This window comes from Gordonia sp. Z-3 (assembly GCF_036233855.1).
Lineage (GTDB): Bacteria > Actinomycetota > Actinomycetes > Mycobacteriales > Mycobacteriaceae > Gordonia > Gordonia tangerina.
The window spans coordinates 57,672-113,480 of sequence record NZ_JAZARS010000009.1 but is presented as its reverse complement, the minus strand read 5'-3'; the positions used below and the strand labels follow the sequence as shown (position 1 = coordinate 113,480).

Annotated in this window: 57 protein-coding genes and 2 pseudogenes (2 of these 59 running past the window's edge); 26 read left to right on the top strand and 33 right to left on the bottom strand. The window is 65.0% G+C overall.

The window, feature by feature from the left end:
• On the bottom strand, positions 1-764 hold the 5' portion of the coding sequence (locus tag VX037_RS12475; RefSeq protein WP_287014647.1) for a carboxylate-amine ligase. Its footprint begins 367 nt before the window's first position; 764 of the gene's 1,131 nt are visible here — the first part of the coding sequence; the start codon lies at positions 762-764; its stop codon lies off the left edge, out of view.
• Positions 765-841: 77 nt separating this feature from the next.
• Between VX037_RS12475 and VX037_RS12470 the strand changes: the two genes are divergently transcribed.
• Entirely contained in the window at positions 842-1,288 is a 447-nt protein-coding gene (locus tag VX037_RS12470; protein WP_266061382.1) for a type II toxin-antitoxin system Rv0910 family toxin, read from the top strand.
• A 17-nt stretch (positions 1,289-1,305) separates the two neighbouring features.
• Here the strand turns inward: VX037_RS12470 and VX037_RS12465 are convergent, their stop codons facing one another.
• The 4 genes from VX037_RS12465 to VX037_RS12450 form a co-directional block, all read right to left on the bottom strand.
• A complete protein-coding gene (locus VX037_RS12465; RefSeq protein WP_266061380.1) occupies positions 1,306-2,376 on the bottom strand; it encodes an NAD-dependent epimerase/dehydratase family protein in 1,071 nt (356 codons plus the stop codon).
• Positions 2,377-2,443: 67 nt separating this feature from the next.
• Positions 2,444-2,719 (bottom strand): YrhK family protein, encoded by a 276-nt coding sequence (locus tag VX037_RS12460; protein ID WP_266061378.1) that lies wholly within the window; start codon positions 2,717-2,719, stop codon positions 2,444-2,446.
• A gap of 2 nt (positions 2,720-2,721) precedes the next feature.
• Complete coding sequence (locus VX037_RS12455) at positions 2,722-3,054, bottom strand: hypothetical protein (protein ID WP_287014648.1); 333 nt, start codon at positions 3,052-3,054, stop codon at positions 2,722-2,724.
• 78 nt (positions 3,055-3,132) lie between these two features.
• On the bottom strand, positions 3,133-4,803 hold the full coding sequence (locus VX037_RS12450) for a cation:proton antiporter (protein ID WP_287014649.1): 1,671 nt from the start codon (positions 4,801-4,803) through the stop codon (positions 3,133-3,135).
• A 139-nt stretch (positions 4,804-4,942) separates the two neighbouring features.
• Here VX037_RS12450 and VX037_RS12445 point away from each other — a divergent pair, with 139 nt between their 5' ends.
• Both VX037_RS12445 and VX037_RS12440 read left to right on the top strand, forming a co-directional pair.
• Positions 4,943-5,374 carry a PPOX class F420-dependent oxidoreductase gene (locus VX037_RS12445; RefSeq protein WP_328714487.1) on the top strand — a complete coding sequence of 144 codons (432 nt, stop codon included), beginning with the start codon at positions 4,943-4,945 and terminating at the stop codon, positions 5,372-5,374.
• Positions 5,375-5,497: 123 nt separating this feature from the next.
• Complete coding sequence (locus VX037_RS12440; protein WP_328714486.1) at positions 5,498-7,078, top strand: aspartate:alanine exchanger family transporter; 1,581 nt, start codon at positions 5,498-5,500, stop codon at positions 7,076-7,078.
• 18 nt (positions 7,079-7,096) lie between these two features.
• Here the strand turns inward: VX037_RS12440 and VX037_RS12435 are convergent, their stop codons facing one another.
• Together VX037_RS12435 and VX037_RS12430 are read right to left on the bottom strand one after the other, a co-directional pair.
• A complete protein-coding gene (locus VX037_RS12435) occupies positions 7,097-8,773 on the bottom strand; it encodes an alkaline phosphatase D family protein (RefSeq protein ID WP_328714485.1) in 1,677 nt (558 codons plus the stop codon).
• Positions 8,774-8,830: 57 nt separating this feature from the next.
• The gene (locus VX037_RS12430) at positions 8,831-9,625 is read right to left on the bottom strand and encodes an alpha/beta fold hydrolase (RefSeq protein ID WP_328714483.1); all 795 of its coding nucleotides are present in this window, start codon (positions 9,623-9,625) and stop codon (positions 8,831-8,833) included.
• A 63-nt stretch (positions 9,626-9,688) separates the two neighbouring features.
• Between VX037_RS12430 and VX037_RS12425 the strand changes: the two genes are divergently transcribed.
• Positions 9,689-10,201 (top strand): putative immunity protein, encoded by a 513-nt coding sequence (locus VX037_RS12425; protein WP_328714482.1) that lies wholly within the window; start codon positions 9,689-9,691, stop codon positions 10,199-10,201.
• A gap of 27 nt (positions 10,202-10,228) precedes the next feature.
• Here the strand turns inward: VX037_RS12425 and VX037_RS12420 are convergent, their stop codons facing one another.
• Positions 10,229-11,686 carry a multicopper oxidase family protein gene (locus tag VX037_RS12420; protein WP_328714480.1) on the bottom strand — a complete coding sequence of 486 codons (1,458 nt, stop codon included), beginning with the start codon at positions 11,684-11,686 and terminating at the stop codon, positions 10,229-10,231.
• Positions 11,687-11,853: 167 nt separating this feature from the next.
• A complete protein-coding gene (locus tag VX037_RS12415) occupies positions 11,854-12,129 on the bottom strand; it encodes a DUF4242 domain-containing protein (RefSeq protein ID WP_328714479.1) in 276 nt (91 codons plus the stop codon).
• Positions 12,130-12,269: 140 nt separating this feature from the next.
• On the opposite strand from VX037_RS12415, the gene VX037_RS12410 reads away from it, so the two are divergent.
• The gene (locus VX037_RS12410) at positions 12,270-14,840 is read left to right on the top strand and encodes an AAA family ATPase (RefSeq protein WP_328714478.1); all 2,571 of its coding nucleotides are present in this window, start codon (positions 12,270-12,272) and stop codon (positions 14,838-14,840) included.
• A gap of 190 nt (positions 14,841-15,030) precedes the next feature.
• Entirely contained in the window at positions 15,031-15,552 is a 522-nt protein-coding gene (locus tag VX037_RS12405) for a hypothetical protein (RefSeq protein ID WP_328714476.1), read from the top strand.
• Positions 15,553-15,567: 15 nt separating this feature from the next.
• Here VX037_RS12405 and VX037_RS12400 read toward each other — a convergent pair whose 3' ends face one another.
• A complete protein-coding gene (locus VX037_RS12400; RefSeq protein WP_328714475.1) occupies positions 15,568-16,035 on the bottom strand; it encodes a YetF domain-containing protein in 468 nt (155 codons plus the stop codon).
• On the opposite strand from VX037_RS12400, the gene VX037_RS12395 reads away from it, so the two are divergent.
• The 3 genes from VX037_RS12395 to VX037_RS12385 all read left to right on the top strand — a co-directional run bounded on the left by VX037_RS12395 (position 16,034) and on the right by VX037_RS12385 (position 17,395).
• Positions 16,034-16,717, top strand: coding sequence for a hypothetical protein (locus tag VX037_RS12395; RefSeq protein WP_328714474.1), 684 nt, complete (start codon positions 16,034-16,036; stop codon positions 16,715-16,717). The two genes, VX037_RS12400 and VX037_RS12395, sit on opposite strands and share 2 nt — an antisense overlap.
• A gap of 139 nt (positions 16,718-16,856) precedes the next feature.
• Positions 16,857-17,066, top strand: a complete 210-nt coding sequence (locus VX037_RS12390) for an antitoxin MazE-like protein (RefSeq protein ID WP_328714473.1) — start codon at positions 16,857-16,859, stop codon at positions 17,064-17,066.
• On the top strand, positions 17,063-17,395 hold the full coding sequence (locus tag VX037_RS12385; protein WP_328714472.1) for a type II toxin-antitoxin system PemK/MazF family toxin: 333 nt from the start codon (positions 17,063-17,065) through the stop codon (positions 17,393-17,395). Before VX037_RS12390 ends, VX037_RS12385 begins: the two co-directional genes overlap by 4 nt.
• Before the next feature lie 194 nt (positions 17,396-17,589).
• Here VX037_RS12385 and VX037_RS12380 read toward each other — a convergent pair whose 3' ends face one another.
• Positions 17,590-18,225: a TetR/AcrR family transcriptional regulator gene (locus VX037_RS12380; protein WP_235726331.1), complete on the bottom strand. Its 636-nt coding sequence runs from the start codon at positions 18,223-18,225 to the stop codon at positions 17,590-17,592.
• A 128-nt stretch (positions 18,226-18,353) separates the two neighbouring features.
• Here VX037_RS12380 and VX037_RS12375 point away from each other — a divergent pair, with 128 nt between their 5' ends.
• Both VX037_RS12375 and VX037_RS12370 read left to right on the top strand, forming a co-directional pair.
• Entirely contained in the window at positions 18,354-19,550 is a 1,197-nt protein-coding gene (locus VX037_RS12375) for an aromatic ring-hydroxylating oxygenase subunit alpha (protein ID WP_328714471.1), read from the top strand.
• Positions 19,551-19,581: 31 nt separating this feature from the next.
• A complete protein-coding gene (locus VX037_RS12370) occupies positions 19,582-20,715 on the top strand; it encodes a hypothetical protein (RefSeq protein WP_328714469.1) in 1,134 nt (377 codons plus the stop codon).
• A 592-nt stretch (positions 20,716-21,307) separates the two neighbouring features.
• On the opposite strand, the gene VX037_RS12365 is transcribed toward VX037_RS12370, so the two are convergent.
• Positions 21,308-21,721 (bottom strand): type II toxin-antitoxin system VapC family toxin, encoded by a 414-nt coding sequence (locus tag VX037_RS12365; RefSeq protein WP_235726334.1) that lies wholly within the window; start codon positions 21,719-21,721, stop codon positions 21,308-21,310.
• Positions 21,718-21,954 carry a FitA-like ribbon-helix-helix domain-containing protein gene (locus VX037_RS12360; protein ID WP_235726335.1) on the bottom strand — a complete coding sequence of 79 codons (237 nt, stop codon included), beginning with the start codon at positions 21,952-21,954 and terminating at the stop codon, positions 21,718-21,720. The genes VX037_RS12365 and VX037_RS12360 overlap by 4 nt, the downstream gene beginning before the upstream one ends.
• Before the next feature lie 37 nt (positions 21,955-21,991).
• On the opposite strand from VX037_RS12360, the gene VX037_RS12355 reads away from it, so the two are divergent.
• Positions 21,992-22,144, top strand: coding sequence for a hypothetical protein (locus VX037_RS12355; protein WP_328714468.1), 153 nt, complete (start codon positions 21,992-21,994; stop codon positions 22,142-22,144).
• Between the two features lie 45 nt (positions 22,145-22,189).
• Here VX037_RS12355 and VX037_RS12350 read toward each other — a convergent pair whose 3' ends face one another.
• The 8 genes and pseudogenes from VX037_RS12350 to VX037_RS12315 form a co-directional block, all read right to left on the bottom strand.
• Positions 22,190-22,540 (bottom strand): type II toxin-antitoxin system PemK/MazF family toxin, encoded by a 351-nt coding sequence (locus tag VX037_RS12350; RefSeq protein ID WP_328714466.1) that lies wholly within the window; start codon positions 22,538-22,540, stop codon positions 22,190-22,192.
• Positions 22,522-22,755: a hypothetical protein gene (locus VX037_RS12345; protein ID WP_235726257.1), complete on the bottom strand. Its 234-nt coding sequence runs from the start codon at positions 22,753-22,755 to the stop codon at positions 22,522-22,524. Before VX037_RS12345 ends, VX037_RS12350 begins: the two co-directional genes overlap by 19 nt.
• Positions 22,756-22,927: 172 nt before the next feature.
• Entirely contained in the window at positions 22,928-23,332 is a 405-nt protein-coding gene (locus VX037_RS12340; protein ID WP_287014652.1) for a type II toxin-antitoxin system VapC family toxin, read from the bottom strand.
• Positions 23,325-23,579 carry a type II toxin-antitoxin system Phd/YefM family antitoxin gene (locus VX037_RS12335; protein WP_235726259.1) on the bottom strand — a complete coding sequence of 85 codons (255 nt, stop codon included), beginning with the start codon at positions 23,577-23,579 and terminating at the stop codon, positions 23,325-23,327. The genes VX037_RS12340 and VX037_RS12335 overlap by 8 nt, the downstream gene beginning before the upstream one ends.
• A 190-nt stretch (positions 23,580-23,769) precedes the next feature.
• Positions 23,770-24,789, bottom strand: a pseudogene (locus VX037_RS12330) (amidohydrolase family protein).
• Between the two features lie 28 nt (positions 24,790-24,817).
• Positions 24,818-25,840, bottom strand: coding sequence for a VOC family protein (locus VX037_RS12325; protein WP_328714465.1), 1,023 nt, complete (start codon positions 25,838-25,840; stop codon positions 24,818-24,820).
• Positions 25,841-25,851: 11 nt separating this feature from the next.
• On the bottom strand, positions 25,852-26,718 hold the full coding sequence (locus VX037_RS12320) for an alpha/beta fold hydrolase (RefSeq protein ID WP_328714463.1): 867 nt from the start codon (positions 26,716-26,718) through the stop codon (positions 25,852-25,854).
• Positions 26,719-26,729: 11 nt separating this feature from the next.
• Complete coding sequence (locus VX037_RS12315; protein ID WP_328714461.1) at positions 26,730-28,292, bottom strand: bifunctional 3-(3-hydroxy-phenyl)propionate/3-hydroxycinnamic acid hydroxylase; 1,563 nt, start codon at positions 28,290-28,292, stop codon at positions 26,730-26,732.
• Positions 28,293-28,457: 165 nt separating this feature from the next.
• Between VX037_RS12315 and VX037_RS12310 the strand changes: the two genes are divergently transcribed.
• The 7 genes and pseudogenes from VX037_RS12310 (at position 28,458) to VX037_RS12280 (ending at position 35,620) form a co-directional block, all read left to right on the top strand.
• A complete protein-coding gene (locus VX037_RS12310) occupies positions 28,458-29,087 on the top strand; it encodes a TetR/AcrR family transcriptional regulator (protein ID WP_328714459.1) in 630 nt (209 codons plus the stop codon).
• Positions 29,084-29,878 carry a 2-keto-4-pentenoate hydratase gene (locus tag VX037_RS12305; protein WP_328714457.1) on the top strand — a complete coding sequence of 265 codons (795 nt, stop codon included), beginning with the start codon at positions 29,084-29,086 and terminating at the stop codon, positions 29,876-29,878. Before VX037_RS12310 ends, VX037_RS12305 begins: the two co-directional genes overlap by 4 nt.
• An 11-nt stretch (positions 29,879-29,889) precedes the next feature.
• Positions 29,890-30,844: pseudogene (locus VX037_RS12300) on the top strand (acetaldehyde dehydrogenase (acetylating)).
• Positions 30,841-31,893: a 4-hydroxy-2-oxovalerate aldolase gene (gene dmpG / locus VX037_RS12295; protein ID WP_328714456.1), complete on the top strand. Its 1,053-nt coding sequence runs from the start codon at positions 30,841-30,843 to the stop codon at positions 31,891-31,893. The pseudogene VX037_RS12300 and the gene dmpG overlap by 4 nt, the downstream one beginning before the upstream one ends.
• A complete protein-coding gene (locus tag VX037_RS12290; protein ID WP_328714454.1) occupies positions 31,886-33,436 on the top strand; it encodes an MFS transporter in 1,551 nt (516 codons plus the stop codon). The genes dmpG and VX037_RS12290 overlap by 8 nt, the downstream gene beginning before the upstream one ends.
• Before the next feature lie 90 nt (positions 33,437-33,526).
• Positions 33,527-34,660 carry an amidohydrolase family protein gene (locus VX037_RS12285; protein WP_328714453.1) on the top strand — a complete coding sequence of 378 codons (1,134 nt, stop codon included), beginning with the start codon at positions 33,527-33,529 and terminating at the stop codon, positions 34,658-34,660.
• Between the two features lie 117 nt (positions 34,661-34,777).
• Entirely contained in the window at positions 34,778-35,620 is an 843-nt protein-coding gene (locus tag VX037_RS12280) for a hypothetical protein (protein WP_328714451.1), read from the top strand.
• 97 nt (positions 35,621-35,717) lie between these two features.
• Here VX037_RS12280 and VX037_RS12275 read toward each other — a convergent pair whose 3' ends face one another.
• Both VX037_RS12275 and VX037_RS12270 read right to left on the bottom strand, forming a co-directional pair.
• Complete coding sequence (locus VX037_RS12275; RefSeq protein ID WP_235726270.1) at positions 35,718-36,326, bottom strand: TetR/AcrR family transcriptional regulator; 609 nt, start codon at positions 36,324-36,326, stop codon at positions 35,718-35,720.
• A 24-nt stretch (positions 36,327-36,350) separates the two neighbouring features.
• The gene (locus VX037_RS12270; protein WP_328714450.1) at positions 36,351-37,724 is read right to left on the bottom strand and encodes an MFS transporter; all 1,374 of its coding nucleotides are present in this window, start codon (positions 37,722-37,724) and stop codon (positions 36,351-36,353) included.
• Positions 37,725-38,040: 316 nt separating this feature from the next.
• On the opposite strand from VX037_RS12270, the gene VX037_RS12265 reads away from it, so the two are divergent.
• From VX037_RS12265 to VX037_RS12255, 3 genes are all read left to right on the top strand, one after another.
• Positions 38,041-39,549, top strand: a complete 1,509-nt coding sequence (locus tag VX037_RS12265; RefSeq protein ID WP_328714449.1) for a protein adenylyltransferase SelO — start codon at positions 38,041-38,043, stop codon at positions 39,547-39,549.
• A 335-nt stretch (positions 39,550-39,884) separates the two neighbouring features.
• A complete protein-coding gene (locus VX037_RS12260) occupies positions 39,885-40,766 on the top strand; it encodes an exodeoxyribonuclease III (RefSeq protein ID WP_328714448.1) in 882 nt (293 codons plus the stop codon).
• A gap of 100 nt (positions 40,767-40,866) precedes the next feature.
• A complete protein-coding gene (locus VX037_RS12255) occupies positions 40,867-41,463 on the top strand; it encodes a hypothetical protein (RefSeq protein WP_328714447.1) in 597 nt (198 codons plus the stop codon).
• Between the two features lie 11 nt (positions 41,464-41,474).
• Here the strand turns inward: VX037_RS12255 and VX037_RS12250 are convergent, their stop codons facing one another.
• The 3 genes from VX037_RS12250 to VX037_RS12240 form a co-directional block, all read right to left on the bottom strand.
• Positions 41,475-42,212, bottom strand: a complete 738-nt coding sequence (locus VX037_RS12250) for a DUF6319 family protein (protein WP_328714607.1) — start codon at positions 42,210-42,212, stop codon at positions 41,475-41,477.
• A gap of 14 nt (positions 42,213-42,226) precedes the next feature.
• On the bottom strand, positions 42,227-42,685 hold the full coding sequence (locus VX037_RS12245) for a hypothetical protein (protein WP_235726113.1): 459 nt from the start codon (positions 42,683-42,685) through the stop codon (positions 42,227-42,229).
• A gap of 121 nt (positions 42,686-42,806) precedes the next feature.
• Positions 42,807-43,301: a hypothetical protein gene (locus VX037_RS12240; RefSeq protein ID WP_328714445.1), complete on the bottom strand. Its 495-nt coding sequence runs from the start codon at positions 43,299-43,301 to the stop codon at positions 42,807-42,809.
• 214 nt (positions 43,302-43,515) lie between these two features.
• Between VX037_RS12240 and VX037_RS12235 the strand changes: the two genes are divergently transcribed.
• Positions 43,516-45,174: a UPF0158 family protein gene (locus tag VX037_RS12235; protein ID WP_328714443.1), complete on the top strand. Its 1,659-nt coding sequence runs from the start codon at positions 43,516-43,518 to the stop codon at positions 45,172-45,174.
• Positions 45,175-45,210: 36 nt separating this feature from the next.
• On the opposite strand, the gene VX037_RS12230 is transcribed toward VX037_RS12235, so the two are convergent.
• A complete protein-coding gene (locus VX037_RS12230) occupies positions 45,211-47,406 on the bottom strand; it encodes an MMPL family transporter (protein WP_328714442.1) in 2,196 nt (731 codons plus the stop codon).
• Between the two features lie 415 nt (positions 47,407-47,821).
• Between VX037_RS12230 and rsgA the strand changes: the two genes are divergently transcribed.
• On the top strand, positions 47,822-48,889 hold the full coding sequence (gene rsgA, locus VX037_RS12225; protein WP_328714440.1) for a ribosome small subunit-dependent GTPase A: 1,068 nt from the start codon (positions 47,822-47,824) through the stop codon (positions 48,887-48,889).
• A 20-nt stretch (positions 48,890-48,909) separates the two neighbouring features.
• Here rsgA and VX037_RS12220 read toward each other — a convergent pair whose 3' ends face one another.
• Both VX037_RS12220 and VX037_RS12215 read right to left on the bottom strand, forming a co-directional pair.
• The gene (locus tag VX037_RS12220; protein WP_328714439.1) at positions 48,910-50,064 is read right to left on the bottom strand and encodes an NAD(P)/FAD-dependent oxidoreductase; all 1,155 of its coding nucleotides are present in this window, start codon (positions 50,062-50,064) and stop codon (positions 48,910-48,912) included.
• Between the two features lie 87 nt (positions 50,065-50,151).
• On the bottom strand, positions 50,152-51,087 hold the full coding sequence (locus VX037_RS12215) for an NADP-dependent oxidoreductase (protein WP_328714605.1): 936 nt from the start codon (positions 51,085-51,087) through the stop codon (positions 50,152-50,154).
• A gap of 358 nt (positions 51,088-51,445) precedes the next feature.
• Here VX037_RS12215 and VX037_RS12210 point away from each other — a divergent pair, with 358 nt between their 5' ends.
• Positions 51,446-53,161 carry a hypothetical protein gene (locus VX037_RS12210; RefSeq protein WP_328714437.1) on the top strand — a complete coding sequence of 572 codons (1,716 nt, stop codon included), beginning with the start codon at positions 51,446-51,448 and terminating at the stop codon, positions 53,159-53,161.
• A gap of 145 nt (positions 53,162-53,306) precedes the next feature.
• On the opposite strand, the gene VX037_RS12205 is transcribed toward VX037_RS12210, so the two are convergent.
• Positions 53,307-53,669, bottom strand: a complete 363-nt coding sequence (locus tag VX037_RS12205; protein ID WP_235726107.1) for an Rv2640c family ArsR-like transcriptional regulator — start codon at positions 53,667-53,669, stop codon at positions 53,307-53,309.
• 101 nt (positions 53,670-53,770) lie between these two features.
• Between VX037_RS12205 and VX037_RS12200 the strand changes: the two genes are divergently transcribed.
• Positions 53,771-54,298: an ArsI/CadI family heavy metal resistance metalloenzyme gene (locus VX037_RS12200; RefSeq protein ID WP_235726106.1), complete on the top strand. Its 528-nt coding sequence runs from the start codon at positions 53,771-53,773 to the stop codon at positions 54,296-54,298.
• A gap of 54 nt (positions 54,299-54,352) precedes the next feature.
• Here the strand turns inward: VX037_RS12200 and VX037_RS12195 are convergent, their stop codons facing one another.
• The 3 genes in view from VX037_RS12195 to arsB are tightly spaced (each overlapping or abutting the next) and all read right to left on the bottom strand, a layout consistent with a single transcriptional unit that may run on beyond the window.
• A complete protein-coding gene (locus tag VX037_RS12195) occupies positions 54,353-54,769 on the bottom strand; it encodes an arsenate-mycothiol transferase ArsC (protein WP_235726105.1) in 417 nt (138 codons plus the stop codon).
• The gene (locus tag VX037_RS12190; RefSeq protein WP_235726104.1) at positions 54,766-55,203 is read right to left on the bottom strand and encodes an arsenate reductase ArsC; all 438 of its coding nucleotides are present in this window, start codon (positions 55,201-55,203) and stop codon (positions 54,766-54,768) included. Before VX037_RS12190 ends, VX037_RS12195 begins: the two co-directional genes overlap by 4 nt.
• Positions 55,196-55,809, bottom strand: partial view of an ACR3 family arsenite efflux transporter gene (gene arsB, locus VX037_RS12185; protein WP_328714436.1) — the 3' portion only. Its footprint extends 487 nt past the window's final position; the window shows 614 of its 1,101 coding nt (coding positions 488-1,101); the start codon falls outside the window, past its right edge — the gene reads right to left on this strand; the stop codon is at positions 55,196-55,198. Before arsB ends, VX037_RS12190 begins: the two co-directional genes overlap by 8 nt.

Sequence of the window (55,809 nt, the reverse complement as noted above, 5' to 3'; positions counted from 1 at the left end):
GCGGCCGCGTCAGCGGCGGCTTGTTGGACATCGCCGATCCGGATCTCGATGGTGGGCAGATGATCTGATGGGCGGATGTCCCAATAGACCATATGGTCGTCGAGGATTGCGCCCGAGGATACGAACATGTCGACGAGTTGCTCGAAGTGCCGCCGAGAACGCAGATGCGGAGGCGGCCCCGATGCCGGCCACCGGCTCCACAACACCGAACGCCAGCTGGCATGTCCGGTGTCGGAATCTCGGTAGATTGCCGAGTTCGCCGATAGCGCCAGCAGCACCGGAAGTCGACGTCGCAGGTGGTTGCTCACACCGACGGCGACGTCCCGGTCGGCCACGCCGACATGCACATGGCAACCCGAGATGCCCTGTTCGTGGGCGAGCATGCCGAAATATCCGCCGATGCGTCGGTACCGATCGGTGTCGGTGATCGGAAAGGCATCCGGCACCGTCGGCGGCACGCCGGTCGCGATGACTCCGACGCCGACCTCGGCCGCGGCGGCAGCAACCACCGACCGCAGTCGCCGCAGTTCCTCGATCACTTGGTGACTCGTCGAGCATGCCGGAGTTGCGATCTCGACCTGACAGGTCGTCAGCTCCAGGTCCAGGTGCACTCCTCGCCGCGCGGCGGCCTCGGCGACCTCGTGATTGCGTCCCACCGGATGTCCGGTGACCAGGTCGACCAGGATGAACTCCTCCTCCACGCCGACCGTCGGAGGGGCCGTGGGGTCGGTAGCGTCGGTGGTCGACGCGTCGGCGGGACCCATCAGTTCACCGTAGGGTCGAGGTGAACGCGCCGGTTCGGCACGCGATTGGGCACATTCATGAGCAAGGGGAGGTATTCGTGGCAGCAGTCGACGTCGGTATCCGATCGGAGATGACCCCGGAGGAGGCCTGGAAGTTGGCCTCCGACCTGCACCGCTTCTCGGAGTGGATGACGATCTTCGGGGGCTGGAAGGGCGATGTCCCTGAAGAGATCGGTGAAGGAACCGAGGTCGCATCGTTGATCAAGGTCAAAGGCTTTCGCAATGTCATCCACTGGCGTGTGATCCGCTATGAGGAGCCGACGGCCATCGCGATGACCGGCAAAGGCCGCGGCGGTGTCCGGATCGACCTCACGATGCGCGTGGACGAGGTCGACGGGGGATCCCGGTTCGGCCTCAATGCGACATTGCGAGGTGGGCTGCTGAATGGTCCGGTGGGCCGATTCGTCGCTCACCTCATGGAGTCCGACGTCCGGGATTCCATCGAGAACCTGGCCCGGTTGGGTGGGGCGCCCGAAGGGCGTTGACCGCAGTCGTCTGGTGTTCAACTGTCGTGCCCGCCGACGCCGGTGCGGAGCTCGTCGGCGCGACCGGCTACGGAGTCCGGCGCCAGCGGCGCTGTGTGGGTTCCGGCGCCCGACTGTAGGCCGGCGAAGAACTCGTCGAGTGCTTCCGTCGGTGGGCGCGGAGCCCAGGACAGCTCGGCACGAGCACGCGCGCTGTCGAGCAGCGGCAGATGCATGACCGTGTCGAACAACCCGGGTGTCGCCGGGACGAGACGCGCGCGCCACGCAGCGCCCAGGCCGGCCTTGACCAGTCGGGAGGACACCGGAATTGTGCGCGCATCGCAGTAGTCGGCGAGAAATGCGGAGTCCACGGCAGGCTCCGAGCCGAGGTTGAATGCGCCGTGTACCGGTCTTGTGGCCGCAGCGGCGTACGCGGCGCCGACGTCGTCGGTGTGCACCACCTGCACACTCAATCCGTCGATCTGCGGCACCCAAGGTAGTTTCGTCGGAACCGCCAATCGACCGGGCACGAATGGTCCGCCGAACAGTCGGCGCTGTGAGGTCGCGGAGTTGCGTTTGAAGATGAACGCCGGCCGCATTCGCACCACCCGCGTATCTGGGTGGGATGCCTCGAAACCGTCCAGCCAGCGCTCCACATATGCCTTCTCCCGCGGGTAGGCCGCCGCCCCCCAACCATCGGTGGGCCAGCTCTCGTCGACAGCCCGGTGGGGGTCGGCCTGCGAATAAGCGGCTACCGAAGATGCGTACACGATTGTCGGCACCCCCTCGGCTGCCGCCGCCTCGAAGACGCGAATCGCGCCGATGACGTTGTTGCGCCACGTCACCTCGGGATGGCGGGTCGGCTGGAACAGCCATGCCAGATGGATGATCACGTCGGCGCCGCGCAACAGCGGGCGCAGATCGTCGGTGCCGATGTCTGCGGTCGATAGGGAGAACTTGGGCGCCGTCCAGGTGGCGGGCCGGCGCGCGATGCCGCGAATGGATGCAACTTCGGCACGCTGACCCAATGCGGCGACCACACTCGTGCCGACGTTGCCGGTGGCGCCCACCACCACGACGCGTATACCCGCTGCTTCGTTGCTCGCCATGCACACGAGATACCCGAACCCGGGCGGGCAGAAACGAACCGACCGTCGACCCAGCGTCGGTCTGCGGTCAGTAGTCCTCGCTGGATTCGGGAGAGCGTTGCGGCTGCACCCGGCGTAGGTGTATCCGCCGCGACAACCGAATCGCGGGCCGGATCAGCAACTGCACGCTGCCGAGCAGGAACAGCCACGTCCCGACCGTGCTGGTGGACTCGTCGAAGAACAACACACTGCCGGCGACGAACCAGATGGCGATCAGGATGTCGTTGGCGATGCTGGCCACTTCCCAGCGCTGGCGGATGACCAGTTCGTCGTGGCCAAGAGGGACGGTGATCTTGCTACTCATGGTCAGTTGTCACTCCCGGCGTGCGCTGGGACGCGGGCGCGCGCGAAGTAGCGGCGCAGCGCCACCGCCGAGATGACCACGCTCGCGCCCGCAGTACCCACGAAGGCCGGATCCGTCAGACGTGCACGTCCCGCATACAACAGACCCGTCGCGGCAGCCGCATTGATCGATGCCCACACCAGGTTGAGTCCCGGAGAGGAATCGCCCACTCCCGGCGGGTCGGCGAATGGCGTCGGAAACGGTTTGCCGGTGATCCCATGGGCGAGGTGCGGGACCACATTCGCGGCAAGCGCTCCCGCCGCTGCGGCGGTGAGTAGTGCACGAAGGTCGGGCATGGAGCTCCTCACGGTCGGACTGTCCTCTCGTGCCGACCCTAGCTAGTGTCCCGCGCCCCGGGTGCGTCGATTAGTCGATCACTCATCACGGGGACGGCGGTCGGGGTCGCGCTCGCCGTCGCCACTGATGAGGTGATCGAGGATGTCGGTGGTCGTCTCGGCGGCCATGGAGAAGGGTTCGAGCACGATGTCGGCGCCGGCGGCGCGCAATCGCTCGGCGTCGTGCGGATGATGTGCGGTCATCACCACGTGCCCCGTATAGCCGTGATGGTGCAACGCGTGCAGTAGCGCATGGTTGGCGTCCATCGTGGGGATGGTGCTGATGATGAAGCGGGCCCGAGAGAGCGGAAGTGTCTCCAGGAAGTGCAGATCCGAGGCGCTGCCGTACACCGACGTGACGCCGGGCCGTGTGTTGGAGGCCAGGCGGTGGGGATCGAAATCGACCGCGAGCACTCGATGACCGGCGGCACTGAACTCATCGGCGATGTGACGCCCGAATCGACCGAGCCCGTACAAGATCGCATCGACGTCGAGTTCTGTGTCGTCGGGTGGCAGGTGCCGCCCAGAGGGTCGGTCCAGGATGCCGAGCCACCGTTCGAGATATCGGTAGAGCTGATGGGAGAACAGGATCAGATACGTCGATCCGCCGATGGTGACCAGTGCGACAACGGTGATCACGCTCGACGTGGTGTCGGTGATGTGGCCCAGACCGAGGCCGAGTGCGGCCAGGATCAGTGAGAACTCCGAGATCTGCCCCAGAGGTAGGCCGGTCATGAAGCCCACCTCGGGTGGATAGCGTTGAAATGCCATCAGGATCATGATGATCAGTGGCTTGACGATCAACACGAACAGCGACAGCACCACGATCTCGGCGATGCGTCCGGATGCATCGGCGAAATTCAGGCCCGCCCCGAGATCGAGGAAGAAGAACAGCAGCATGAAATCGCGCAGACTCACCAACCGGGCGCCGAGCGCATCGCGGTAGGGCGTCGCGGCCAGCGACACTCCCGCCAGGAAGGCGCCGACCTCGGAACTGAAGCCCAGCGCTTCGGTTCCCGCAGCCAGCGCGATCGCGTAGGCGACGCCGAACAGAACGAGCAACTCCTGGGACCTGGCCACCTGATGAAGCAGCCACGGCAACACGAACCGCATCAACAACGCGATCCCGATGAGCAGCCCGATGCCCTTGGCCAGCACCAGCGCCACGCTCACCATCATGGAGTCGTCGGTTTCGTGGCCGAAGGCGTTGATCGCGATCATCACCACAACGACCACGAGATCCTGCACGATCAGCAGACCGACCGCGATCCGGCCGTGCAGTTGCTCGATCTCCCGATTGTCAGAGAGGAGTTTGACGATGATGATTGTCGACGAAAACGTCAGGGCCATGGCGACATAGAACGAGGCGACAGCACTCATCCCGAACGCGATCCCCAGCAGGTACCCCAGTGCTCCGGTGATGAGCACCTGCCCGACGCCGGTGATCAGGGCCACCGGACCGGTTGTCCGGATGAGATTCATGTCCAGCCGCAGCCCGACGAGGAACAGCAAGATCGCGATACCGAGCCGTGCCAACAGGTCGATCGTCTCGTTGGTGGTGACCCAACCGGTACCGGTTGGGCCGACCAGGATGCCGACACCGATGAACGCCACGATCATCGGTTGACGCATCTTGGTCGCGAGCAGGCCGGCCACCGCCGCGATGGCCAGGATGCCCGCGATCAGCACGAAGTCGTGCGGTTCCACCACGCTGCAACTCTTCCGTCGAACCTCTGGTTCTCAACCTAACGCGGCAACCGCGCGTGGCACCCCAAATGCGGCACGACGTACTGCGGCGAACGTGTCGGGGGACCGGAATGGCCCGACCCGGACGATGGTTGCCCCTGGCATGAGCGAACATGACTTCGACCCACGCGATCTGATCGCCGAGACCCGTATCGGCATTCTGGCGACCATCAAACGCAGTGGTCTGCCGCAGCTGTCACCGGTGACGTGTGTCTACGACCGAGACGACGACACCATCTATGTCTCGATGACCGAGGGGCGCGCCAAGACCGCGAACCTGCGCCGGGATCCGCGCGCTGCGGTCGAGTTCACCGGACCGGACGGATATACCTGGGCCACGGCGGAGGGTGAGGCGACGTTGATCGGACCAGCCGACACCTCCGACGCCGCCGAGGTGGACGCTCTCGTCGAGTACTACCGCCTCGGCGCCGGCGAGCATCCGGACTGGGACGAGTACCGAGCGGTGATGGTCGCCGACCGACGGGTCCTGATGGTGCTGAAGGTGTCCCACGTCTATGGAGCCAAGTTGCGTTGAGCGACAACCTGCGCAGACGCGGACCTCGGCGGACGGACAACCGTGACGAATCCCCATGATGTCGCCGATCTGCAGTTAGAGTGACACCCGACAGCACGCGACCTTCCTTCCCCAGGAGATCCGATGCAGTGGTTCGTGGACAGTCCGTTGCTCACCCTGTTCTTCTGCGTTGGTGTCGGGGCGCTGATCGGTCGGATCCCGTTCGGACCGGTGTCCTTCGGGCCGGCCGGTGCACTGTTTGTGGCGTTGGCGCTGTCGGCCCTCGACGAAGATGTCGCATTGCCGCCGATCGTCACGAATCTGTCGTTGTGCGTCTTCTGCTACATGGTCGGAATCGCCGCCGGTCCGTCTTTCGTCCGGGCGTTGCGCACAGGCTGGAAGCCGGTGCTGGTGTCGGTCGTGGCGATCATCGCGATGGCGGGCACCGCACTCGGTCTGGGCAAAGCCCTCGGGTTCGACATCGGAACGATCGCCGGCGCCTTCGCAGGTGCCGGTACGGCGACGGCCGCGCTCGGTGCGGTGCAGCAACAACTCGCCGACGGCGGTGACATCCCGCCCGAACCAGCCATAGGGTACGCGGTGGCCTATCCGATCACCGTCCTGCTGACGATCCTTGCGTGTGCCTATCTGATCGGCGTGGGTCGACGTCGGCCCACCGCCGAAGACCGGGAGAAGGTCGCGCCGATCGTGATCCGCACCCTGGAAATCGTAGGGGAGCCGGACCTGACCGTGCATGGGTTCGGTGATCGCTACGACGCGGTGGTGTCGCGCCTGACGCGCGATGGCAGCACCGTCATCGCGCATGACGCCGAGCAACTCAGGTCCGGGGACCTGCTCACGGTGACCGCCCGCGAGGACGTCGTCAACGGGCTCGTGGCCGAGCTCGGGCGCGAGAGCGCTGACGAATTCTGGCGCGATCGGTCCGACATCGATTTCCGTCGGATGATCATGTCCAACCGCACCCACGCGGGGCGTCAGCTGCACGAGTTGCGTCTCGAAGAACGCTTCGACGCCGTTGTCAGCCGGGTGCGCCGCGGCGACGTCGATCTGATCGCGACTCCGGATCTGGTGTTGCAGACCGGGGATCGGCTGCGGGTGACCGCACCGCGCGATCGCCTGGCCGACGTCGCGGCTGATCTCGGGGATTCCGAACGGACCGCCGGTGACATCAACCCGATCGGCCTCGGGCTCGGCCTGACGATCGGTCTGTTGCTGGCGTTCGTGGAGATTCCGATGCCCGGCGGCGGAACCCTGGTGCTGGGTACTGCGACCGCACCGCTGATCGCCGGCGTGGTGCTGGGCGCGTTGGGCCGGACCGGCCCGATCGTGTGGACCCTCCCGGGCAACGTGTCCAACACGCTCAACCAGTTCACCCTGATGGTGTTCCTCGTGGCGGTCGGCACTGGTGCCGGATCCGGGCTGGTGGACGCCCTCGCCGACGACGGACTTCAGTTGGTGTTGCTCGGCGTCGCCATTTCGGCGGCGCATGCGCTGATCTGCGTATTGGCCTTGCGTTCGGTCCTGCAGTACGGGACCGCGCGAGCCCTCGGCGGTCTGACCGGTTCGCAGCTCAATCCGGCGCCCTACGCGTACGCGATGGGTAAGGTGCCCGATCAGCGGGTGGCGCTGGGCTATGCGGTGTTGTTCCCGGTCAGCATGATCATCAAGGTGTTCATCGCCCAAATCATGGTCGTGTATTTCTGAGCGTGGCCCGCTGGGGCGTCAGCCGGTGACCGGCTGGGTGGTCGGCGAGTGCGTCGTCGTCGTGGTCAGCGCGATGTCGGAGACGGTGGCCAGTTCGCCGTCGTCGCCGGGTTGCTCGAAGACCGCCCGTGCCGAGCGACCGGACAGCTCGAGGGTTGCGATGGTGTTGCCGAAGATCGGGCCATTCACTTTCGTCCAGCTCATGGGCAACTGAGGTGCGCCGCGGTGTCGTGCCCACCGACGCGTCACGCGGGCAACCCACGACGACCAGCCGGCGATGAACATCGGTTTGACGTAGGCGGGCACTTTGTTGTGCACCGGTGAGCACACGAGCTGGTAGACGTCGGAATGTGTTGCGGCGTCGAATGCGACGCGAGCGGCATAGCTGTGGTGGACATCGCCGGACAATACGGTGATGGTTGCCGGGGCCTGCGACGGGCGGGTGGCGAGGTCTCCGATCAGCGTGGTCAGTCTGCGGAACGAGTGCCCGAACGCCTGCCAGTGTTCGAGGTCGGCGCCTTGCCGGATCTTCTCGGCGATGCGGCCGCGCACGCCTGGCTGTTGTGCGGCGATCTCGTTGACCGCCTCCGCGTCGCCGAGGACCGGCGGTAGCAACCATGGCAGTGACGAGCCGATCATCACGTGATCGACGTCTTCGGGGTGCTCGTTCATTTGTTCGTCGAGCCAGTCGAACTCGTTGTCGCTGAGCATTTTCCGAGTCCCGTCGGCGAAGACCCGACCGTTGCGGGAATCCACCATGATGAGTCGACCGCGGCCGAGGTCCCACCGGAAGCTGAACCGCAGACCTTTACGCCCGTCGATCTCGGTGTCGGCGCGGTCGGCGAGAGCGACCAGCAGATCCCAGCAGTCACCGTCGGTGCCCAGTACGGCCTGATAGTCGGGGTCCGTGGTGAGCGCTGCCGGGGTCAGATTGCCGATGTGCTGAAATACCCAGTACGAGACGAGGCCTGCCCGGATCCGCTCCCGCCACCACGGCTCTCGGTTGATTTGCTGCCGCCACGTTGCCGAGGTGTTCCAGTCGTCGCGGATGTCGTGGTCGTCGAAGATCATTGCGGTCGGCACCGTGGACAGGATCCAGCGGATCTCGGGATCGCCCCACGTGTGGCGGTACAGACCGGCGTATTCGTCGAAGCTGATGACCTCGTCGTCCGGGCGGTCCGTGGAGCCCTTGCTGCCCGTGGCCCGTCGACCGGCGAGATGACGTCGTGTGTGCGGGGTGAGTTCGTCGGCATACACCTGGTCACCGAGCAGCAGCAACGCGTCGGGCCAATCGGCCGGGGATTGTTCGGCGAGCCGTGTCGCATACGAATCGAGCGCGTCGATACCGAGTTCGGCGTCGAGATCCGGGTCGTCGGTCCGTGGGAATCGGCAGGATCCGAACACCACACGATTGTGGTCGGCGGACTGGGGACCGCGCGTGCGGATGATGCTCGGCGGAAAACCGGAGTCGGGTTCCGGCCAGTGCACGGCGCCGTCGACAGCGACCTCGTACTGCGTCGCCGAGTCCGGGGTTAGGCCGTCGACAACGACGAGAGCGAAGTGGCAGCCGTGCACCTCGAACGTCCGCGCCCGGCAGCCGAGTACTTCCACGTCCGCGGCGTGTTCGGTCTGAACCCACACGGTCGCTGTGGTGTCGCCGACGTGACGGAGGACCGGTCCGAGTACAAGTGCCATCGAACAAGCCTAGGTGGACTTTCTGTGAACGTCTGGTGAGTGCCGCTCACGCGAGGATCACACGTCGTCGTCCAGGAATCGCCGGATCACGGTGAGGCAAGACTCGGTCAGCGCCTGGTCAACCGGCCCGGTGTCGACGCTGCCGAGGTAGTCGCCGTGTCCGGCGGGCACGATCAGCGCTCGGCCGCCGGGTGTCGCACGAGCCATGCGAAGGGTGTGCTGGGGGAGGACCACATCCTCATCGCCGCTGACATATAGCACCGGTCCCTGTAGTGCGGCGAGTTCGGCGTCATCCCAGTCCCGGAAACCGCGCATGAGGGTGACGTCGAGATCGAACATTCGATGCAGATCTGCGGGATCCGGGTTGATGACTCGATAGGCATCGACCAGTGCGCTGGGCATGGAGTCGATGGCCGGGTCGTCGAAGCCGTCCCAGAAGCCGTCGACAAACCCGTCGCGGCGGTAGAAGCCGGAAGCCACCACCGTGCGGTTGACCAGGTCGGCGTGCCGCTGAGCGAACCGCAAGACCGTTGGGCCGCCATTGCTGAAACCCATGATGTCGACGCGGGAGAGGTCGAGCGAGTTGACCACCGCGGCGATGTCGTCCGCGGAGTTCTCGAAGGTGTAGTCGCGTGACGCATGTCGGGTGTGGCCGTGGCCCTGGAGTTCGACGCCGACCACGGCGCGATCGGCGGACAGCAGCGGGACAGCGGCGCCCCAGTGGGATTCGATGGTGCCGGCTCCGCCGTGGACAAGGACCAACGGTGAGCGTGGCCCGGGCGTTCCGTAGGTCTCGTGGTAAAGGTCGATGATCATCGGATCCTCCGTCTCCTCGATCGTGGCATAGCTCATCGGTTGGACCCGATCGGTACGCATAACTCATCGGTGCCCGATCAAGGGGCGACAATGGGGTGCATGATCCTCTCGGCCGAGCGCGATCCACGGTTGGTGACGATCCGCCGGGGCGGATCACTCACCGACGAAGACCATCACCTGCTGGCACTGTGGGCCGCCGACTGTGCCGAGCACGTGCTGCACTTCTTCGAGGCCGTACAGCCCCAGGACCCGCGACCGCGATCGGCCATCGCCGCGATACGGGCGTGGACACGCGAAGAGATCCGGATGTCGGACGCGCGTGCTGCCGGAGGCCACGCGATGGCCGCAGCCAGGCCCCTGATCGGACCCCAGCGCCACGCCGCATTCGCCGCGGGACAGGCGGGCGTGGTGGCCCACGTCGCCGCGCACGACCTGGGTGCGGCCGCCTACGCGATCAAAGCCGTACAAGCCGCGGCACCTCGCGGTCAGCACGAGCGGGCAGGGCGGGCGGAATGCGCGTGGCAACGAGACCGGCTTCCCGCAAGGATTCGCGACCTCGTCCTCGACGACCAGCGGCTTCGCAACGAGATCTGCTGGTCGGTCTTCGACTGATGTCCCGCCACCCGGACGACGGAAGTCTCACCTTGCCCGCAGGACTCCCATCATCCCCAGGTCTTCGTGATCGAGGATGTGGCAGTGGTACACGGTGGTGCCCGGGAACCGGTCGAAGGCGATCCGGACTGTGATCGATTGGCGGGCCGGGATGTCGATGACGTCACGCACCTCGACGCCAGAGACGTAGGAGCCGCCCGCACGCACCATCTGCATCGGCCAGACATGCAGGTGGAAAGGATGATTCATGGGCGACTGGTTCACGATCGTCCATTCTTCGACGGTGCCGATCGGGATCGACTGGTCGATGCGGTTGGGATCGAACGAGCGGTCGTCCATGAGGAACCGCATACCCATGCCCTCGCCGCCCATCCCACCGCCCATGCTCAGCGTCAACGTGCGTCGTGCATCCGGCACACGGTCGCGCAGGTCGGGAAGGGGAGTGGACGCCGCAGGGGCGACAACGCGGGCCGGCGCTTGGGCATCCGGAACCACCGAGAGCACAGTAGCTTCGGGTGAGATCGTCGACTGACCGCCCATCATTCCCATCCCCGTGTGCCCACGATCGTAGGTGGCGGCGATCAGGTCGCCCGTCGACGTCGGGACCGTCACGACCAGGTCAACGCGATTGCCGGGGACCAGGAGCAGTCGGTCGATGGCCGCGGGCTCACCCAGGCGAACCGAGTCCCTACCCCTCAGTTGGGCGTCGAGGTTGCCGAGTTGCAGATCCAGGTAGCGGCTGGAGCAGGCGTTGATCACCAGTAGCCGTTCGTTGCTTCCGGCCGGCGCGTGGATCGCGGGTGTGATCTGGCCGTTGGTCATCAGGGTGTCGCCGGTGCGACCCGCGATGCGTTCCGTGGGGGAGACGTCGGCGACGCGGCCGTCGGTGAAGGTGGCATCGGAGATGACCGCGACCAGCGGGGCAGTGGTGGACCAGTCCTCCTCGTCGACGATGATCGCGCCGTAGAGTCCGCCGAAGAGCTGTTCGGCAACCATGCCGTGGTGGTGAGGGTGATACCAGCAGACGCCCGCCGGATGATCTGCGGGCAGGTCGATCTCGTAGTCGAATGCGCCGCCGGGGTCGATGCGCAGGAATGGGTTGTCGCTGTTGCCTGTGGCCGAGACGTCCAGCCCGTGGGTGTGCAGATTAGTGGGTTGGTCGAGCCCGTTGTGCAGATGGATGCGTAGACGGTCGCCGGGGTGTAGGTGCAACGTCGGGCCCGGCGCCGATCCGTTGTAGGTGAGCATCCGAATAGTGGAGTCGCCGATGGTCACGTCCGTTTCGGCGACGTCGAGGTCCACCTCCAACACCCCGTTCTCGGAAGTGAGGACCCGCGGCTGTGGCCATCCGGTGTCGGGACCGGCTGATGGCGGCTCCGACGTCGACCGTGTTCCCACGACGAGCCCGGTTGCTCCGGCCGCGATGGCGCCGATACCCAGTACACCCAACGTCAATGCCCGACGGCGGCTGATCGGTTCGGTCATCGACCCTGGATGGCGCGCGGATCCGGGCCGAATCCCATTCCGCCGGCACTTCCCATCATGCTCGGTGTCCTTTCGTCGCGAGGTGTCCAGAAGGCTTCGCCATCGCAGGCCACATACCCAAGGGGGTATACCCCAATGGTACGCGTCGGGTCGGTGGTGGCGGCGTGTCAGCGATCGGCCGTTTGCGGGCCGAACTCGTGGGCGACCTCAGTGACGGTGGTGCACGGGAAACCGGCACGGCGTGAATGCTCCCGGACGGTGTCCTCGTCGGTGGCCTGGTGCACGCAGTAGACCTTGTCTCCGGCTGCGAAGCTGGTGATCCAGTGATAGGGCACGCCGAGGGAAGCGGCTGTCGCGTTGGACGTGCGGGCGATCTCTGTGAGCGCGTCGCCGTCGAGATCGGCGGCGCCCGGGAACTCGCGTTCGATGACGAATGTCTTCATGATGATTCTCCTTGTTCGGGGCGGTCGTGGTGGTTGATGCTCGACCACTGTCGCTGGCCGCCGGCGACCGCGGCATCGGGAGAATTCCCCCATCTTCGCTGGTCTTGTGCCATTCCCGGATGCGCGCATATCGTTTTCCTGTGGCTCTGATCGAGCGCGACGACGAGTTGGCATCCCTGATTGCGCGTGCGCACGACGCCGGCACCGGGCATGGCGGTGTCGTGATGGTGACCGGCGAGGCGGGTGCCGGAAAGACGACGTTCGTCGAGGAGTTCGTGCGGCGACTCAACGGTGGCAGCCGCGTGCTGTGGGGTGCGTGCGACCCCCTCGACACGCCGCGGCCGCTGGGCCCACTGTTCGATGTCGCCAATGCGTTCTCCCCCGAAACCCGAACCATCCTGCACGGCGCGGAACACGCCTATCAGATCTTCGATGCCGTCACCGCCGACCTTGCGTCGACGCCCACCGTGTTGGTGGTCGACGACCTCCATTGGGCGGACCAGGGCACCAGCGATTTCCTCCGACACATCCTGCGGCGTATCGGCCGCAGTACGACACTCGTGGTGGTGACCGCGCGCAACGACGAGGCGCCGCGTCACGACGATCCGGTGCGGTTGCTCTTGGGTGACGTGGCGCGTTCGTCGTCAGCGACATCGATTGCGGTGCAACCGCTGTCGGTGGACGGCGTGACGCAGATGGTGGGTGACCGCGGTCTGGACCCGGAGATACTGCACCGGCTCAGCGGCGGCAATGCCTTCTTCGTCACCCAGTTGCTCGACTACGACGGCGATGAACTACCGGCGACCGTACGCGACGCCGTTCTGGCACGCACGGTGGGTCTGGACGCCGACAGCTGGGACGCACTGAACCTGCTGTCATGCTCGTCTGGGGCCGTGCCCGGACCGGTGATGGCCGCACTCGGTACCACCGGTGCGACCCTGCGCCGGTTGAGTGCGGCGCATCTGGTGCGGGCGACCGCCCGCGGTGTCACGTTCTGGCACGACCTGTGCCGGCTGGCTGTCGCCGACGTGATACCGGCCGGAGCCGAACCACAACTGCACAGTCGGCTCGTCGCCGCCTACGACGACATCGGCAGTCTCGATCACGCGACGATCGCTCACCACGCACTGGGTGCGGGGGATCGGGTGCGGCTCAAGGAGGCCGCCACGGCTGCCGGACGCGTGGCCGCCCGATCCGGAGCGCACCGCCAAAGTGCCGACTTTTTCCGGACCGCGCTGTCGGCCCAGGGCGGCGGCGCTGTCGACGATGCCGCACTGCTGGAGCAACTCGCCGCGGAGCTCTATCTCATCGATCGGCTGGACGAGGCGATCGACGCCTGCGGGCAAGCGCTGGAGTTGCGCCGCGCCGCCCGTGATGTCGCTGGCACGAGTGCTGACCACAACGCTTTGGCGATCTACGAGTGGTACAACGCGAACAGAAGCGGCGCGGACCGCCACGTGATCCGATCCATCGACGTTCACGATGAGACAGGACTCGAGGCCGCATCGCTGGGCCACGGGTATGCGATGCGGGCGTTCCTTGCGATGCAGTCGGCTTCTGTCGATGAGGCACGCGTGCATCTCGCGCGAGCGCGACGGGTGTCCGGAATCGTCGACGATCCGGGTCTACGGGCTCGCATCGCGATCATCGACGGGCTGTGTGATGTCGTCGCCGGGGAGTCGGCGGGCCGCGCTCGGGTTCTGGACGTGCTGGCGCATGCCCCGGAACATCTGGACGAGATCCATTCCAGCGGCTACAGCAACCTCGCGTACTTCGACGTGGAGCATCGACGCCTGGACACGGCATCGGATCTGTTGGCCACCAGTATCGACCTGACCATCGAGAGCGATCTTCCGGTGTGCCACGTATGGCAACTGGCTTCGCGCGGGCGCCTCGAGTTCCTCAGCGGTCGATGGCATGAGGCCATGCGTGACAGTGCCGCAGTGCTTGACGGGCCGTCGGCTCCACTGGCACGCCCCTGGCCGCTGTTGATCCGTGGGCTCGTCGCTCTGCGATCACGCGGCGATGCCGGCAACGACCTCGAGCAGGCGTGGGAACTGAGTGTGCGCTACGGCGAGCCGTGGCGGGTGCTGCCCGCGGCCGCGGCACTGGTGGAGCAGATGTGGCTGACCGGTGTAGCCGACGGAAGGATCACCGACCTCACGCGGCTGGTGGGCGAGCCCGGTGACGGTTTGCACTGGGCGCGCGGTGATCTCGCGGTGTGGCTCGCGCGTGCCGGCGTCGAGGTGCCGGCGGGCGACCTCGCGCCGCCGTGCAGGTCATACATCTCCGGCGATATCCATCGGTCAGCGGAGATGCTCATCGAGGGAGGTCTGGCGTTCGATGCTGCGATCGCATTCACCGAGACCGGCGATCTCACGTGCGTGAGCAAGAGCCTGTTGATGCTCGACCGGCTCGAGGCGCATGCTACGGCCGACAAGATCCGGCGTGATCTTCGTCAGAGCGGCATGACCGCGGTGCCGTCCCGACGCAGAGCGACCACGGTGTCGAACGCGGCGGGCCTGACCAATCGTCAGGCGGAGGTGCTGGCGTTGTTGGGGGAGGGACTCACGAATGCCGAGATGGCTGCGCGGCTCTACCTTTCGGAGAAGACGGTCGATCACCACGTGTCGGCGATCCTCACTCGTCTCGATGTCGCGAACCGGCGCGAGGCGGCTCGTCGCGGCCGGGAACTGGGCATCGTGGACTGATTGATCCCAAGTGCCGGAGCGGGGCGACGGCGTGTAGGTGGGGTGGAGGAGGTACCCATGTGCCGAGGGGTCGGGGTCCGCGGAAAAGGTGGGGAGTACTTCCCGATTCGCCAACGATTCGTTGCGCCGATGCTGATGACTGCGTCTCCGAAGTGGAGCGCACGACGAATCAGCATGTAGGAGAACACTCATGAAGAACGCACAGAGATCTGCCCGTCTGGGTTCGATAGTGGCAGCGGTGGCCGTCGCGGCCGGTGTCGTCACCGCCGGAGCGGCAGGGACGGCCGACGCCGCGCCCCGCCCGTCGGGTACGCGGCTGTCTGTATACGCCCCCGACTCGTCGAACATCCGGGTCACCATCGAGGGGGTCTTCCCGATGAGCCGGATCGACGCCGACACCATCATCAAGTACATGAACGATCAGCGCGTCGGAGGAGTCACTTACACCCTGCGCGCCGATGACCCGGGTGCTGACGACGACGTGGTGTTCGAGCGCCTCGTCACCGGCACGGGCACAATGCCGGGCGGCCATCTGCTTGCCACCGACGACGGACTGAAATACCTGAAGATCATGCTGGTTCCGCGTGAGTACATGGACGAGGACAACAATCCGTTCGACGGCACCGACGAGATCTACGCGCAGGTGCATCTGCACTATGCGACGGGAGGCGATCGGTACGGAACGAGTCCTGTGGTTTCACGGAATTTCTGACTGCTGGTGAGCGCGTCAGTGCTCCCCTGATGCGGTCTGGGTCGCGTATGCGTCCACATCCTGGAGTGCCGAGCCGTCGCCGAGTTTGCCGGCGGGGATGACGCTGATGCTGCCATCGGTTTCGAGGACGACGGCGGCGACCGAGTCCACATCGCCGATGCCTGCCGCGCGTATGGATTGGTGGATTTCGGCGATCGCGACACGTTGCGAGGAGAGCGTGTTCGCGAGGATGGTGCCGTCGTGGACCAACAACGTCGGCCGTGCGGTCACCGCCGACCGTATGGTGGGACGCCGGGTTGTTACCCAAGCGACCACAGGTTGGCATACCCGCTGGGATCGTCTGACAACCCTGATGCGGCGAGGCCATCGCCGTGACCACTCACGTGTGCCGTAATACCGATAGGGTCGAACAGAATGTCCGCCGAGCGTGCTGGATCGGTCGTGCTGGACCGACAAGGTGTCGAAGGCTTGAGAGGAATGCATGAGGCAGATCGTTACCCGTCGAACAACTTTCGTCACCGGACTATTCGCGGTCGGGCTGATCGCGGCCGCTTGCGGTGGTGACGGATCGACAGACGACGTCACATCGCAGGCGCCATCTGTCGCGGCATCGGCCTCGGCATCGGTGGCAGGGTCGTCGGCGATTGTGGCCGGCGAACAGACCGCAACAGAAGCCGTTGTGGAGACGACGACCGAGGCCGCTGCCACCGAAGTGACGATTATGGGGGAGCGCGACGTCGAGGTGACACTGAGCGGCCCGCTGGCCGTCAAGTACGGGTCGGCGACCGACGCTCAGAAAGATGCCCTCGGCAAGCCGCTGACCGGCGACCACAATGCCGGAACCCGCGAGAGTGGTGTCGTGTTCCAGCAGTTCCAGGGCGGCGTGATCATCGCCAAGAACGACGATCCGGGGACACCGGCGTACGTAGTAACTTCCGGCGGTATCCGCGACGCCTGGAACACCGAGCGCGCTCCGGACGGCACGCCTTCTCTCACGGGCAAGAACGGCTCACCCGGACCGCTGGGAGTTCCTACAAGCGACCTGATCACCGACGGTGACTTGGAGGTGGTGACATTTGAGTACGGCAAGGTCACCGAGAACACCACGACCGGCGTGGTCACCGTGACCGTCAACGGCAAGGTCGTGCTATCGGGCCTGAACTAGTAGATGACGTTTCTGAGGGTTGCACGATGACGCGATGCGGTATGCAGTATTTTACTGGCAATCCTGCATATTCGATTGCTGCATATTGCAGTCAACGCACAACCTGGCCAGCCCGAAGCGTTACATGTAACATAAGGCCATGGCAGTGAGGGACAGGGTTGGTGAGTATCGACGCCGGATGCGTGAGCGCGGTTTGCGACCATTGCAGGTTTGGGTCCCTGACGTGCGCACGCCCGAATTTGCCGCGCAAGCCCACACGCAGTCGCTGTTAGCGGCACAGGCAGATGCCGATGGGGACGAGCAGGATTTCGTCGAGGCTGTCGCCGCGCCGTGGGACGACGAGACGTGATTCGCGGCGAGATCTGGACCGTTGCGGGTGGCGTGTATGCGTCCAAGCCGCGGCCTGCCGTCATCGTCCAGGACGACCTCTTTGATTCAACTCTGTCAGTGGTGGTTGCGCCGATGACGAGCCAGCTCATCGATGCACCGTTGTTGCGGATTCGCGTCAGGGGCGACCGCGATGCGATCTCGGGTCTCGAACGAGACAGCGACGTGATGGTCGACAAGCTGACCGCAGTACGACGGTCGAACGTGCTGACGCGTGTTGGTCGGCTGACGTCCGAACAGTTAGTGGAGGTCGAACGCTCACTAATGGCGTTCCTGGGACTCGCGCGATGATGCGATGCGAGGTGGCAGCTCAATGTCGGGAGGGAGGGTGTTCGCGACCACCGAATCCCGGTGCGCTGCAACTCAATATGCCGAGTTTTACTGGTAACCCTGCATATTCGATCCCTGCATATTCCGGTACGGACGCGACAAAGTTGTAAAGTCTTGCCACGCAACTCGTTCGGTGTTCAGTGACGCTCCGAGTTTCAGGACTGAGCTCGGGCCACCGACGTGGACGTCGAACTCTTCGCCTCGATGGCCGTTCCAACCCACCGATGCAGGAATGCGCGTAGCTCGTTTGGGGGACGAGGAGGGGCGCCCGGGTCGACGAGGAGTGATTGGACGAACCGGAGCATGACTTCGACGAGCTCATTCATGTCGGCGTCCGTCCATCCATGTCCGGCCCAGTCGATCGGAAGGTGGTCGACGATCACGCGTCCTATGGCGATGGACCGCGTAGCGGTGACCTCGGCGGTGAGTTCTGTGTTGTCCGGTTGAACGAACAGCAGGGCGAATCGGCGATTATCTTGAAGGCGCTCGAAGGTTAGGGCGACTGCCTCGACTATCGCGTGGGAAGGTTCGGTGAGACCTTCAAGTGACCGCGCCAAGTCGTCGAGGAACTCGTTGGTGGCGTGTTGAGCTGTCGCGACGAGCAGCGCTTGGCTGTTGGGAAAGTACCGGTAGACGGTCTGGCGAGCGATACCCAGCTTCTGTGCGACCTGACGGATGTTCACATCGGTTGCACCCGACTCCATCAGCTCTCCGGCGGCGGCGATGATGCGTTTCGCAGCCTCGTCGTCGTCGGCCGGGGGAATCAGGCCGGCCCATCCATGTGTACGCACCTGCCCATTGTGTCGTGCTCGTCGATCCTAGTGGCGTATTGGATCGGGGGATCGACGCGAACGACTAGACATAGAACGTGTTTCATGTATGGTCATCGGCAAGGGCACTGGTGACGAGAGGACCTGGCATGACGACGTTCGAGAACCCCACCCCGAGCACGGGACCGACCGCCAGCCCGTTCGGAGCTGAGCTCACTCGACGAGCATTGGACCTGGCAGTTGCCAACACCACGGACATGGCCGAGTCGACACTGCGGGTGCCCCTGTCGTATTACCGCGATGACAAGATCGCCGAGTACGAACGGAACCAACTGTTGAGGGAGACGCCGCTTCCTCTGCTGGCATCGGCTCAGATCCCGAAGAATCATGACTATGTCGTGCGCACGGTGCTCGACGATTCGTTGCTGATCACCCGTGACCGTGACGGGCAGGCTCACGTCTTCTTGAACTACTGCCGCCACCGTGGCGCGATGCCGGCTTGCGGGGCAGGGAACAGCCGACGATTCACATGCCCGTACCACGCATGGGTTTACGACAACAAGGGACAGCTGCGGGGGATTCCGGGCAAGGCAGGGTTCGACAACGTCAATCGGGACGAATACGGTCTGGTCGAGCTACCCAGCGAGGAGCGTCACGGATTCATCTGGGGTGTCCTCAACGCCGATGCGCCGATGGATCTGGACACGCACCTGGGTGAGTGCGGTGCCGAACTCGCACGGTGGAATTACCAGGACTACCAGTACCATGACGAGCGATCCCTGAACTCCGCCGTCAGCTGGAAGGGTGCGCTCGAAGCCTTCGCTGAGGGTTACCACTTTCCATTCGTCCACGGCAACAGCGTCATCGGACAGAACACCATCGCGAACACCCACGTCTACGACGAGTTCGGCCCGCACCACCGTATCGGCTTCCCGTTCAACTGGGTTCGGGACCTCGAGGGTATGCAACAAGACGAGTCGTGGAATGACCCGACTGCGCAGATGGGCATCATCTATTGGGTTTATCCCAACCTCATCCTGGCCAACAGTCCTGTAGGAGTCGAGGTCATCGACATTCTGCCGGGTGATTCAGCCACGAGTTGCGTTGTGCGGCACAGTTGGATGGCGAAGTACCCTGCGGAGAGTCCTGAGCAGGTGGAGATGTATGCTGGCATATTCGCACAGGTTCATGCCGCTGTTCGGGACGAAGACTTCGCGATGCTCCCTCAGTGCGGTGAAGGAGTGCGCCGCGGGCAGCATGACCACATGGCCATCGGGCGCAATGAAATCGGCGTGCAGCACATGATCCGGGTGATGGCGGAGAAGATCGGGATCTCTCTCACATGACCGCTGATGTCGCGTCGGCATCGGGGGAGGGATGAGCGCAGTCGACTGGGGTCGCCTGGAAGGTGATCTCACCGAGGAGATCGTCTCTACGGTTCGGGAAGTCACGACGCGGTCTGCGGGGTCGGCGGTGTACGGCGCTGCGCTGACCGATGTTCATGCGCGGGACATGCTGTTCCTGTGGCCAGCCATCCGGGTGGCCACTGGCGTACCGGATTGTGCTGTGGCTGATCGGGGATGGGACGTCGATAGTTGGCCGGTGCAGGTCGACTGGTCAGGCAGGGGTGACAAGTGGGCTGAGACGCTGACAGCTTCCGTTGGTCTTGGTGACTACCTCTGGGATTCGGTCACCGCCCGGTTCCGCGAAAGTCTGGTGAGCGCATCCCGCCGCGCGACTCGAGCGCTGATCAGATCTGGTGCCGTCAACGAAGCGTTCGCGGTCGTAGTCCACGATCCGGACGATCCCGTTGCTGCGATGAAGAACTCACTCAACGTCGAGCAGCTTGCAACGCTGTTCCCGGAGCTGTACCAGCTCGCGGAGATCGAGGACCAACTCTCTCGACTCTCGGAGCCTGAACAAGTCGAGCAACTGGTCGGGATACTCGTACACGCCGATTCCCGCGTACAACATCACCTGGCGCACCGTCTGTTGGTTGCCGCCGGACCGACGGCTGTTTCACGCGTTGTCGCCGCGCTGGGCCTGCTTCCTTCGGAGGCGGCCGCGTCAGGTGGTATCGATCGCGTTCTTGACGTCCTGCTCGCGATCGGCGAGGTTGACGATCAGGCCGCCGAGCGAATCGTTGCGTTTGCAGAGGTTCCGACGACAACGGCAGAGGTTCGAGCGCGTACCGTGTCCGTGCTGAGTGCCGGCGGCCAGACCTGTAGAGCAATGAATCTCCTCGCGGATCTGCCGGACAATCTAGCTGGCAGGGCGGTGAGTGCTCCGTACGTCGATGGCGAGCGAAGATGTCGGCTCGACTACGCACCGATTCGTGAAGTTCTCGCTATGCGCCCGGAGCTGGACGAAGTGATGGCTGCAGAACTCACGTCCGATCGGATCCAGGACATAGGGCACGAAGACCTACGGACAGCTGCGGATGCGCTGGACTCATCGTCGCGCTTCATCAGGCGGCACGCGTCGATCGTGCTGCTGTCGTCTCACCTGTAGGACTGTCGGTGTCGGCTGACATCGCAGTTGGGAGGAATGACGCCAACCGGGGAGTCGGTGACCTGCGGCGAGCGCCATGTCGTAGTAATGGGTGTTGTGGTTCCACCGGTGTCGTACTTTGCGCACCAGACCACTCTGTCATGCCTGAACGAGACTTGCGAGGTCGCGACCGAGCCGCGGGCCGAGTCGCTCAACTGAAACGTCATGGCCGAGGAAGACGACGCCCAGGTATCTGTCACTCACTCCCATCTATCGTGTCAAACTCCCATCTACCGTGTCATCCGACAGTGTCATCCGACAGACAATCCCGGTGAGCTGCAACTCAATATGCCGTGTGTTACTTGACATAATGTATCTTATCGGCGCGAATACCTATCGAGTTCACGAATGGATGAGTACTCGAGACTTTTGGCAATCGACGAGACCAACGGGAACCCGAATCAACCGGAAGATCGACGGCGATCCCTCAGGTCCTCGAACCGGGCCAGGTTGTCGAGGTGCGTGGATCAACGTGGGCAGTCGCAAACGTGCAGGCTCAGGGCTTACCGCGCATGAAACAACTCAACACCGCGTTTCACCGGTTTCGAGGCGATCAAAACGGATTGATGACTCCGACGCCGGCAACTACAAACGGCTCGACATCCCGCGTTGCTACCTCAAACCCGTGTACCAGAGCGATTGCGGCGATGAATCCGTCAGCCACCCCGACGGCCACACCACGTCGCCGAGCTTGGGCCGCGAGTCGCGCATATGCGGCACTCGCCCGATCATCGAAAACCAGCACCCGTCCGGCGAATTGCGGAAGTAGGCGGCTCTCGAAGAGGTCCCCTAAACGGTCTCGGCGCTTGCCTCGCGGCAAAGTCTCGATACCGTAGCGGACTTCGGCGAGCGTGATCGCAGTCAGATACAGGGTTTGCGGCGACTGTTGGTCCAGCCACGCGGCAGCCTTGCGATGTGGTTGCGGACGCATGACCTCAGAAATAACGTTCGAGTCGAGAACGATCACGAGAAATCGACTGGCTCGTCGGGTGTGCGATCGCGCTCGATCTCGATTCCGATCCCCGCCTTCTTGCCGATTTGGGTCAGCAACGTTCCCAGCTTTACCTGGTCGGCGGGCGAAACTGCCTCGTCGAGAATGGCGCGCACCTCCGCCTCGGTACTCCGGTTATGTTGTGCTGCGCGCGCTTTCAATGCCCGGTGGGTCTCGTCGGAAAGTCCCCGCACCGTGATTGCCGCCATACTGCCTCCCCTGCTATCAATTCTCAAGAATGATAGCATGGCGATCGCATGGGTTGCCTCGACTCCTTCTCGAACGTCTCCGCGCGGCATTCGCCCGGGTGGTCTCATCCGCCTCGACACCGGCGTGCAGAATCTGCTGCTGACCGCACGTTCGCTAGGTCTTGGAGCCACGCTGACTGCCGCACTCTGATCTTGCAAGACCCGGTTTGGCAACATCTAGGCCTGGCTTGGCGTCTCACAGGTCGAGGACGAATCGTAGCGTTTGATCAATCGCTTGCATTTGTTCTGGGCTGAGGATGGTCAGCTGAGACGACAATCGTGCAACGGATACGACTCGCAATTGATCGCAGCGTGCGTAGGAGGTGTGTTCGAGCCCGCTGCTGTCTGGCTCGAGTTCCACGTGGCTGCGCAGACCGTACCCCACGGTGGTGATCGGAACGACGACCATCAGGCCGCCCGGTCCGTTGTTGAGAATGTCTACTGACACCACCACCGCTGGGCGGCGGAAGGCCGGTTCGTGGCCGACCGGCTGGCCGAGATCGACGAGGTGGACCTCGCCTCGCCAGATCACGCCAGGTGGTCCCATTCGTGGCGTTCGTCTAGATACTGCTTCCAAAGTTCGGGATTGCTGCGCAGGCGTTGGTAATCGCCGTTGAGTCCGCGAAGGAACTCCTGTCGCTCGAGGGCGTCGATAGCCGCGTGAACAATGTCGACGACGGCGGTCTGGCGGGCTTTGGCCAGTGATTGGAGGCGTTCGGAATCTGGTCGACGTACTCGGACGGTTGTGGTTTCGGCAGCCATCTCATCAGTGTAGACGAATTGTAGACAAACGATTGGATCGACGGATTGCGGCTGTACCGCCGGGACGCCTTCTTTACCGCCTAGCAGCGCGATAGGGCATCGCAACCCGCTGCAACACCTGCCGCGACTGAGTCCAGCACTCCCCTTGCTCGTTCACATTCGTTGTGAGTGTCTACACTGCGACAACTCGGATCAGATCATCCAGCCCGACAAAGTAGTCGGGCTTGCGCGTAATCAAGGTCATATCGTTGGCCAGTGCTGTTGCAGCGATTTGGAGGTCTGCGAGCCGGCGGCGGGGTTTTCGGCCGACGGCCACGACGGCTGCGTAGATGCGCCCGTACGCGCGGGCGGCTTCGCCGTCGAACGGTATTGGTTCGAACGTGGCTTCCACTCGCTGGAGTCGATCTTGCCGGCGGGCTCGTTCGGCAACATCATCGGTCGCCGCCGGTCCGGCGGCGATCTCCGCGAGGGAGACGGTGCTGATCGCGATCTTTGCGGGCAACACCGATGCGTTAATCGAATTGAGGTCGATGATGACCGAGGTGTCGAGCAGGCCCGCCGCCTCGTCCTCAGGCACGCGGTTCGGGTTCCTGGTCGAGCGTCGCGTCGACGTCGCGACGGAACGTGTCGAAGTCGATTGCTGGTGCGGCGGTGAAGCCCGCCAGCGCGACGCGGGTGTCGACGAGCCGTTCGCGACGCAGTGGCCTCAGTTCCCCGATCGGGCGACCGTTGCGACTGATGACAAAGCTGCGGCCCTCGTCGAGTTCGCGCATGATGCGTCCGCTGTCGTTGCGCAACTCGCGCTGGCTGATGGGTTCGGTCACGAAGCCAGTGTAGCACCAGATGCTACACTGCTTGCCGACCTCGTTCGAGCGATCTACTACCTGGAGCGCTCCGCCCTGACCGTCGCCATCCGCACCGAGATCGGCCGCACGATCGATTGCGCCGCAGTGATGTAGGTGCGTGTAGCGGCAAGGCAATCCCGCCCATGCCGACGAGCCCTTCCGTTCGCCTTTACGGCTGCAGCGCTTTGCTGACCACGCGCATCACCTTTCGGCGCGCCGCACCCCGAACGCTGTGCAGTGTCGCCGCTGGACCGGTTCGGTGTCGAATCGTGGGAACAATTGTGCAGCGTTGGACCATCCGATGGCGTCACGCTGTTGCGTGCTGAGGTCCGCGTAGTTCTCCAGGTTGGCAGCGAAGTAGGAACCAGCGGTCAGTGGGCAACGGCCAGTCGGAGCCGAAGGTGATGTGCCCGGGCTGAGCGAACGCGAGAAGGCTTGGCAACGATGTGGTACTGGCGGTCAGTGCGAGGTCGAAGTAGAAGGTGCGGAACTCGTCGAGGGCGTCGAGAATGCTGCGACCTGTGTCGCCTGCGATGGCAATGGCCATTCGATGGGCGGCGTACGGTACGAATCCGCCGCCGTGGCTGAGGAGGAAACGGATATCGGGATACTGCTCCCGGATCTTGTTGCGCACGAGCAGGTATGCGGCGCGAGTGGTGTCCAGGAGGAAGTCCGCGGCGAACGGCGGGACCCCGGAGACCGCCGTGCCCGGTAGCTCGGCCGGATGAATTAAAGCGACAGCTTTGCGAGCGTTGAGTTCGGACCACAACGGCTCGAGGCCGGGCTCCCCCAGATATCGGCCGGCCGAGTTGGCCAGGAGTACCACGCCATCGGCGCGCAAGTCGTCGAGCGCACGGATTGCTTCCGCGGTCGCGAGTTCTGCGTGAGGGGTGGGAAGTGTTGCGAAGAAGCCGAATCGCTGTGGCCTGTCCTGGATAAGGTCTGCGCAATAGTCGTTGAGTTCACTCGCAAGACGCACGGCGGCCGCTGCGTCGTCGAGGAAAGTCGTCCCCGGGGTGGACACCGACAGGATGGCGGTGTGCACGGCCAACGCGTCCATCGTCTCGATTGATGTGTCCGGACTCCAGTCCGGCAGGTCGCGTCCTCCGGCGGCGTCGATTCCCGCCGCCGCCAAGGCTGCCCGGTATGACGGCGGTATGAGGTGATGGTGGGTGTCTATGCGAAACATGATGGTTACTCAGTCTGTGGTCGGTGCGTCAGTTGTCCGGGATGCCCACACCTGCGAGCGCAGGCACGGAATCCTCTACATGTCGCAGCGAGAGCACCCCATGGCGGAACTGATCGAGCTTGTCGACGAAGGTCTGCCCCTCAGGCGTGTGTCCCCAGATACTGATACCGCGGTGAGTGCTTGGTTCCCAGGTCTTCTCGTCGACGGTGAGCGGGTTCCACCCGACCTCCCACTCGAAGCCTGACGGTGTCTGAGCATAGAAGGACAGCTCCTTGTCGTTGGTGTGCTGCCCGACCGACAACGCCATGCCGAAACCCAACTGCTTGACTCGCTGGTAGGCCTGGGTCATGTCGTCGAGCGAGGCGACTTCGATGTTGAGGTGCTGTACCCGGGTGCGGATCGGATTGATCGGCAGCGTGCGAACATTGGCGATGGCGATCGAGTGATGGCGTTCGTTGACGCGCAGGAACCGGATCTTGAGCTTGGCTCCGCTGATCGTCTCGTCGATGTAGTCGGTGAGGCGGGCGTCGAACACGGTGTTGTAGTAGCCGCGCATCTGGTGAGGTTTGGTGGAGGTGATCGCCACATGTCCCATCCCGGCTGTGCCGGTGACGAATCCACCGCGGTTGGTCATCGCGAGTGGTTCCTCGGTGAGGTGTGCGCGGGTGAAGATCTCCTGAGCCAAACGGTTGGGGCCGGGAAAACGGATCAGCCGTTCCACCCCGCGGATGGCGGCATCTTCCTCGGTGCCGGCGACAGTGGGCACACCGTGATTGGTCACTCTGCCGACGATCTGATCGAACGACTCGTGGTCGTCGAGTTCCCAACCAATGGCAACGACGTCCTCGGCCGGGCCGCGCACGACGATGAAACGCGCTTGGTGGTCGTCGAGGCGGAACCGGATCACCCCTGGGGACAGCTCGTCGAGATGCATTCCGATGGCGTCTTTTCCGAATCGTCGCCACTCGCTGAATCGTAGGCTTTCGATGACGATGTACCCCAGGTGCACGTTGCCGAACACCGAGGGCGCGTTGGTGATGGAGGTGTTCATCGTCGGATCCTTCATGCGTACGTGCCGTCGAGGAAGTCCGCGACGACGCGGTTGAAGAGGTCGGCCCGTTCCCACTGAACCCAGTGGCCGGTCCGTGCCGGCATCATCAGATCGGCGTTGGGCATCAGGTCTACCAGCATCCGACCACCCGCCGGACGATTGACCTTGTCGTTCTGGCCCCAGATGACCAGGGTGCGGGTTGTGAGCGCGCGCAAGCGTGGATCGCGGGTGAAGTCCATGCGCCACAGGGTCTTCAGCGCGCCGAGGCCAGATGGTCGCCGCAAGGGCGGGTTCGCGACGACGTCCGGGTCGATCGACGAGCGGTAGCGCTCCTCGATCGCCGCCTCCGGGACAGCCTCTGCGTCGTAGACCAGGTATGTGCGGATGAAGTCCTCGAGCTTGTCACGACTGGGTCCCGAGCCGGTGTAGTAGCCGAGAAGCGCGTTGAGCCCCTTGGTGGGGGCGCCGCGTGTGGTGCCGATTCCGCCCGGTCCCATCAAGACCATCCGGTCGACGCGGTGCGGTGTGTCCAGGGCAAGTCGCAACGCGCAGGCGCCGCCGTAGGAGTTGCCCACCAGATGGGCGGTATCGAGTCCGAGGTGATCGAGCAGCGCACGGATTGCGTCGGCGAGGGCGCCGAACGGATCGGTCTGATCGAGATTTTTGCTGCTGCGCCCGTAGCCGGGCAGGTCGGGCACGATCACGCGGAAACGGGTGGCCAGGGCGTCGATGTTGCGAACGTAGTTCGACATGCCCGAGGCGCCTGGTCCGCCGCCGTGCAGGAGGACGACCGGCGTTCCGGTGCCGATCTCGGTGTAGCAGATCTGGGTGTCGCCGTTGACTGTGATGGTGTGAGAGGTGCTGTCGGAGGCCAACATCGGCATTTCCTTCATCGTGAGGTAACGGTCGCCGCACGCAATCCTGCGGGCGGTGCTGGGAGGGTTTGTCCGGAATCGGCCGCGCCATAGACGAAGCCGTCGGGGCGGAGAATCACTGTCGATGCGTGGTGCTTGCCGAACCATCTGCGGAGTGCGCCGTCGGTGTCGACGATGGCGCCCGGTTCCGGAGCCGACACCGACGGCAGCACTCTGATCTGTTCCACGCCACAGGTGCGCCACGCAGGGTGGTGACGACCGTCGAGACTGAGTACTCGCCAGCGACCGGATAGCACGTGGTCGAGGCGCACGCGTGATCCGTGCTCGTCGAGCACCCACGGCTGTGAAATCTGCCATCCGCGTGCCGGGTGGGCCTGGTCGCTGAACAGTCCATCGGCATAGTGGGCATCCGGGATCCACTTGGTGTCCACCATCCACCGTGGGAACGGGGAGAACCTCGAGACCATCCGAAATACGTGATTGCGCAACGTCGCCGCCCAGGGGCGACGTTCGGTGATCACCTTGCCGGCGAACACAGCGTGTGCGGTGGTCTCGCGCACGTGAGGTTCTCGTTCGGGCTGGTAGCTGTCGAGCGCGGACTCCGGGAGGCTTCCGTCGATGACCGCAGCGAGCTTCCAGCACAGGTTGGCGGCGTCGCGGACACCTGACGCCATCCCCTGCCCGATCCACGGAGGCATCGCGTGCGCCGCGTCGCCGGCGAGGAACACCCGGCCGACTCGCCAACGATCGGCCACTCGCACGTGGTGGCTGTACACCACCGCGCGCAGGATCTCGACGTGGTCCTCGGTGATTCCCTGGCTGTACAGGATGGACCAGATGGCTTGGTGAGTGACGAGGTGGTTCTCGTCTTCGCCATCGCGGACCGGGAACTCCCAGCGGTGATGACCGAGCGGCGTCGGACAGTCCACCGTGGGCCGTGCCGGGTCGCAGTGAAAACGGAGTCGTGAGCTGCCGTCCCAATCGCAGAGCACCTTCGTGTCGATGACGACCCAGCGTTCGGTGTACGTCTTGCCCTGGTATCCGATCCCCAGTTGCCCCCGAGTTGCCGAGGATCCGCCGTCAGCGGCGATGACGTACGACGCGTGGATCCGGACGAAACTGTCGTCGGCCAGATCGGCCGCCAGTATTTCGGCGTGCTCGGTGCCGGTGAGCACCTTGAGACTCTCGTGCCGGGTCAGCACGGTGACATTGGGAAACCGCTCCACCCCGGCCCGCAAAGTCTTGTCGACGGCGGGTTGGTAGATGAACTGCTGGGGCGGGTGGCCGGCGCCTCGCGACGTCGGCTGGACCTCCGTGAACGGCCTGCCCTCGGAGGCGACGAAAGCAACGACACCGCCGGGAAGCATGTCCTGCTGCAGGCGATCGGCCAGGCCGGCCTGCTGCCAGATACGCATGACCTCTTCGTCTGTCGATATCGCGCGGGCACGACCGTAGATATCCGGATCACGTTCGAGAACAACCACATTCAGTCCTTGCTGACCAAGGAGGTTGGCCGCGGTGACCCCGGTGGGTCCATAACCGATGATCGCGACGTCATAGTGCGGAGTGTCGGACACAGAAATCTCCTCGAACCAGACCTCGCTGCCAGGGCGAGATGCCAGATTAAACGCTCTGTAGTGATCACTACGGTAAGTCCTTGACCTCGAGCCGTCAAGCACTTACCGTAGTGACCACTCCATTAATCGGTGGATGCTCTCGTCCGATTCCAGAAGGGTGGACCAATGGCAGACACATCGCGGCGACGCCGCGCCAACGGCGAGGTGTCGAGGGCCAAGATCCTCGATGCGGCAACCGAAATCGCCAGTGAACGCGGATACGAGGGAACGAGTATCAACCTGGTCAGCAAGCGGTGTGGGCTGCCCGCGAGTTCGATTTACTGGCACTTCGCCGACAAGGACGACCTCATTGCAGCCGTGATCGAGCGCAGTTTCGGTCAATGGTTGTCGGCGTGGAGCATGCCGGACGACGGGACGCCCCGTGACCGGGTCGCCGAGATGACGATGCAGGTGGCCAAGGCGCTGCTGGACTCACCCGATTTTCTGCGGCTCGGGCTGATGCTCGCGTTGGAACGCCGACCGGTCGAACCGCGCGCCCGCGAGATGTATCTCCAGGTGCGTGCGCAAGCGCAGATCCAATTGCGTGAAGCGGCGATGGACATGTCGCCGGACCTCGATGCCGCGGCCCTCGATCAACTCGCCACCTACGCCATGGCCGGCGCGGACGGTCTCTTCATCGCCAAGGAGATCGGCGGTGACTCGGTGGATCTGCTTGCCCTGTTCGATCTCCACGGACGCATGGTCATCGATGCCGCTCTCCGGCTCGCCGAATCAACCCGAGACGAGGACTCATGAGCTCTCCCCTACCCACCGCCGACTTGGATACCTGGGCGGACAGGTTGCACAGCGCGTTGGTCGACAGTGCACCGATCCCTCCGTTGAGCGACAGCATCCCCGACCTCGACGTGGCGGGCGCTTATGCGATCCAACAGCGCAATCTCACTCGCCTGCTCGGCGAGGGCGCTCGACTCGTCGGCCGCAAGATCGGTCTGACGTCCGCGCCGATGCAGCAGTTGCTCGGAGTCGACGAACCCGACTACGGATTCATCCTCGACACCATGGTGCACCCCGATGGTGGCTCCATTCCGCTGTCGTCGCTGTGCGCGCCACGGGTGGAGCCGGAGATCGCATTCCGGCTCAACCGTCCGCTGCGCGGGCCAGATGTCAGCGTCGCCGATGTCCTCGACGCGACCGACGCTGTCGCTGCTGCCCTCGAGATCGTGGATAGCCGGATCGCCGATTGGCGAATCACCCTGTGCGACACAGTCGCCGACAATGCCAGTTCCGCCGCAGTGGTCCTCGGCCCCTGGTTGCCGATCAACGACGCACCCGACCTCGACGACATCACCGCATCCCTGCACCTCAATGATGAACAGGTCGACCAGGGGGTCGCCACCGCGGTTCTCGGTCACCCGGCCGAAGCAGTGGCGTGGCTGGTGAACGCCCTGGCCGTGTTCGACACCGGACTGCAGGCCGGGGAGTTCGTCATGTCCGGATCGATCACCGCGGCCGTGTTCGTCCACGCCGGTGACACAGCGTCCGCGGACTTGTCCGGCCTGGGCCGCGTCTCCATCGACTTCACCTGAAAGAGCCACCGATGACCAGAACACAGCGCTACCCGGTTGCCATCATCGGCTCGGGAAACATCGGCACCGATTTGATGATCAAGATCCTCCGCAGCGACGGTCCCCTCGAGGTGGTCGCCATGGTGGGGATCGACCCAAACTCCGACGGCTTGGCGCGTGCCGAGCGCTTGGGCGTCGCCACCACCGCCGAAGGGATCGACGGGTTGCTCGCCATGGACGAATTCGCCGGTACACATGGTTTTCGACGCCACCTCTGCCGGTGCGCACCGCGCCAACTGGCGCACACTCGAGGCCACCAAGGTCCGGGTGCTCGACCTCACGCCGGCGTCGATCGGTCCGTTCTGCGTGCCGGTGGTCAATCTCGATGAGCACTTGGATGCGCCGAACCTGAACATGGTGACCTGTGGCGGGCAGGCGACCGTCCCGATCGTCGCCGCCGTCGGCACAGTCGCTCCGGTGTCGTACGCCGAGATCATCTCCTCGATCTCTTCCAAATCGGCAGGGCCGGGAACGCGCGCGAACATCGATGAGTTCACCGAGACCACCGCCACCGCGCTGCGCGACGTCGGGGGCGCGCAGCGCGGCAAGGCAGTGATGATCCTCAACCCGGCCGACCCGCCTATCCTCATGCGCAACACCGTGTACTGCCTGGTCGACGGCGACACCGATCACTCGGCCATCGAAGCGTCGATCACCGAGATGGTCGAACGGGTCAACGGCTATGTGCCCGGCTACCGACTCAAGCAACGCGTGCAGTTCGAGACGTTCAGCGCGGACAATCCGCTCCACATCCCCGAGACCGGCAAGTTCAGCGGTACACGGGTCACCACGATGCTCGAAGTGACCGGCGCAGCCCACTATTTGCCGGCCTACGCCGGCAATCTCGACATCATGACCTCGGCCGCCAAGGCCACCGCTGAGCGCATCGCCGTTCACGCCACCCAGGCCACAGGAGTCCCATCATGACCACGGTGTACGTCAGCGATGTCACGCTGCGAGACGGCATGCACGCGATCCGGCACCAGTACACGACCGAGCAAGCGGTTGCCATCGCGACTGCACTCGACACAGCGGGAGTGGATTCGATCGAGGTCGCGCACGGCGATGGACTTGCCGGTTCGAGCTGTATCTACGGCTTCGGTGCCCACACCGATCTGGAATGGATCGAAGCCGTGGCCGGCGTGGTCGAGCGCGCCACCGTGGCGACGCTGCTGCTACCCGGGATCGGTACCGTGCACCACCTCAAAGACGCTTACCGCGCCGGCGCCCGGACAGTGCGTGTCGCGACACACTGCACCGAAGCGGACATCTCCGCCCAACACATCGCGGCTGCCCGCGAACTCGACATGGACACCGTCGGCTTTCTGATGATGAGTCATATGGCCACCCCTCAGGAGTTGGCCCGTCAAGCGGTCTTGTTGGAGTCCTACGGCGCGACCTGCGTGTACGTCGTCGATTCGGGCGGTGCGATGACCATGCGTGACATCGCCGAGCGCTGCGACGCCTTGCGTGGAGTTCTGCACGGCGACACCGAGATCGGCATCCACGCCCACCACAACCTCTCACTGGGTGTGGCCAACTCGCTGGTGGCGGTCGAACATGGCGCGACCCGTGTCGACGCGTCGCTGGCCGGTATGGGCGCCGGCGCAGGTAACGCCCCGCTGGAGGTGTTTGTGGCAGCCGCCTCGCGTCTCGGTATCGACCACCCCTGCGATCTCGATGCGCTCGAGGACGCCGCCGACGACATCGTCCGTCCATTGCAGGATCGTCCCGTACGCGTCGATCGCGAAACCCTGACCCTGGGCTACGCGGGGGTGTATTCCAGCTTCTTGCGCCACGCCGAGACCATCGCCGAACGCTACGACATCGATGCACGCAGCGTGCTGGTGGAAGCGGGCTGCCGCGGCATGGTCGGTGGTCAGGAAGACATGCTCGTCGACATCGCGCTGGATCTCCTTGCCCATGATCAATCGCAGACTCCTGCGGTCGACGATGACGCGACGGCCGATGTCTGAGACGTCCTTCTCCCCCGGTGCCGATCTGCCGACGGGCCGGTGGGGACACCGTGGAGTGCTCGTCGCCATGTGCCTGGCGCTCATCCTTGTCGTCGCCTCGGTGTCCGCGCTCAACCTCGCGCTCCCTGGCCTGGCGATCAGTCTCGGGGCGGACAACACATCACTGACCTGGATCGCCGACGGCTACACCGTTGCGCTCGCGGCCCTGGTTCTCCCACTCGGAGCCGTCGGCGACCGGATCGGCAGGCGATCAGTGCTCATCGTCGGGGCGATCGTGTTCGGTGGCGCTTCGCTGGCAGCCGCTTACGCCGACACAACGAGCACCCTCATCGCTGCACGAGTCGTGATGGGCGTGGGCGCAGCGATGATCATGCCCGGCACATTGTCGACGATCACTGCGACCTTCCCACCCGAGCAGCGCAGCAGAGGCGTGGCGATCTGGTCGGGATTCGCTGCGGCCGGAGCGATCATCGGCATGCTCGTCGCCGGAAGTCTGCTCGAACGCTGGGGATGGGAATCGATCTTCATCACGAGCGCCGTCGTCGGCGTGGTGGCCGCGGTCGCCGCCGCAGCCCTGGCGCCGAACACCCGTGATCGCGACCCGCAGAGATTCGATGTGATCGGTGCGCTCGCAACATCTATCGCAATCGGCACGCTGGTCTTCGCGATCATCGAAGGCAACGACCGCGGCTGGACGACTCTCCCTGTCCTCATCTGTGCGGGAGTCTGCGTTCTCGGTTTCGTCGTCTACGCCGTCCAAGGAACGCGCACCCAACACCCTCTGCTCGACCCCCAGTTGTTCGGGCTCCCCGGATTCCGAGCGGGCGCGATCGTGGTGCTGACCCAGTTCATGGCAATCTTCGGGTTCTTCTTCGTGGGGTTGCAGTACCTGCAACTCATCCTCGACTACAGCCCGCTGCTGGCGGCGATCGCATTGATCCCCGTGGCAGCAGTGGTGATGCCGACTGCCACAGTCACTCCGCGCCTGGTGTCGTGGGTGGGCCTGAAGTATGTGATGGCCGCCGGGCTGGCGCTCATTGCGGTGGGCCTGCTCTGGATTTCACGCCTGCACGTCGACTCCGGGTACGCCCCGTTTCTGGGCGGCCTGATCGTGGCCGGTCTCGGCATCGGTGTGGCCAGCTCCACGGGTACCAGCGCCATCGTCGGTTCCCTCACACGTGACCATCAAGGCGTCGCGTCCGCCATGAACGACACCACGCGCGAGGTCGGTTCGGCTGTCGGGATCGCGATCATGGGCTCGGTGTTCTCCAGCCAGTACAGCAACCACCTGCCTGACCTCACCACGCTTCCCGCCCAGGCTGCCGATGCAGTCCGGGACTCGGCCGCCGGGGGTCTGGCCGCCGCGGAACAACTCGGCGGGCCACCAGGTGCGCAACTCGGTGCCGCGGTTCGCGGCGCATTCATCGACGGTATGTCGGCGTCGATGATCTCGGTTGCGGTCGTACTGTTCGTCGCCGCGCTCGGATGCGCGCTCAAAGCTCCTCGACAACAACCCGACAGCGACGTCACCGATAACCGGTGAGTCACACCCGGCCCACCTGATATCCGAGTCCAGCCGAGATCGTCGATCTCGACGTAGTCACCAGTTCATTCCCCGAAAGGCCCATAGCCGATGACCACCACCCCGAATCCGTCCTCGCCCAGTGACATTGAGGCCCCGTCCGCCGTGAGTCGTCGATCACTACTCATCGGTGCCGGCGCGGTGGCTGCCGGAGCCGCGGTTGCGACCAGCGCTGCACCAGCGGTGGCTGCACCTGCTCCTTCGGGGCGCTACCGGATCGACCTCCACGCCCATTTCCTCCCACCGGAGTACCGTGTCGCACTGCTCGAGCATGGGCACTTCACCATCGGCGGCTACCCCACCCCACAATGGTCGCCGGAATCAGCGATCGACTTCATGGACCGATGGGGCATTCAATCCCAGGCACTGTCGGTGTCCGACCCGGGCGTGTCCTTTCTGCGTGGCAAGGAAGCCCGCGATCTTGCCCGCTACTGCAACGCCTACGCCGCCCGACTCTTCCGAACCCATCGCACCCGCTTCGGCGCATTTGCCGTGCTGCCCATGCCCGACGTCGCGGCCTCGATCGCCGAACTCGAATACGCGCTCGACACCCTCCACCTCGATGGCGTGGTGTTGTTGTCCGCGTACGACGGCGTCTATCTCGGCGATCCGCGATTCGAGCCGCTCATGGCGGCACTCAACCGCCGAAAGGCGTTCGTGTTCGTCCACCCCGCCGCCATCCCCGACAACGCCAAACCCTCACTCCCACTTCCGGACTTCCTCGAAGAGTTCACTTTCGACACAACCCGCGCAGCCACCCTGATGCTCGCCGGCGGCACTCTGCGCCGCTACCCCGGCATCCGGTTTCAACTCTCCCACGCCGGCGGGACGCTGCCATTCCTGTCATGGCGCATCGGTGTCCTTGCCGAAACACCCGTCGGCACCCATTGGCCAGCCGGCGTTCCGCGTCCCTCGGCACTCGACGTCCAACAACTGATCCGCACGTTCTACTTCGACACCGCGCTGAGTGCGTCCGAAGCTGCAATGCGGTCGGTGCTGGCGGTCGCACCGCGTTCTCATATCGTCTTCGGCTCCGACTGGCCCTTCAGCCAAACCGTGTTCCTCGAGGGGAGCGGCGACCCCGCTCGTGGATTGAGCGATGTCTTCAACGCCGGCCAACGCTACGAGATCGAACGCATCAACGCGCTGCGGCAACTGCCCCGTTTGCGCGCTGCCGTGAGCTGAGGAACAGCCCATACGCTTCACGCGTCTTGTGTGACGTTGCGCGGCCGCTGTGGACAAGCGACAGGCCTGTGGATACGAACGACGGTCCGAGTGCCCAATGGCCCTACTGTTGCCCGCATGTCGAGCAAACACCGCACACCGAGACCAGGCCGACGAGGCCGCACGCACGGCAGGCGCAAGGGCAATCGCGCACGTCCGTGGTTGTCCATCGGTCTGCCGCGAATACATCGGGAGCTGGCCCAGGCGTATCGCGATCTGTCTGTCGAATGGACGGCGTACCTGGACATGGTCGGTGCGCGCGACAGCGCATACGAAGCTGAGCTGGACGCGCTTACCGACGCCGGGCGGGGTCCAGGTGATGCCGATTTCGACGAAGTCGCAGCGCAGCAACTCGACAACGACTACCTCTGTCGCATGCTCGGCGGAAACCTGATGCACTCGACCACAGCGGTCGAGGTGCTGCAGAGCCTGACGCCGGTTTGGGTGCCCGAAGCGGTCAATGACGCGCTCGCGTCGATCGAGGTTTCGGCAGAAGACGCGCGAAGCCTGACGGGCATAGGCGAGTCTGGGCTGTTCGTCTTCAGCAAGTCCCCGATCCGCGCTCGCGAGAGCCTTCCCGGCGGACCGACGATGCCCGAGGTCGACGTCGACGGCGTGCTGTGGTGGACGAAGACAACCGAGCACGGTGGTGTGTCCCAGGCGGTTACGAACGACGGTCCGCGCCGACTGATGCTGGCTCCCCTCACGCGAAGCCGTGATCTGCAGTGGCTGCGCGGTGACGGTTGGCGGTCGTCCACCTTGACCGAGGTGACGTGTTTCGACGTCACCACAGTCCGTGGTGCCGATGTGCCAGGGCCGCTCTGGCCGTGTGTCGAGCTGTTGGCGAGAATCGGAACCGCGCTGGAGCACAACAGTCTTCGCTACACCGCCGGATCGATCACTACGCTTGACGCGGCCTGACGAAGGGTGGTTGCGGACTGGCGTACTGGTCGGCAGATGCCAATGCGTCCGAAGATGCCCAAAGGGCCAAGGCCAACCAGGGCTGATGTTCACTCGGTCACGTGTTCATTGTGAACAGCTGGTCGAGGTGATAGCGGAAGAGTCCGTGCGCCGACTCGACTGTGTGCAGGCCGATCAGAATGCCGGTGCCGAGACCGTGTTCGAAGGCGATGAGGCGTTGTGCTTCTCGCTCCGGGCTGATGTCCGAGTCTATCTCGCCGGCGGAGCACGCTGTCTTCAGCAGGTCGGCGACAGTGGCCTGAAGGCGGCGCGGGCCCTCAACGAACGGGGTGCGGGCCAGTGATGGGTCGGTGATTGCCAGCGTGGCGTAGGCGGTGAACACGATGTGGAACCGGCGGCTCCGGGCGTCGGTGGGCAGTGCTTCGTCGAAGTAGGTTTCAAGGATCTCGCGTGTCGTCGCGGTCGGTCCGAGGCTGACGATGCGTTCCTCCCAGCGCTCATTGCTCATGGCCTCGAGGTGGTGCAGCCCCGCGTGCAATAGCGCGTTCTTGTCGTCGAAGTAGTACTGCACGAGGCGAAGTGACACTCCGGCGGCTTCGGCGACCGCGCGCAGGGTGACTGCGTGCAGGCCGTCACGGGCAGCAACGTCGAGGAGACCGTCGATGATGGTGCGGCGGCGTTGATCGTGGTCGACGCGTGCTGGCATGGGTGTCCCTTTCCAGGTCTCGGGCTACCGGTCCACGGTGCCCGCTGCGGCGTCCGCGCGTGGTATCGGGGGCCTCAGGGCGACTGCGGCTCCCGCGGCGACGACACCCATGCAGGCTGCCATGGCCAGAAATGCCGGCCGGTAGTCGGTATAGGAGCCGGCGACCAGGCCGAGTGCAGCCAGCCCAAGAGCTCCCCCGCACTGTTTGCTGGTGTTCATCAGTCCGGATGCGGCCCCGGCATCTGAGGGGTTGATGCCACTGGTGACCGCGGTCGCCAGCGGGGTGTTCATCAAGCCGCCACCGATGCCGATGATGATTGCCGGCCCGGCGATGGTCGTGAGGTAGGTGTCAAGCGACACCGATGCCTGCCACACGAACCCTGCGCCCGCGACGAGTGCGCCAGCAAGAATGAGATGGCGGGCCGGAAGGCGTGTCATCAGGCGCGGAACAACGTGGACGCCGACGACCATGGTGACGAAAGTGAGTGGGAGGAAGCCAAAGCCGGCCTGCACGGGGCTGTAGCCCATCGACCGTTGCATCAGGTAGGTCAGGAAAATCCAGATCGGTACCTGAAAACACGCCCCGGTGAGCAGGGTCAGCAGGTTTCCCGCCACAACGGTCCGATTGCGAATCAACGCGACGGGCACGATGGCTGAACTGCTGTGGCGTTGCTGGGCGACCAACGCCGACAACGTCGCCACCCCCAGTGCTATCGCCCCACCGGCGGTCCATTCGGTGCCGATGTCGATCTCGCTCACACCGTAAGTGATCGCGCAAAGGCCGACGGTGGCCAGAACCGCGCCGACCAGGTCTAGCCGACTGTTGGTGCCACCCTCTGCGTTGCCCACCACGACGCCCATCCCGCACAAGACCACGGCCAAGCCGATGGGAACGTTGATCAACAACACTGCCCGCCAAGTGAACACCTCGGTGAACACGCCACCGACGATGTTTCCCACTCCGCCACCGACGAGGCTGACCCCGGTCCACACCGCCACCGCGCGGGTCCGCACAGGCCCCTCGGGATAAGTGCGGGTGAGAATCGTGAACGTCGCCGGTGACGCGATCGCCGCGCCCACCCCTTGCACGACCCGAGCGGCAATCAGCATCTCCCCCGACACCGCCAGCCCGCCGATCACACTCGCCGCGATGAACACCCCGAGCCCGAAGACGAAAACCCGTCGCAGCCCATACACATCGGCCAACCGACCGCCGACCAACAATCCCCCGGCGAACGCAAGTGCGTAGCCGCTCGCAACCCACTGCAACGCGGCATCGGTCATCCTCAGGTCGTCGCCCACCGCCGGCAGTGCGATGTTGACCACGGACACATCGAGCACCACCATCAGCTGCGCTGCCGACGCCATCCACAACGCAGCCCATCTCGCGTCAATCATGGGCCACCACCTTTCGTGATACGTGTGTATCACAAAAAGTGCATCGGCGCGCATGCCGGGATCGCTATGCCACGGGGATCGTTCAGGGGGTGTCGCGCCGGTCGAAATCGTAAAACCGATGGCAACGAAGACAATCGCGGCCACAGCAGCCCCCACCAACTATGCGAGGCGCCGATCGCTGCGACAGCGATGGCCACCACAGTCCAGACAGCGGGAAGCGTGGCAATGGCTTGTACGGGTGCCTTCTCGACGCTGCGGACGACGACCTCCGCTGCGGACATCCACTGGCCAGCCCACCTGTGGTTATCCTGGAGCAGTGTCTGCAGGTCCCGACTCCCCCACCCGCACGAGCCCCGCGATCACCGGCTTCGAGCGCACTTTCGCCGACGAACTGCCGCCGCTGACCGTGGCGTGGAAGGGCGCCGACGTGCCCGACCCCCGGCTGCTGGTGCTGAACGACGAACTGGCCGAGGCCTTGGGGCTGGACGCGGCAGCGTTGCGCGCAGATGACGGCATCGCGCTCCTGTCGGGTGCGGCGGCACCGGCGGACGCCGATCCGGTCGCCACGGCTTACTCGGGTCACCAATTCGGCAACTACGCCCCGCTGCTCGGGGACGGTCGCGCATTGCTTATCGGTGAACTTATCGACCTGGACGGCCATCGAGTCGACCTGCAGCTCAAGGGTTCTGGTCCGACGCCGTTCTCGCGTGGCGGTGATGGTTACGCGGTGGTCGGTCCGATGCTTCGCGAGTACCTGGTGAGCGAGGCGATGCACGCGCTGGGTATACCTACCACCCGGTCACTCGCAGTCGTAGCGACCGGCCGAGATGTGCGCCGCGACCGCCTCGAGCCCGGCGCTGTGCTCACCCGTGTGGCCGCCAGCCACCTCCGCGTGGGGACCTTCGAGCTCGCGGCCCGCAACACCGAGCTGGTCCAGCCATTGGCCGACTACGCAATCAATCGCCACTACCCGGACCTGCTAGGGCTCGCGCCCGAGGGAAGTGGCAACCGCTACCTCACATTCTTCGAGGCGGTGCTCGAGCGGCAGGCGGCCCTGGTGGCCGACTGGATGCTGGTCGGGTTTGTCCATGGCGTCATGAACACCGACAACACCACCATCTCCGGTGAAACCATCGACTACGGTCCGTGCGCCTTCCTCGACGCCTTCGACCCGGCGGCGGTCTTCAGCTCCATCGACCACGGCGGACGCTACGCCTTCGCCAATCAGCCCGACGTCGTGAAGTGGAACCTGGCGCGTTTCGCCGAAACGTTACTTCCGTTGGCCGGTCCGACGGCCGACGAGGCGATCGCCGTGATGACCGCGGCGTTGTCCACCTTCGACGCCCGGTATCAGCAGCATTTCCTCGCCGGGATGGCGAACAAGATCGGGCTGACCGACGCTTTCGGCGAGCCAGAACTCGTCGACGACCTGGTGACCCTGATGGCCGCCCACCGTGCCGACTGGACGGGAGCCTTCCGTGCACTCGCGTCCGAGCTTCGAGGCGACCCGACAGCGCTGGTCGACGCCATCCCCCGCGAGGACGTAGACCCCTGGCTGCACCGCTGGCATGCAACTCTGGATCGGCTCGGGCGCGATCGAGCGCAGACGGCTGCCGCGATGGACCGCATCAATCCGCTCTACATCCCGCGCAACCACCAAGTGGACTTCGCGTTACGTGCCGCCACCGACGGCGACCTGACGCCGTTCGAGCGCTTGATGGACGCTGTCACGCATCCGTTCGAGCCGCGCACCGAGTGGGAGCACTTCGCTGGGCCAGCCCCGGCGTCCTTCAGTGACAGTTTCCAGACGTTCTGCGGGACGTGATCGTGCTAGCTACTGCCGGCGCTACCGGTGGAAAGCAGCGCGAGCAGTAAATCATACGCACCGACGTGCAGGTCTCTGATTGCTTCGACGATTCCGATGAGCATGGATATGCCTTTCTGAATGATGATCGATGTGCGCGTGCGGGCGCCGGAAGCTTGCGAGTCCCAACAGATTGCACAGGAACATCTTTGAGAACCGAATGCGCGCAACTCGGGTCAGATGTCTTCGAGCAATCCGGAACTGAAACCCCGACAACCCATAATTACCATAGTGAAGTGGGCATAGCTGCAAACTGAATTACTTGCCCGAGAATGAAGGATTGGCAAGATGGCTTGATGTCCTTCACGGTCGTTTCGTTCAACGTCAACGGGATACGGGCGGCGCGTCGTCGTGGCTTTGATCGCTGGCTCGCCGAGCGGTCCCCCGACATTGTCGCGATTCAGGAATTACGTTGTCGGATGTCTGACCTCGGTGACTTCCCCGGCTATTCGGTGGCCGCCGATGTCGGGTCCTCGGCCGGTCGCAACGGGGTCGCCGTGCTCACACGATTGTCGCCCGCGGCCGTGCGGACGTGGGTGACCCACCCACCGCGCGCGCGTGGACTTTGCGAGTTCGCCACCCACGGCCGCTACATCGAGGTCGACCTGGCCGACCGGCCCGTCACGATCGCCTGTCTCTACCTACCGAAGGGCGGATTGCCTGGAGACCGTCAGCGGCCGGGGGCGATGCGCGACGCGCCCGACGGCGGCGCCAAGTATGCGCGCAAGCAGCGCTTCCTCACGGCGTTCGCGCGCGAGCTCGACCGCAGCCGTCTCGCGGCGCTGCGGGCGGGGCGCGAATTCCTGCTTGCCGGCGACCTCAACATCGCCCACACACAACACGATGTGACGAACTGGCGTGCCGCTCGCACCATGGACGGCTTCCTACCTGAAGACCGGGCTTGGTTCGATTCGATCCTGGGTACGCGTCGGCTCGTCGACGTGGTGAGACAGGTGTACGGCGAACGACCCGGGCCACTGACTTGGTGGAGCTGGGCCGGTCAGTCCTTCACCAAGGATGTGGGTTGGCGTGTGGACCACCAGCTCGCGACGCCCGGCCTCGCACGCCGGGCGATCGATGTCGTGGTGGACAAAGGGCTGTCGCCGGCCGACCGACTGTCTGATCACGCTCCGCTGGTGGTGACCTACCGGGACCCGGATCAGCTCCGGTCCGGATAACCGGCCGCCGCGGTACGGTGCAGCGAAACCCCCGGCGCGAAGCGAAAAGCCATGTGTCGTACTATGTTCACCCGTGCCTTCCCTCGCTACCAGTGCTTCCATGACCGACGTCACCACCGAGGAATGCGTGTGGTGCTCGTCCGACGAGGACGTCGCGGACTTCCGCGATGAACCGCGGTGCGGGCGCTGTCGCACCGCAGAGCAGACGATCGCCGCGGCTCGTGAGTTCGTCGGCTTCTACGGTCTGCGTCCGTTGGGTGGCTCGGTGGAGTCCGACGATGAGGAGGAGCGCGCGCACCGGGTCGCGGCCGGCGCGGCGTCGGCAGAGCTGACCCGAACCCGTACCCACACGCCGTCCCGGGGAGCGTCACGGTCCAGGCAGCGAACCGCGGTCACCCGATCCGCCTCCCCCGCTGCGACGACCGCCGCGAAGGCGCCGGCTGACAAGCCCACGGTCGCCGCGTCCGGAGGCACCCGACCCACGAATATCTCCCGCCCCGACAGCGCCGAACTCGTCAACCGAGCCGAGGGCCTGCTGGCGCAGCTCACGGACATCGAGAACCGTCTCGCGGTCGCGCAGCAAGAATCCGGTCTCGGCGGTAAGGCGAAGGTGTCCGATCTGACGGCGAAACGCGAGTCCGTGTTGCGTACGCTCGCCGCGTTGGAAAAGGCGAAGCGGGCAATGGAGTCAGCCTGACACAGGTTGTGTCAACTGCTGTTGCCGAGGCGATCGTCGAGCTGAGCCAAGGCGGCGCGCGCCGTCTCGAGTTCGTCGTTGAGCTCGTCAATGCGTTTCTGTGCGGCAGCGCGTGCGGACTCGATCACGTCGTCCACCGCTGAGATGGCGGTGGTGTCGCCGAGTTCCCGCATGGCGTTCGCCACCCGGTCGGCGGTCACCTCGGTGGCCTTGCCCAGCTTCTTGGTGCCATGCATCACCGACACCTTCCAGGTGGTCGCATCGACCGCTGTCACGGTGACACTGACGGCTGCTGTGCCCGGCTTGGCGCGGCGGGTTGTCTTGGCTGCCGCGGTCGGCGGTGCCGGCTCGCGGGGTGACTTTGCGGCCGTCGATTCCGCAGGCGGCTTGGCCGTGCGGTGTGTGTTTCGTGGCGACTTCGCCGGTGCCGGAGGCGGAGCTGCGTGCCCCGCCGACGATGCGCGCGGTCGCGGCGCGGTGGCAGATGCTGCCGCCGCACGAGTCCGATGGAGTTCATCGGCTTCGAACGGCAGCTGATCGTCCACACCTTTCGGGCTCGCGATCACGGTGGCGCCGTCGATGGACAGGACGCGCGCCGATACCCCGGCCTCGAGTCCGAGGGCAGGCATCGGATCGCGAAGGTAGACGGTGACCCGTTTGCCTGCGGCGAGACTCGAGGACAGGGATTCGAGATCATCGGCGGTCAGTCCGGCTTTGCTGCGCGAAGTCACCTGACCATGTTCGCACATGTGTGCGAACATGGTCACGTCGAGTGGTTGTCCGACACGTTGTCGATCCGCGTCGTCAGTCGATCGAGCCCGTCACGGATGAGCCGCCCGTAGCCGTCGTCAGGTAGAAAATCGGCCATGGCGACACCAGCGGTCGCATGTTGGCGCGCCACAGCGGTCTCGCCCTGCCTCAGATAGCCATCTACCAGGTTCAGATGAAGGCTCGGTGCCATGCCGCGGGCATCGTCGATACCCACGTGCGCGAGCTCCGAGCCCTGAATCCTGGAGTGCGCGTCCAACGCTCGTTCATCCCACATCACCTCGTCGGCCAGTTCCGACTGAAGGTCGGCGAGGTAGTGCGCGATGACGCATCGCTGCCCGGCATCGGATTCACCCGTGGCAATCCAGCAGGCCATCAACTCCTCACGACCCCGGTCCGGCTCGCCACCCAGCGCGAGGCCGACGGCAGCCGTGATCGCGTCCCAAGTGGTCATGGTGCTGACGGGACGACACGGCACCGACACTGGTGTCCGGCGCAGGACAACAGATAGGGCGCGAACCGAGCAGCGTCGGCGACGGCAGCGGACGGCGACCGGACAGCTGCTGCGCAACTGCTCAGGGCATCTCCACCGTCTGAGCGCGGCGTATCTCCTCGATGGCACGCACCAGATACTGCTGATGATCGATTGCGGCATCGGCCGCGAGGTGGGCGATCACCAGGATCGCCGCGCCGTTGAGCTCAGCCGGCGGGATGGTCGCGGGCGGACCGTCATCGTCAGAACGTTCGGCCACGCCCAGACTGCCGGTGAGCACCACCACCACGGCCGACGGATCGACTGGTGCATGCCAGGCGCCGGAGTCGCCGACCGTGCGGGACAGCACATCGGCGACATCGTCACCGGTCACACCGTCCTGGTATCGGGTCTCGATGAGTTCGCGGACCATGTGGGCGTGGACCTCGCGGGCCTCGGGGTGGATGGCGAGTTGTTCGAGGGCTTCCGCGAAGCCGGCGAGGTCGTGTGCGCGCACCGCGCGAATGCCGTGGTCGGTGGATTCGCTGATTGCTCGAGCCTTCAGCGGCCATGGGGCCGGCGACTGATTGTTGGCCACAGCAAGTCTCCTGTCTGAGCGTCCGGCGGGTCGAGATCCGCACGCTCACGGTACGGGAGATCGACGGTGGCCTCCGGGCGGTGTGCACAACTGTTGGTCGCCCAGGTCGGTGAGCTCCATCCGGCTGAAAAACGCGGTGCTGCTCCCGACTCATCGCAACACGTTGAATGCTCGCCCGCTGTCCGGGTAGAAGGGATTCGGAGGAGGTGCTCGCATGCAACTGCGGATGAGCGACATCGCGGTTCCGGTGCCCGAGGGCGATCTCGCCGAGTCACTCGCCTACTACCGGAACACGCCGACCGGTCGCGGGCCACGCGACGGCGACGAACTCGCGGCGGCCCGTCGCAAACAGGTGCGTGCCGTTCCCGACGCGCACGCCACAGTGGAGACAGTGGAGGTCGACGGCCGGTCGGTGCCTGTGCGGATCATCCCACCCACCGACGGCCGGGTCCGCGGCATTCACCTGAACATCCACGGAGGCGGCTTCTATCTGGGCTCCGCCGTCCAAGACGACCTCGGCAACCGCCGGCTCGCCGACGAGCTCGGGAGCGTCGTCGTGGGTGTTGAGTATCGGCTCGCGCCGGAGGACCCGTGGCCGGCCGCACCCGACGACTGCGAGACCGCGATGCGGTGGTTGATCGGTTGCGCCCACGACCGCTTCGGCACAGACCGCATCACGATCGGTGGATTCTCGGCGGGTGCGACGCTTGCGGTGACCACGCTGCTCCGGCTGCGCGATCATTCACTGGCACACCACGTCGCGGGCGCCGCCCTGCACTTCGGCACCTGGGACCTCAGCGCCACCACGCCGGCCGGCCGGTTGATCTGCGACGAGTACTTTCTCGAAGCCTATGTGGGCGGCGTATCGGACCGGACGATCCCCGACGTCTCGCCCGTCTTCGCCGACCTGTCGGGATTACCCCCGGTGCTGCTTGTTGTCGGCGAGCGCGACGTCCTGCTCGACGACAACATCGCCATGGCCGCTCGGCTCGCGCTCGCCGACAACGATGTCGACATCCGCATCTACCCTGGTGTGCCGCATGGGTTCACCGGGCATCCAACCCCGATCGCGACTGCGGCAGTCGGCGACGTGACGGAGTGGCTGCGGCAGCGACTCGAATCTGGCAGGCCCACAACGCCTTCGCCGGACACCGGTGACCAGTCTGGGCGGGCGTGGGACGATGCGTCGTTGAAGGAACTCCGGCGAGCTGTCGCCGCGTCCGGCCCGGAACTCGTCGACCTGTTGAAGCAACGCCCCGTGCATGCGGTCCTGCAATACGTCGGCGACGCGGTGACCTCGGCCGTCGAGAACAAGGTGGCCGGGGCCGACGACGTGGCCGCCAAGTGTGCCAACGCGCTGCGTGCCCGGGGCTGGGACGGCGACGACGAGCTCGCCGCGCAGCTCGAGGGCGTCCTCGGCGGGCCCACCCCCATGCTCCGACCGATCGCTGTGACTCTCGAAGACATCGCCGATCTCCTCGAGGGCGATCTGCGCAATGGCGACGGGTACATCGACCTCCAGACCGGTATGCCGTGGGAGCAGAGCATGCTCGACGACGTGGGCAGCGACATGTTCGATGAGGACGAGTTGGAGGATTCCGACCGCTGGTTCTTTGTCGAGAACACCGGATCTCGGTCGGGTTACCGCGACATGGAGGACTTCCTCGATTCGGTGGTCGACGAGGCGCTCGTCGAGAAGCTCAGCATCGCGCTGGCCGGCAAAGGCGCGTTTCGTCGATTCAAAGACGTGCTGTTCGACTCGGGCTACGAATTCATCCGATATCGCATGTTCTCCGCCGAACGTAAACGTGGTCGTGCGCGACAGTGGTTGAGCAATAAGGGGTACCGTTCCGAGGAGCGCTCGGCCACATGACCAACACACCGCCGGCGACCGGCATGGACGCGCTGTCTATCCGACGTCGGCGCGTGTCGACACGGCCGGGGATTCATCGGGCTCGACGGCGCTTCGATGCACCCCGTCGAGGGACGGCACGCGCGACAGCCACGACGGCCAGTACCAGTTGTAACGACCCAGGATCTCCATCGTCGCGGGCACCAACAACATTCGCACCACCGTCGCATCGATGAACACTGCGGTGGCCAGCCCGAGCCCCATCGCCTTGAGGCCGCGGTCGTCGAAGAACACGAAGCTCGCGAACACACACACCATGATCGCGGCCGCGGCGGTGATCACTCGCGCCGTCTTCGCGAGGCCCTCGGTGACCGAGGTCGTCGGATCGCCGGTGGCCAGATAGCGTTCGCGGATTCGTGAAACCAGGAACACCTCGTAGTCCATCGCGAGACCGAAGGCGACGGCGAACAGCACGATCGGCACCCAGGCCTCGGTGGGACCGATCTTGCCGACCCCGATGAGTTCCATCCCCCAACCCCACTGGAACACCGCGACGATCACACCGAACGCGGCACCCAGCGAGAGCAGGTTCATCACGATCGCCTTGGTGGGGACGACAAGGGATCGAAAAGCCAACGCCAACAGCAGGAACGAGCAGATCAGCACTACCGCGACCATCAGCGGTAGCCGGTCGAGGGTGAGTTCGGCGAAGTCGCTGCCGCCGACGGCGGCGCCGGTGAGTTCCACCGGCAATCCGGATTCCGGGATGAGATCGGCTCGAATGCGATGCACCAGGTCCAGCGTCTCCGCATCCTGCGGGCCGGTCGTCGGCGTGACCGACAGCATCGCCACCGGAGTGCCGTCCACGCGACCCAGCGGGATCGGTGGACTCACCGTCGCGACCCCGTCGGTGCCCTCGAGCCGGGTGGCGAGTGCGTCGAGCTCGGCGACTCCCCCGGCGCCGTCAGGCAGTTCGGTGACCAGGTACAGCGGCCCGTTCGCGCCGGCACCGAAACCGCGGGCGAGATCGTCGTAGGCGATTCGGGTGGTGTCCTGCGCCGGCCGGTTGCCGGCATCGCCGAAGCCGAGTCGCAGGTCGAATGCCGGGATGGTCAGCACGATGAGGATCGCCAGGGCCACCAGCACCCCGCCCCATGGATGCCGCTGCACGGTCCGGCTCCAGCGTTGGGCCAGCGCGCCGTCGGCTCCGGGGCGGGTCCGCAATCCCGGAATCGCGAGCTTGTTGACGCGTGTGCCGATGATCGCGAGCAGCGCCGGCAACAGCGTGAGGGCGGCCAGCATCACCGCGAGCACACCGGCGCACCCGGCGAGGGTCATCGTTGGTCCGATCACTCCACCCTGGGTCAGCAGACCGGCGATGGCGATGGTGACCGTCGCCCCGGCGAAGGCGACCGATCGCCCGGCGGTGTTCATGGCGGCGAGCACCGCGTCGGGGACCGCGCAGCCATCGGCCAGGGCAGCGCGAAATCGCGTCAGGATGAGCAATGCGTAGTCGATGCCCACCCCGATTCCGAGCATTGCGGTAAGCGACACCGCAAAGCTCGGGGTATCGACCACGTTCTGCAATAGCAGGAGTACCGACGCGCCGACCCCGACACCGAACAGCGCCGTCACCAGGGGTAGTCCCGCGGCAATGACCGTCCCGAATGCGATGAGCAGGATGATCATCGCCAGACCGATGCCGATCGCCTCGCCCATGCCTGCCGGTGCCTCGTCGGCGAACCAGTCACCCGCGAAGTTCACACGGCTGTCCGGGGCATCGAACTGTGATGATGCATCCTTGATCTCGGCGACGAGATCCGCGCGCTCGCCATCAGATTGCGCTGGCACGGTCAGCGTGGTGTAGCCGACGGTGGCGTCCGAGGAGATCGCTGTGTCGCCGGTGACCTCGGCAGTGTAGAGGTCTGCCATCTGCGTGTCGGGATCGACGGCGGTGATCCGTTCACGGAACGCATCCACCTCGGCCCGGACCGCCGGGTTTCGCACGCCCCCGGGCACGGTCGGGGCGGTCGAGACAACGACGCGCGCCTCGTCGGCCGCCGATCCCCCGGCCGCGGCGTTGAGAGTGGCGAGCGCTCGGCCGGATTCGGTTCGTTCGTCGTCGGCGAAGTTCGTGATCGAGTCACCGCCGAAGATCCCTGCCAACACAACACAACTGACGAGCGCGACCGCCCACCCGGCCACCACCGACCAACGATTGCGAACCGTCCATCCCGCCACCGACGTGAACATGCATTGATGGTGACGTAGCGACTCCGCTCAGAGAATCAGGGAAACCACCCAAACTTTCCCTCGATATTCGTGGCTCACCCCTGACCCTTGTAGAACTGCCGCGCGGGAACACCCGCGAAAACCCGTGGAGAATCCGATTGGGCGGCGTTAGAGTGGGCATCGCGGCAGGCGATGGGTCCGCCGCCATGATCCAGGAGTGTGCGTTGATGACCGCCGGTAGGGCTGCCGAGTGCAGCGACTCATTCGTCCTCATTTCCCGGGCTCAATCCTGACTCGCACCACGAATCCTGCTCGTTCCGTCTGAGTTCGCCAGGCGTGGGTACCGACTCGGGAGGCCCCTCCGGCAAAGGTATCTCCCGTGTTTCCTGAACCCGAAACCCATCAACCCTCAACCCATTTCACTTCCGTTCCCGAGATGACCGTCGCCGACTTCGGTTGGGACACGAACCTCGAGAAGTCGTTCGCCGGCCACCGCGCCCACGGTTTGGTGCCGGCCCGGGTCGTGCGCGCCGAGCGTGGGCACTGCGACGTCGTCGCCGAGACCGGCCCGGTGCGGGCGGCAGCATCTCCCCCATCCACCGCAGCGGAATCGCTGACACCCTGCACCGGAGATTGGGTGGCACTCCGACCGTCCACCAGGACCGACACCGCGACAATCGTGGCGATCGTGCCGCGTCGGACCGCCGTGGTCCGAGCGTCCGCGGCGGGTACCTCACGGGGCCAGGTTTTGGCCGCCAATGTCGACACCGTTGTGGTGGTCGTCTCTCTCGCAGATCCGATCAAGCCAGGACGTATCGAACGGATACTGGCGCTGGCCTGGGAAAGCGGCGGCACTCCGGTGGTGGTGCTCACCAAGGCGGACCGATGCGCCGACGTCCCGCAGGCGTTGGACGAGGTGTCGGGCGTCGCGCCCGGGGTGCAGGTGCTGGTCACCAGCGCGACCAGAGGCGACGGTATGGACATCGTGGTCGGCGCGCTGGCGGGCACGGTCGTTCTGCTCGGACCGTCCGGAGTGGGCAAGTCCACTCTGGGCAACTGTCTGCTTGGCGAGAACCGGTTGGCGACCGGGGCGGCGCGCAGCAGTGACGGCAAGGGCCGCCACACCACCGCCTGGCGGGAGTTGTTGCCACTGCCCACGGGCGGAGTCCTCCTGGACACCCCTGGACTGCGGGGTGTTGGTGTTCTTGGGGTCGACGAGGGGCTCGACCAGACCTTCTCCGAGATCGTCGAACTGGCCGGCGACTGCCGATTCACCGACTGCGCACACACCGTCGAGCCAGGGTGCGCCGTCCTGACAGCCGTGGATTCCGGCGAAATCCCCCAGCGCCGCCTCGACAGCTACCGTCGACTTCTCCGCGAGAACGCCTACGTCGCCTCCCGTTCCGACGCCCGCCTTCGCGCTGAGCGGGAACGACACAACAAGAAGGAGATCGCGCGCATGCGACGAGCCATCAAGCGCCGGTCGGGCAACCGTCACCGCTGAGCACGTCGGCGACCACCCGGTCACTGCATGGGGACCGGCGCCGGCTTCCGGTCGCGAATCAGCCTCTCCCCAAGGTCGTAGTCGTCGTCGGCGTTGTGTGTCAGCACGCCGACGACGGCTTCGTCGGCCTCGTACCAGACGGTGAAACCCGAGCCGTGGTCGACGAGTCGACTGCGGTCGTATCCGTCACCCCACGCGTGATATTTGAGGGTCTCGTCGCCGATGGTCGTCCAGAACCCAGGGACCTGCGACCAGGCCGCGTCAGCCCCTGCGGCACGCCGACCGGCGACCGCACCTTGATTGGTCGCATCCTGCCAGTGCTCGATGGCGATCGGGCGTCGCGCGGTGGTGTTGACGCCCAGTGCCACGTCGCCGGCCGCGAAGACGCCGTGCCAGGAGGTCTGCATCCCGGCGTCGACAACGATGCGGGAGTGCTTGACCTCGAGCCCGCCGGTCTCGGCGATAGCACTGTTGGGTGCGACGCCGGTGGCCGCGACGATGAGATCGGCGTGCACGGACACACCATCGTCGAGCACGACGCTGTCGCCGGTGATCTCCTGCACCCTGGTGTCTCCGACGAACCGAGTGCCGGCTTTCTCCACCAGCGCCGCCAATCTCTGACCGGTTTCGGCGCCGAGGCGTTTCTGCTGCGGGAACTCGTCTGGTGCAACCAATGTCACCGAAAGACCCTGCATCGCCAGCGATGCCGCTGCTTCGCACCCGATGAATCCGGCGCCGATGACCACCGCGGAATCTGCCCGACGCGCCGCATCTCGCAGTTGTATCGCGTCTCGCTGTGACCGCAGTATGTGCGCGAGATCTCCACCGGGCACCGGCGGCGGCGTCGGACTGGCACCGCACGCGAGGATCAGTTCGGTATAGGGGTACCGCGCGCCCGCCGCGACAACGACGCGCTGCTCGACCTCGATCGCGTCGACGCGCGTGCCCGTCAACAATTCCACGCCATGATCGGCACACCACTCGGCACCGTCCCTGCTGACGTCCTCGGTTCCGCCGCGCAAGAACTCCTTGCTGAGCGGTGGACGGAAGTAGGGCCGATCCACATCGGCAGTGAGCATCCGTACCGGCACATCGTCGCAATACTCGCGAAACGCCGCAGCGGCGGCGACGCCGGCAGGTCCGCTGCCGATCACGATCAACCCTCGGTCATTCACCTGATGCGGGTACCCAATCGGCCGGATGCCGACACGTTGTGACCAGACTCGACGAAAGCGTCGCGTATCCACAGTCGTACTGTGTCGTCACATCCGTACGACGATCTTTCCCCGGACATGGCCGGACTCGCTGCGCCGTTGGGCGGCCGCGGCCTCGGCGAGGTCGAAGACCTCCGCGATCTCGGGCACGAGTTCGCCCGCGTCGCCGAGGCGCGCGAGCTCGGTGAGGTCAGCGACGTCGGGGCGCACCCAGATGTAGTGACCGCCGAACTCGTCGCGCGCCCGGGCATCGGTGATCGAGGCGACCGTTCCGCCGTCACGAAGTACGTCGGGCACCGGGTCGAGCGCGTCGCCGCCGACATAGTCCAGGACCACGTCGACACCCTCGGGTGCCAACTCACGTACACGTTCGACGATGCCCTCACCGTAGGTGATGGCCTCTGCGCCCAGGCTGCGCAGATACTGGTGGTTGTCCTCCGATGCTGTGCCGATGATCCGCGCGCCGATCGATCGGGCGATCTGAACCGCGAACGACCCGACTCCACCCGCGGCAGCATGGATGAGGACCGTGTGGTCGTGCTGCACACCGGCGCGGTGGGTCGTCTGATATGCCGTAAGGCCGGCGAGAGGTACCGCAGCCGCCTGCTCGAACGACCAGGTGGCCGGCTTGTGTGCGAGGGTTCGGACCGGCGCTGCGACCAACTCGGCGAACGTGCCGCCGGCGACGGTCCCGCCCACCACATCTTTGCGGACGTAGCCGAACACCTCATCGCCAACGCGGAATTCGGGTGTGTCCAGGCCGACCTGTTCGACGACTCCGGCCACGTCCCAGCCCGGGATGACTGGGAATACGCTGTCCATGATCGGGTCGAGGTGTCCTTCTCGCACCTTCCAGTCGACGGGGTTCACGCTCGAGGCATGGACGCGCACCAGCACTGAGTCCGGCCCGACTTTGGGCTCGGGCAATTCGGTGAGCTCCAAGACATCAGGCCCGCCGAAGCGGGAGTACGTGATCGCGCGCATGTTGGTGTCGATCCTCGCTTTCCAGTACAACAACAGCCAGAGGTAACGCCGAATGTGGATACCCACTGGACAAGAGTGCGACACATTGCACGAGAACGAGCGTCGAGCCGTGACGCGCACTCGAACCGCTCCCGGCGAATCGGATTGTCCGGCCGAGGACTTGGTGGGTTGTAGTCGCGGATCTGCCGCTGTGGCACCGAACGTGTCGTACCCCGTCGATACTCTGGATTTGTTCGATGACGCCGCGCCGGTGCCGCATCCTCCGATGCTGGTGGACCGTTGTTGTCGGATCCCATCGTTAGCCTGACTGTAGTTCCTGATTCGTTGGCCGCCGCCGTCTCAAAAGAAGGGTCGTCTGGTGTTCTCCTTCACCGATCACGACGCCGATGACACCGTGTTGTCGGCGCCGCTCGATGGTGTCGCCGAACAGATGGCCTACGCCGAGGGTGTGCGCGACACGCTGCGCTTGAGCCGCCAATCCGAGGCCCGCACCGTGCTCGGTGCCGGCATGATCGGCGACCGCGCCTACAACGACCGCATGAACGGACAAGGCCCACACGCCAACTCCAGCTCCCACACCGCAGCCCACAAATACGCCATCGGCGAGATCTCCCTGCAACTGGGCATCACCCGCGGCAAAGCCGGCGAATGGGCCTCACTGGCACACATGCTGGCCGACTTGCCCAAAATCCGGTTGGCCTACCTCGCCGGAGACTTCAGCACCCACCGCGTCACCGAACTGGCCACCAGCTCGCAGACCGCCCCCAAAGGCAACCTGCGACCACGCCTCAACGACATCCTCGACGAAGCGCTCGGCCCCCGACCCACCCCCACGACAACAGATGACGAACCCGCCACAGACGGGCAGACCGGCGCCCACGACGACGCGAGCACCGACGACACGGATACGGGTGACGACCCGGGCTCCACGGACGACACAGTTGACGAGAAGACACCCGAGGATCCGGCCGACGCGCCCGTCGATTTCGAAGACATCGCCCTGGAACTGGCCTACCGGCCCACTCCCGACACCGTGCTGCGCGACGAACTCGACAGCGCGTTGATCAGTCTGGACCCCGACGCCCACGCCCAGGCCCGCGAGGACGTGGCTCAAGCCTTCCAGAACGTCACTTTCGCCAAAGAAGCCTTCGGCCACGTGCAAATGTCGGCCTGCCTGAGCGCCGAACACGCCATCCACCTCCAACACCGCATCGCCGACCTCATCGCCGAACGGGTCTGCCGCCGCGACCCGCGCCGCGTCGGACACCGACGCGCCATCGCCCTCGCCGAAATCCACAGCGTCCCCGACGTGCGCCTGGAATGCGCATGCGGTTACGACACCTGCACCGCCCGCACCCGCAAGCAGGCCGCCAACGCGACCCCGTCGGCCGCGGTCGACGACAACAAGGTCACACCCGAGACCACGGCCACACACGGCCCGACCATGCCAGCGACGACCACGCCCGAAACAACCACGCCCGAAACGACACCGCCCGAAACGACACCGCCCGAAACGACATCGGCGGAAGCGACATCGGCGGAAGCGACATCGGCGGAAGCGACATCGGCCGAAGCGCCCAGAGAACAGCCCGGCATCGATGAAGCCGGTGTCGGTGAGGACAGCGCCCGCGGGTGCGAGATACGAGTGGGCGATGCCGAAAGTTGCACGGGCGATACTGTTCTCACCGACGAGACCGCGCTCGAACCGTCGTCCCGGGATGGGTCGGCAGCCGACTGTTCGCGCGCCGGCAACTCAGACGACGTCACATCCCCTACAGCCGAGCCATCCCCTTGTGACGATCCCCGCGGCCGCCGCGCCGAGTGTCGTCGTCCCGAACCCGTCGAAGCACTGGGTAGGGACGGCACTCCAGTCCACGATCCGCTCGGCGCCCGCCCGAGTGGCACCCACCCAGAAACTGCCACGCCAATCCTGACCTGTCCCGAGACCCTGGCGGTCGGCGACGCTCTGCGTGCACGGCTGCGACGAGCACACGCAGGCCTCTGCAGACCGTCGGCGACACCGCGCGCCGGAGTGATGTACCTCTATCGCGACCGACGCTGCCGACACCCCTAGAAGCTGCCCCCTCGGGGCGAGGGGTATCAGCGAACACGAGATTTCAACCGACTTCCCGCAGGCCGGCAACTGGATTATGCGTCCCCGCAGTTCCGCACGGATCAAGGCGCGCGTTCCCCGCCACCGGAGGAGATTGCGGTCCGGATCAGCGGCAGTTCGGCGACGTCCCGAGCACCGTGCACAGCGCGTTGAGCGATTCGGGCTGCGCCCGGTAGTAGACGTTCATCCCGCGTCGCTCTGGGGTCACCATGCCTGCCTTACGGAGTTGGCCGAGGTGATGGCTGGTGGTGGCCTCGGTCAGCCCGAGGCCGGTCGCGAGGTCACATGTGCAGATCCCATCCGCGTTGTCGGCGAGAAGAATCGACAGCAACTTGATGCGTGCCGGATCTGCGAGCGCTTTGAGTCGCAGTGCGATCTCGAGGGCAGTCGCGTCGTCGACGGGGGCCGCGGAGACGGGTGTGCAACATATTGGCGCGCTGACATCGATGACGGGCAGAGACTTCGGCATCCACTCACCCTACGCGGTGTATTGACATATGTCGAAAAGGTGGCACTCTGGATTCTGTCCGGTAATTCGATATATGTCTCACTCCAGATTGGTGGTAGGTCATGTCCCGCATGCAACTCGCTCTGAACGTCGACGATGTGGATCAAGCTGTCGAGTTCTACTCGAAGCTGTTCGACACTGCACCGGCGAAGCTCAAGCCGGGATACGCGAACTTCGCCATCGCCGATCCGCCGTTGAAGCTGGTACTTCTGGAGAACCCCGGGCGGGGTGGCTCGATCAACCATCTGGGCGTGGAAGTCGAGACGAGTGAGCAGGTGCATGCCGAGATCGAGCGGCTCTCGAGCGCAGGTCTTTTCACCGACGAGGAGATGAACACCACCTGTTGTTTCGCCACGCAGGACAAGGTGTGGGTGACCGGCCCGGGTGAGGAGAAGTGGGAGGTCTACACCGTGCTCGCCGACGCCGATCGGTTCGGTGACAGCCCCAAACAGTTGGCGCACAACGATTCGAGGCAGGCCGGCCCGGCGCAGAACGACGTCACGGAGCAGATCACTTGCGATTCGGTCTGTTGCAGTAGCGACGCCGTGGCCGCCGACAGCTCGGCCGATACCCGGGCCGCGTGTTGCTGACCTGATGAGTGGAGCGGATGCCCGCGGTGGCGGCCATCTGCTCCACCGCCCGGATCAGGAAGCGAGTCGTCGCGACAGGTCTTTGATCCGATCGATCAACTCGTCGCGGATGCGTCTCATCCTTTCGATCCCGTCGATGCCGTGCAACGACGGTTCGTCGATTTCCCACACCTCGACCACGATGCCTTCCGGTGCATCGATCACGGCCGACGTTCCGACCATGACAGTCATGTCCACGGATCGCATGAGTTCGTCGGTGAGTTGACGAGGTGTATGTCCGGTGATGTCGGCGCCGACCTCGGCGAGCGCCTCCGCCGACAGATCATTGGGCGCAGCACCGATCTTGGCCGCGGTTCCCGCCGAGGAAGCGGCGATGGATCCTCCGACGAACGTCCGTGCAAGGCCTTCGGCCATCACCGATTTGCCCCGATTACTGACACAGACGAACAGCACCGACCGCGGTTGACTCACCGCGAGGCCTGCTTGCCGGCGGTGTCGAACTCTTCGAGGAGTTCGACGACCAGCTCGCGAATTCGGTCTCGGATCGGCCGCACCGCGTCGACCCCTTTGCCGGCGGGGTCGTCGAGAGCCCAATCGCGGTAACGCACACCGGGAAACACCGGACACGCGTCGCCGCAGCCCATGGTGATGACCACGTCGGAGGTTTCCACCGTCTCCGAAGTCAGGATCTTGGGTGATTGGGCCGAGATGTCGATGCCGAGCTCGGCCATCGCATCGACGGCGGCAGGATTGATGGTCTCGGCGGGCGCAGACCCGGCCGAGCGGACTTCAATCCGATCGCCGGCCAGCGCCGCGACGAAGCCCGCCGCCATCTGGGAGCGGCCGGCGTTGTGAATACAGACGAACAGCACGCTGGGCCGTTGCTCAGCCGGCTTCTCAGACATCGCGAACAGACTCCTTCGGTTGATCCAGGGACGGCTGGCGCAGATCAGTGAAGCGGTTGCGCAGGGCGAGTGAGACATAGACGAGCGCCACCAACACCGGGACCTCGATCAGCGGCCCGATCACTCCGGCCAGCGCCTGACCGGACGAAGCGCCGTAGGTGGCGATCGCGACCGCGATCGCAAGTTCGAAGTTGTTGCCCGCGGCGGTGAACGCCAATGTGGTGGTGCGCGCATAGCCCAGGCCCATCACCGCGCCGAGGACGAAACCGCCGCCCCACATCACCGCGAAGTAGATCAACAACGGCACCGCGATTCGCACCACATCCCACGGCTGGGAGGTGATCTGTTCGCCCTGCAATGCGAACAGGATGACGATCGTGAACAGCAGTCCGTACAGTGCCCACGGTCCCAGTCGCGGCAGGAACGTGCTCTCGTACCATTCCCGGCCCTTGGCGCGTTCCCCCAGACGGCGGGTCACGAAGCCGGCGAGCAGCGGGATGCCGAGGAAGATCAGTACCGATTTGGCGATCTGCCAAGGGGAGGTATCGATCGTGGTCTGCTCCAGTCCGAGCCATCCGGGCAGCACCGAGAGATAGAACCAGCCGA

Excerpts from the sequence above, each read along its gene's own strand:
- rsgA (WP_328714440.1), top strand. The coding sequence starts at position 47,822 with ATGACCGTCGCCGACTTCGGTTGGGACACGAACCTCGAGAAGTCGTTC.
- VX037_RS12420 (WP_328714480.1), bottom strand. The coding sequence starts at position 11,686 with ATGACCGAACCGATCAGCCGCCGTCGGGCATTGACGTTGGGTGTACTG.
- VX037_RS12445 (WP_328714487.1), top strand. The coding sequence starts at position 4,943 with ATGAGCGAACATGACTTCGACCCACGCGATCTGATCGCCGAGACCCGT.
- VX037_RS12205 (WP_235726107.1), bottom strand. The coding sequence starts at position 53,669 with ATGCCGAAGTCTCTGCCCGTCATCGATGTCAGCGCGCCAATATGTTGC.
- VX037_RS12455 (WP_287014648.1), bottom strand. The coding sequence starts at position 3,054 with ATGCCCGACCTTCGTGCACTACTCACCGCCGCAGCGGCGGGAGCGCTT.
- VX037_RS12395 (WP_328714474.1), top strand. The coding sequence starts at position 16,034 with ATGAGGCAGATCGTTACCCGTCGAACAACTTTCGTCACCGGACTATTC.
- VX037_RS12460 (WP_266061378.1), bottom strand. The coding sequence starts at position 2,719 with ATGAGTAGCAAGATCACCGTCCCTCTTGGCCACGACGAACTGGTCATC.
- VX037_RS12350 (WP_328714466.1), bottom strand. The coding sequence starts at position 22,540 with ATGGGACCACCTGGCGTGATCTGGCGAGGCGAGGTCCACCTCGTCGAT.
- VX037_RS12305 (WP_328714457.1), top strand. The coding sequence starts at position 29,084 with ATGAGCTCTCCCCTACCCACCGCCGACTTGGATACCTGGGCGGACAGG.
- VX037_RS12440 (WP_328714486.1), top strand. The coding sequence starts at position 5,498 with ATGCAGTGGTTCGTGGACAGTCCGTTGCTCACCCTGTTCTTCTGCGTT.
- VX037_RS12400 (WP_328714475.1), bottom strand. The coding sequence starts at position 16,035 with ATGCATTCCTCTCAAGCCTTCGACACCTTGTCGGTCCAGCACGACCGA.
- VX037_RS12370 (WP_328714469.1), top strand. The coding sequence starts at position 19,582 with ATGAGCGCAGTCGACTGGGGTCGCCTGGAAGGTGATCTCACCGAGGAG.
- VX037_RS12425 (WP_328714482.1), top strand. The coding sequence starts at position 9,689 with ATGATCCTCTCGGCCGAGCGCGATCCACGGTTGGTGACGATCCGCCGG.
- VX037_RS12465 (WP_266061380.1), bottom strand. The coding sequence starts at position 2,376 with ATGGCGAGCAACGAAGCAGCGGGTATACGCGTCGTGGTGGTGGGCGCC.
- VX037_RS12215 (WP_328714605.1), bottom strand. The coding sequence starts at position 51,087 with ATGCGCGCGATCACGTACTCCCGCTTCGGCGGGCCTGATGTCTTGGAG.
- VX037_RS12430 (WP_328714483.1), bottom strand. The coding sequence starts at position 9,625 with ATGAGCTATGCCACGATCGAGGAGACGGAGGATCCGATGATCATCGAC.
- VX037_RS12405 (WP_328714476.1), top strand. The coding sequence starts at position 15,031 with ATGAAGAACGCACAGAGATCTGCCCGTCTGGGTTCGATAGTGGCAGCG.
- dmpG (WP_328714456.1), top strand. The coding sequence starts at position 30,841 with ATGACCACGGTGTACGTCAGCGATGTCACGCTGCGAGACGGCATGCAC.
- VX037_RS12255 (WP_328714447.1), top strand. The coding sequence starts at position 40,867 with ATGACCGACGTCACCACCGAGGAATGCGTGTGGTGCTCGTCCGACGAG.
- VX037_RS12245 (WP_235726113.1), bottom strand. The coding sequence starts at position 42,685 with ATGACCACTTGGGACGCGATCACGGCTGCCGTCGGCCTCGCGCTGGGT.
- VX037_RS12230 (WP_328714442.1), bottom strand. The coding sequence starts at position 47,406 with ATGTTCACGTCGGTGGCGGGATGGACGGTTCGCAATCGTTGGTCGGTG.
- VX037_RS12235 (WP_328714443.1), top strand. The coding sequence starts at position 43,516 with ATGCAACTGCGGATGAGCGACATCGCGGTTCCGGTGCCCGAGGGCGAT.
- VX037_RS12345 (WP_235726257.1), bottom strand. The coding sequence starts at position 22,755 with ATGGCTGCCGAAACCACAACCGTCCGAGTACGTCGACCAGATTCCGAA.
- VX037_RS12435 (WP_328714485.1), bottom strand. The coding sequence starts at position 8,773 with ATGGCACTTGTACTCGGACCGGTCCTCCGTCACGTCGGCGACACCACA.
- VX037_RS12325 (WP_328714465.1), bottom strand. The coding sequence starts at position 25,840 with ATGAACACCTCCATCACCAACGCGCCCTCGGTGTTCGGCAACGTGCAC.
- VX037_RS12260 (WP_328714448.1), top strand. The coding sequence starts at position 39,885 with ATGTCCTTCACGGTCGTTTCGTTCAACGTCAACGGGATACGGGCGGCG.
- VX037_RS12285 (WP_328714453.1), top strand. The coding sequence starts at position 33,527 with ATGACCACCACCCCGAATCCGTCCTCGCCCAGTGACATTGAGGCCCCG.
- VX037_RS12310 (WP_328714459.1), top strand. The coding sequence starts at position 28,458 with ATGGCAGACACATCGCGGCGACGCCGCGCCAACGGCGAGGTGTCGAGG.
- VX037_RS12360 (WP_235726335.1), bottom strand. The coding sequence starts at position 21,954 with ATGGCGGCAATCACGGTGCGGGGACTTTCCGACGAGACCCACCGGGCA.
- VX037_RS12415 (WP_328714479.1), bottom strand. The coding sequence starts at position 12,129 with ATGAAGACATTCGTCATCGAACGCGAGTTCCCGGGCGCCGCCGATCTC.
- VX037_RS12270 (WP_328714450.1), bottom strand. The coding sequence starts at position 37,724 with ATGATTGACGCGAGATGGGCTGCGTTGTGGATGGCGTCGGCAGCGCAG.
- VX037_RS12355 (WP_328714468.1), top strand. The coding sequence starts at position 21,992 with ATGGCGATCGCATGGGTTGCCTCGACTCCTTCTCGAACGTCTCCGCGC.
- VX037_RS12200 (WP_235726106.1), top strand. The coding sequence starts at position 53,771 with ATGTCCCGCATGCAACTCGCTCTGAACGTCGACGATGTGGATCAAGCT.
- VX037_RS12250 (WP_328714607.1), bottom strand. The coding sequence starts at position 42,212 with ATGTGCGAACATGGTCAGGTGACTTCGCGCAGCAAAGCCGGACTGACC.
- VX037_RS12190 (WP_235726104.1), bottom strand. The coding sequence starts at position 55,203 with ATGTCTGAGAAGCCGGCTGAGCAACGGCCCAGCGTGCTGTTCGTCTGT.
- VX037_RS12290 (WP_328714454.1), top strand. The coding sequence starts at position 31,886 with ATGTCTGAGACGTCCTTCTCCCCCGGTGCCGATCTGCCGACGGGCCGG.
- VX037_RS12280 (WP_328714451.1), top strand. The coding sequence starts at position 34,778 with ATGTCGAGCAAACACCGCACACCGAGACCAGGCCGACGAGGCCGCACG.
- VX037_RS12375 (WP_328714471.1), top strand. The coding sequence starts at position 18,354 with ATGACGACGTTCGAGAACCCCACCCCGAGCACGGGACCGACCGCCAGC.
- VX037_RS12390 (WP_328714473.1), top strand. The coding sequence starts at position 16,857 with ATGGCAGTGAGGGACAGGGTTGGTGAGTATCGACGCCGGATGCGTGAG.
- VX037_RS12275 (WP_235726270.1), bottom strand. The coding sequence starts at position 36,326 with ATGCCAGCACGCGTCGACCACGATCAACGCCGCCGCACCATCATCGAC.
- VX037_RS12320 (WP_328714463.1), bottom strand. The coding sequence starts at position 26,718 with ATGTTGGCCTCCGACAGCACCTCTCACACCATCACAGTCAACGGCGAC.